We start from the raw sequence: 49,140 nt of genomic DNA, 5'->3' as shown, positions 1-49,140 counted from the left end.
CCGCGCCAGGGCCGGCGTCGGCGCTCCCGCCCCGTGAGGCCGCACGGCACCTGTTCCGCCGGTGCCTGACCGGACGGCGCCAGGGCCGGCGTCGGCGCTCCCGCCCCGTGAGGCCGCACGGCACCTGTTCCGCCGGTGCCTGACCGGACGGCGCCAGGGCCGGCGTCGGCGCCCCCGCCCCGTGAGGCCGCACGGCACCTATTCCGTCGGCGCCTCCCCGAACCGCGCCAGCGTCAGCGCCCCCGCCACGGCCACCGCGAAGCCCAGCGCCGCGAGCCACCCCAGCCCCTCCCGCGTACGGTCCCCGAGCCAGACCACCCCCACCGCGGCCGGCCCGATCGTCTCACCGAGCACCATCCCGGCCGTCGCGGTCGTCACCGAGCCCCGCTGGAGTGCCGAGGTGAGCAGCAGGAACGCGGCGGCGCCGCCGAGCAGCAGCGCGTAGGCGGCGGGGTTGCCCAGCAGAGGCCCCGGCCGCAGCGAGTCGATCAGCCGTACCGCGACCTCCACCACCCCGAACCCGAACCCGGCACCGAGCCCCAGCAGCAGCGCCCGGGTCCGGCCGGACAGGCGCCCGCCGACCCCGCCGAGCAGCAGCACGCCCACCGCCGCCGCGACCATGGCGTACCGCAGCCAGTCCGGCCCGCCCCGGTCGCCCTCGGCGCCCGAGGCCAGTCCCAGCATCGCGAGCCCCGCGCACACCACGCCCACGGCGGCCCACTCCACCCCGCTCAGCCGGACCCGCAGCAGCCGCGCCGCCACCACCGCCGTCACCGCGAGGCTGGCCGCCAGCGCCGCGCCCACCGCGTAGATCGGCACCGAGCGCAGGGCCGCGATCTGGAGCAGGAACCCCAGCCCGTCCAGCGCGAGACCGGCGAGGTACCGCCACTGCCGCAGCGCCCGCAGCAGCAGCGCCGCGTCCCCGCCGCCACCCCCCTCGGCGCCCGCCGCCCGCGCGGCCACCGCCTGCAACACCGTCGCCGTACCGAAGCAGACCGCCGCACCAACGGCGCACACCATTCCAAACAGCACGAAGTGACTCTAGGCGAGGGGCAGATGAAAGACCCGACGGGGGGAACACTCACACCGATCTCTAGGCTGGCCGCCGAACACGGCATCCGCATCCGACGGGGGAGACACACGATGGACCGCACCCGACGACCACTGCGCTCCGGCACGGTCGTCCTCGGCGGCGTGGGCCTGCTGGCCGCCGCGCTCACCGCCTGCTCGTCCGAACCGGACAAGCGCTGCGTCGACCGGGACAGCTACAACCTCGCCAAGGGGTACAAGGTCGTCTCGGACAAGAACTGCAAGACCACGGGCGGGTCCGGGAAGACGGCGGGCAGGAAGACGACCCTCAGGAAGAAGACCGACGCCGCCTGGTACTACGAGGGCAAGGAGAAGAACGGCTGGGTCGACGGCGGCTCCTTCACCAAGCCCGGCAAGGGCTCGGGCGGCTCGTCCGACGATGACGACGACCACCACGGCGGAGGCGGCGGAGTCCACCGCGGCGGCTTCGGCGGTGGCAAGGGCAGCTCCGGCGGCTGACCGGAACACGCGCATGGAACGCCGTACCACCACCCCCCGCCCCGGCTGGCAGCAGACCGTGGAGGCGCAGGGCCTGGTGTACCCGCTCACCCGCCACCCCGACGGCTCGCTGCGCCCCTACTGGGACGAGAGCGCCTACTACGTCTTCACCCTGGAGGAGGTGGAGGCGCTGGAGGAGACCGTCGAGGAGCTGCACCGCATGTGCCTGGCCGCCGCCGGGCACCTGGTGTCCGAGAACCGCCTCGCGGACCTCGGCATCACGGACCCGCGGGTGGCCGCCGCGGTCGCCGAGGCCTGGCACCGCCGTGCCGAACTCCCGTCCGTCTACGGCCGTTTCGACCTGCGCTACGACGGCACGGGGCCGGCCAAGCTGCTGGAGTACAACGCCGACACCCCGACCTCGCTGGTGGAGGCCGCCTCCCCGCAGTGGTTCTGGATGGAGGACCGTTTCCCCGGCGCGGACCAGTGGAACTCCCTGCACGAACGCCTGGTCGACGCCTGGCGCGCCCAGTCCGCGCTGCTGCCTGCGGGCAGCCCGCTGCACTTCGCGCACTCCTCGGCCGACGAACTCGGCGAGGACCTGATGACGGTCGCCTACCTGAAGGAGACCGCCGAGCAGGCCGGCCTCGCCACCGACTGGCTGGCCATGGAGGAGATCGGCTGGGACAGCCTGTCCGGCCGCTTCGTCGACAACCGGCTCCGCTTCATCCGCGGCATCTTCAAGCTCTACCCCTGGGAGTGGCTCACCACCGACGCCTTCGGCGGACACGTCCTGGACACCCTGGACAACGGCGGCGGCACCGGCAGCACCCTGTGGATCGAACCGGCCTGGAAGATGCTCCTGAGCAACAAGGCGCTCCTGGCGATCCTCTGGGAGCTGTACCCCGGCCACCCGAACCTCCTCCCCGCCTACCTGGACGGCCCCCGCGAGCTGACCCGCACGGCCGGCTACGTGGCCAAGCCCCTCCTGGGCCGCGAGGGAGAGGGCGTCACGGTCCACGAGCCGGGATCGCCGGCCGTCCCGCGCGACGAGCCCTGCTGCTACCAGCAGTTGGCCCCCCTGCCCGCCTTCGACGGCAACCACGTGGTCCTGGGCGCCTGGGTGGTCCGGGACGAACCCGCGGGCCTCGGCATCCGCGAGTCCACCGGCCTGATCACCGACGAGTACGCCCGCTTCCTGCCCCATGTGATCCTCTAGGGCCTGTCCGGCGATGCGCGTCCTCCGCGCGTCGCCCTGCGGGCTCCCCCACTGCCTCGACGGCGCGGGAGCGGATCATGCCGGGCTCGCGGGGGCGCCCCCGAGCAGCGTCTCCACCGCCGCCCGCGCGTGCCGCGCCGGCGCCGGGTCGCCGGTGACGGCCGCGGTGACGATGGCTCCCTCGGCGAGCAGGAAGACCGGTTCGGCCACCGGCGCGCCCGTGGCGCGGACCCAGGCCGCCAGCTGGTCGTGGAAGGCCCGCTTGTGGGCGCGGACCTCCGCGAGGACGGGCGCGGACGACGAGCCGAGTTCGCCGTGGGCGTTGATCCAGGCGCAGCCGCGGAAGCCGGGTTCGGCGAACCACGCGGCGAGCCAGTCGAAGACCGCGAGCACCCGTGCGCGGGGGTCCTGGACGCTCTCCACGTGGGCGGCGAGGTCCGCGCGCCAGCGCCGGTCGCGGTGCCTGAGCATGGCGACGACCAGGTCCTCCTTGGTCGCGAAGAGCCGGTAGATGCGCTTCAGGGGCAGTCCGCAGGCCTCGCGGACCCGGTCCATGCCGACCGCCTGGATGCCGTGCGCGTAGAAGAGCCTCTCCGCCGCGTCCAGGAGCGCCGCGCGGTCCAGGCGGTTCTGTTCCTCGGTGACGGCGGCGGGCATCGTGGCTCCTTGACGTTGAGAACGGACGTTCTCTATCGTAGCCGCATCGATGGAGAACGCTCGTTCTCGACGCTCCCGACATGTGCCGGCACCGCCCCCGACGCCGTTCTCCCCGCACACCGACCCCAGGAGGTCACCGTGTCCGAAGACCGCCCGCCCTACCCGCCGTTCACCCTGGAGAGCGCCCGCCAGAAGGTGCAGGCGGCCGAGGACGCCTGGAACACCCGCGACCCCCACCGGGTGGCCCTCGCCTACACCCCCGACTCCGTCTGGCGGAACCGGGACCGGTTCGTCACCGGCCGCGACGAGATCGTCGCCTTCCTCACCGAGAAATGGGAGCGCGAGCGGGACTACGCGCTGCGCAAGGGCCTGTGGAGCTTCCACGACAACCGCATCGCCGTCCGCTTCCAGTACGAGTGCCGCGACGCCGGCGGCCAGTGGTGGCGCTCCTACGGCAACGAGCTGTGGGAGTTCGACGAGCACGGCCTGATGCTCCGCCGCGAGGCAAGCATCAACGACGTGGCCATCGAGGAGTCCGACCGGCGCATCTTCGGCCCCCGGCCCGCCGACGAGCACGGCGCCGACTTCCCGCTCCACTGACCGGACCCCGTCCCGACCGGACCCCGTCCCCGAACGGCCACCGTCCCTGATCAGCCCCCGGCCAGCACCGCCCGGAGCTGATCCACCCCCCAGTCCAGGTCCTCCTCGCCGATCACCAGCGGCGGCGCGATCCGGACGGTCGGCCCGTGGGTGTCCTTGACCAGGACCCCGCGGGCCAGCAGCCGCTCGCAGACCTCCCGCCCGGTGCCCACCGCCGGGGACACGTCCACCCCGGCCCACAGCCCCCGCCCCCGCACCGCCGTCGCCCCGCCCGTGCCGAGCAGCTCTCCCAGCCTGCCGTGCAGCCGCTCGCCGAGGCGCGCCGCCCGCTCCTGGTACTCCCCGGTCCGCAGCATCGCGATCACCTCCAGCGCCACCGCGCAGGCCAGCGGGTTGCCGCCGAACGTCGACCCGTGCTCGCCCGGCCGGTACACCCCGAGCACCGCCGCGCTCGACACCACGGCCGACACCGGCACGATCCCGCCGCCCAGCGCCTTGCCCAGCAGGTACACGTCCGGCACCACCCCCTCGTGCTCGCACGCGAAGGTCCGCCCGGTGCGCCCCAGGCCCGACTGGATCTCGTCGGCGACGAAGAGGACGTTTCGCTCACGGGTCAGCTCCCGCACCCCGGCGAGATAACCGGCCGGCGGCACGATCACCCCCGACTCGCCCTGGACCGGCTCCAGCAGCACCGCCACCGTGTTCTCCGTGAGCGCCGACCGCATCGCGGTCAGGTCCCCGTACGGCACGATCTCGAAGCCCGGGGTGTACGGCCCGAAGTCCGCACGGGCCTCCGGATCGGTGGAGAAGCTGATGACCGTCGTCGTGCGACCGTGGAAGTTGCCGCCCGCCACGACGATCTTCGCCATCTGCGCGGGCACCCCCTTCACCCGGTACCCCCACTTCCGGGCCGTCTTCACCGCGCTCTCCACCGCCTCCGCGCCCGTGTTCATGGGCAGCACCATCTCCATCCCGCACAGCTGCGCGAGCTCCGCGCAGAACGCGGCGAACCGGTCGTGGTGGAAGGCGCGGGAGGTCAGCGTCACCCGGTCCAGCTGCCGCCGGGCCGCCTCGGCCAGCCGCCGGTTGCCGTGCCCGAAGTTCAGCGCCGAGTAGCCGGCCAGCAGATCCAGATACCGCCGTCCCGCCACGTCCGTCAGCCACGCACCCTCGCCCGTGGCGATCACCACCGGCAGCGGGTCGTAGGTGGGCGCGCAGTGCGCGCCGGCGGCGGCGATGAGGTCCTGCGCAGCGGTCACGGCCTCTCCCTTCAGACGACTCGGACCCGACGGTGACCTCCTTCTTATCCTCGCTCGCATGGTGGACGCGGGACCTGCCCCGCGCGGCGCGCCCGGTAGGCTGACGAGCGGGCCGTGACTGGCGCGCTGGGATGGGACGGACCATCAGGGAGCGGCCCGAGCGGGAAGAGTGCCGTGCGCCTGGGCCGAACGTGAACGCTGTACGCACACCGTCCGGAGGTCCCCGATGCCCGAGAATTCCGTCTCTCCCTCCACCGAGTCGACCGCCTTCCGTGCCGCCCTCGACGTGATCCGCGCGGTCGAGCCGCGCGTCGCCGACGCCATCGGCCAGGAGGTCACCGACCAGCGCGAGATGCTCAAGCTGATCGCCTCGGAGAACTACGCCTCCCCGGCGACCCTGCTCGCGATGGGCAACTGGTTCAGCGACAAGTACGCCGAGGGCACCGTCGGCCGCCGCTTCTACGCCGGCTGCCGCAACGTCGACACCGTCGAGTCCCTCGCCGCCGAACACGCCCGTGAACTCTTCGGCGCCCGCCACGCCTACGTCCAGCCGCACTCCGGCATCGACGCCAACCTGGTCGCCTTCTGGGCCGTCCTCGCCGACCGCGTCGAGGCGCCCTTCCTGGAGAAGACCGGCGCCCGCCAGGTCAACGACCTGACCGAGGCCGACTGGGCCGAGCTCCGCCAGGCCTTCGGCAACCAGCGCATGCTCGGCATGTCCCTGGACGCCGGCGGCCACCTCACCCACGGTTTCCGCCCGAACATCTCCGGCAAGATGTTCGACCAGCGCTCCTACGGCACCGACCCGGCCACCGGCCTGATCGACTACGAGGCGCTGCGCGCCCAGGCCCGCGAGTTCAAGCCGCTCATCATCGTCGCCGGCTACTCCGCGTACCCCCGCCTGGTGAACTTCCGGATCATGCGCGAGATCGCCGACGAGGTCGGGGCCACCCTCATGGTCGACATGGCGCACTTCGCCGGCCTGGTCGCGGGCAAGGTCCTCACCGGCGACTTCGACCCGGTCCCGCACGCCCAGATCGTCACCACGACCACCCACAAGTCGCTGCGCGGCCCGCGCGGCGGCATGGTCCTGTGCGACGACTCCCTCAAGGACCAGGTGGACCGCGGCTGCCCGATGGTCCTCGGCGGCCCGCTCCCGCACGTCATGGCCGCCAAGGCCGTCGCCCTGGCCGAGGCCCGGCAGCCCGCCTTCCAGGACTACGCCCGGCGCATCGTGGACAACTCCCGCGCCCTCGCCGAGGGCCTGACGCGCCGCGGCGCCACCCTCGTCACCGGCGGCACCGACAACCACCTCTGCCTGATCGACGTCGCCACCTCCTACGGCCTCACCGGCCGCCAGGCCGAGGCCGCCCTGCTCGACTCCGGCATCGTCACCAACCGCAACGCCATCCCGGCCGACCCCAACGGCGCCTGGTACACCTCCGGCATCCGCATCGGCACCCCGGCGCTCACCACCCGCGGCCTCGGCACGGCGGAGATGGACGAGGTGGCGGGCCTGATCGACCGCGTCCTCACCACCACCGAGCCGGGCACCACCAAGTCCGGCGCCCCCTCCAAGGCGGCCCACGTCCTGGACGAGAAGGTCGCCCAGGAGATCTCCCAGCGGGCGACGGACCTGGTGGCGGGCTTCCCCCTCTACCCGGAGGTCGACCTCGGCTGACGCGCCCCCGAAGGGCGCCGCGAACCGCGGACCGGTCCCGGCCGGTCCGCGGTTCCGCACACAACCGCGCCACCCCCACCTCTCGGGCCGACGACACCCCAGCCGATGAGAGAATGGGCAGCATGGCTTCCGCTGACCGTCCCCGCGTGCTGTCCGGCATCCAGCCCACCGCCGGCTCGTTCCACCTCGGCAACTACCTCGGCGCCGTCCGCCAGTGGGTGGCCCTCCAGGAGTCCCACGACGCGTTCTACATGGTCGTCGACCTGCACGCGATCACGGTGCCGCAGGACCCGAAGGAGCTGCGCGCCAACACCCGGCTCGCCGCCGCCCAGCTGCTGGCCGCCGGACTGGACCCGGACCGCTGCACGCTCTTCGTGCAGAGCCACGTCCCCGAGCACGCCCAGCTCGCCTGGATCATGAACTGCCTCACCGGTTTCGGCGAGGCCAGCCGCATGACCCAGTTCAAGGACAAGTCCGCCAAGCAGGGCGCCGACCGCGCCTCCGTCGGCCTCTTCACGTACCCGATCCTCCAGGTCGCGGACATCCTGCTGTACCAGGCGAACGAGGTGCCCGTCGGCGAGGACCAGCGCCAGCACATCGAGCTGACCCGCGACCTCGCCGAGCGCTTCAACGGCCGCTTCGGCGACACCTTCACGATCCCGAAGCCGTACATCCTCAAGGAGACGGCGAAGATCTACGACCTCCAGGACCCGACGGTCAAGATGAGCAAGTCGGCGTCCACGCCGAAGGGCCTCATCAACCTCCTCGACGAGCCGAAGGCCACGGCCAAGAAGGTCAAGAGCGCCGTCACCGACACCGACACGGTGATCCGCTACGACGCCGAGAACAAGCCGGGCGTCTCCAACCTCCTCACCATCTACTCCACCCTCACCGGCAGGACGGTCGCGGAGCTGGAGCAGGAGTACGAGGGCAGGATGTACGGCGCGCTCAAGACGGACCTCGCCGAGGTCATGGTCGAGTTCGTCACGCCGTTCCGCGAGCGCACCCAGCAGTACCTGGACGACTCCGAGACGCTCGACGCGGTCCTCGCCAAGGGCGCGGAGAAGGCGCGTGCCGTCGCCGCCGAGACCCTCGCGCAGGCGTACGACCGCGTGGGTTTCCTCCCGGCCAAGCACTGAGGCGTACGACCGCACGGGTCCGCCCGGGCAGAGCGCTGCACATCACTTCCGCCGCGCCTGCCCGAAGGACATCCGTGGCCGTACAGTCGATAGCCGACGGCCGGGACGAGACGGCCGAGAAGACGACAGACGCGACGACAGGAGACGACGTGGGGACCGTAACGATCGGCGTGTCGATCGCGGTCCCGGAGCCTCACGGCAGCCTGCTCCAGGAGCGGCGCGCGGGCTTCGGCGACGCCGCGGCTCACGGCATCCCCACGCACGTCACGCTGCTGCCGCCGACCGAGGTGGACGAGGCCGACCTGCCGGCGATCGACGCGCACCTCGCCGAGGTCGCCACCTCGGGCCGGCCGTTCCCGATGCGGCTGTCCGGCACCGGCACCTTCCGGCCGCTGTCGCCGGTGGTCTACGTCCGTGTCGTCCGGGGCGCCGACGCGTGCGCCTGGCTCCAGCAGCGCATCCGGGACGCCTCCGGGCCGGTGGCGCGCGAGCTGCAGTTCCCGTACCACCCGCACGTCACCGTCGCGCACGGCATCGACGAGGCGGCCATGGACCGCGCCTTCGAGGACCTGGCGGAGTTCGAGGCCGAGTGGCCCTGCACCGGCTTCGCGCTGTACGAGCAGGGCGCCGACGGCGTCTGGCGCAAGCTGTGCGAGTACGCCTTCGGGGGGCCGGTGGTCCCGCCCCAGCCGGGCCACACGGAAGTGGAACGGGGCACGATCGCCAGCCGCTAGGGCCACCGGCCCAGGGCGCTAGGCCATCAGCCGGCGGTAGACGAAGCGGGGCGCGTGCCGCAGGGCCGCCATCAGCGGGCGGAGCGCGCCCGGCACCCACACCGTCTCCGAGCGGCGGCGCAGGCCCAGTTCGATGGCCGTGGCGACCGCCTCCGGGGTACTGGCGAACGGTGTGCGCATCCCGCCGGCCGGCCTTCCCGCCCGGACCGCGCCGGGGCGTACGACCATGACGTGGACGCCGGTGCCGTGCAGGGCGTCGCCGAGGCCCTGGGCGAAGACGTCGAGGCCGGCCTTGCTGGAGCCGTAGATGAAGTCGGCGCGGCGGGCGCGTTCGGCGGCGGCGGCGGACAGCACGACGAGGGAGCCGTGGCCCTGGTTCTGCAGGGCGCGCCCGGCGACCAGGCCGGCCGAGACGGCCCCGGTGTAGTTGGTCTGGGCGACCCGCACCGCCCGCACCGGATCGCGCTCGTCGTGCGCCTGGTCGCCGAGGATGCCGAAGGCGAGCAGCACCATGTCGACGGGCCCGCCGGCGAACACCTTGCCGAGGACCTCCTCGTGGGACTCGGGGTCGAGCGCGTCGAAGGCGGTGGTGTGCACGTCCGCGCCGAGCGCGCGCAGGCTTCCGGCGGCGTTCTCCAGGGCCGGGGAGGGGCGGCCCGCCAGCCACACCGTGCGGGTGCGGCGGGCGATCAGCCGGCGCGCGGTGGCCAGCGCGATCTCGGAGGTGCCGCCGAGGACGAGCAGGGACTGGGGCAGAGCGGTGGCGTCCTTCATGACAACTGACCGTATCGCCCGCATATGACCGTTCTGCTGAAGAAACGCGGTGTTCACGCCCCTGGACAGCGGGCACAGTCGCACCATGGACTGGCTGAAGAGGCTCCCCGGCGTCGGGCCGATCGTCGCCCGGCTGATGCTCACGCACGCGTGGCGCTGCTACGAGCGGCTGGACCGGGTGAAGTGGGCCCGCCTCGCCGCCGCCATGACGTTCGTCAGCTTCGTGGCGCTGTTCCCGCTGCTGACCGTGGCCGCCGCCATCACCGCCGCCACGCTCAGCCCGGCCCGCCAGAAGACCGTGGAGCACCGGATCGCCGACCAGTTCCCGGGCCTCTCCGAGCAGTTGGACCTCACCTCCCTGGTGCAGAACGCGGGCACGGTCGGCGTCATCGCGGGCGCGGTCCTGCTGTTCACGGGCATCGGCTGGGTCGGCCAGGTCCGGGACTGCCTGCGCGCGGTGTGGGAGCTGCCGGACCGCGAGGAGAACCCGGTCGTCACCAAGGCCAAGGACGCCGTCATCCTGCTCGGCTTCGGCGGCGCCCTGCTGCTCACCCTCGCCGCGTCCACCCTCGCCTCGGCCGCCGTCGGCCTGGTCTCCCGGCAGATCGGCCTGGAGGAACACAGCTGGGGAAGCGTCCTGTTGCAGATCGCCGCGTTCGCCGTCGCCGTGCTCGCCGACTTCCTCGTCCTGCTCTACGTCCTGACCCTGCTGCCCGGGGTCGAGCCGCCGCGCCGCCGCCTGCTGGTCGCGGCGCTGCTCGGCGCGGTCGGCTTCGAACTGCTGAAGCTGCTCCTCAGCGGTTACATCCAGGGAGTCGCCGCGAAGAGCATGTACGGCGCGTTCGGCGTCCCCGTGGCACTGCTGCTGTGGATCAACTTCACGGCCAAACTGGTCCTGTTCTGCGCCTCCTGGACGGCGACGCCGAGCAAGGAGGCGGCGGGGCTCAGGGACGCGCCCGACGGCGCATCAGGTCCGGCAGCGGCCATCGGCGGTTGACCAGGAACGCCCCGCCCCCGAGCAGCACCAGCAGCCCGCCCGCGACGGCCAGGGCGATCCCGGCCCCGCGGGAACCGGACCCGGCGGTCGCGCTCGCCACGGGCTTCGACCCCGTACCGCCGGTCCCGGCCGCCTGTCCCGACCCCTGCACCGGTTCCTGGGCGGTGGCCGTTCCGGTGCCGGGCCGCGCAGTCGCCGAGGAGGCGCTCCTCGGCGGCACCAGCTCGCCCACCGCGTTGACCTTGCCGACGGCCTGGAAGCCCCAGTCGAACAGCTTCGCCGTCTCCTTGTAGACCTCGTTGTGCTCGCGCTTGGCCGGGTTCATCACCGTGACCAGCAGCACCTTGCCGTTGCGCTCGGCGACCCCGGTGAAGGTGGCGCCCGCGTGCGTGGTGTTGCCGTTCTTCACGCCCGCGATGCCCTGGTAGACGGGGACGTCGGTGTCGCCGCTCAGCAGCCGGTTGGTGTTACGGATCTCGGCGGAGCCGAACTTCGCGCTCACCGTCGAGCAGTAGTCGCGGAAGTCCTTCTTCTGGAGCCCGGAACGGGCGAACAGCGACAGGTCGTACGCCGACGACACCTGCCCCGGCGCGTCGTACCCGTCCGGCGAGACCACGGTCGTGTCCAGGGCCTGGAGTTCCCCGGCGTGGTCCTGCATGTCCTGGACGGTCTGCCTGATGCCGCCGTTCATCCGGGACAGCACGTGCACGGCGTCGTTGCCCGAGCGCAGGAAGACCCCGAGCCACAGGTCGTGGACGGAGTAGATGTCACCCTCCTTTATCCCGACCACGCTGGAGCCGACGCCCACGCCCTTGAGGTCCGACGCCACCACCTTGTGCTCGGTGCTCCGCGGGAACCGGGGCAGCACGGTGTCCGCGAACAGCATCTTCAGCGTGCTCGCCGGGGGCAGCCGCCAGTGCGCGTTGTGCGCGGCGAGGACCTCCCCGGACTCGGCGTCGGAGACGATCCAGGAACGGGCGGTGAGGTCCTTGGGCAGGACCGGCACGCCGGGGGCCAGGTTGACCTGCGTGCCCGGCATGCCGAGCCGGGCGCCGCCCACGGTGGACATCTGGGCCGGGGGTGTGGCCGTGGGGCTCGTCGAGGGGGTCGGCGCGGCGAGGGCGGCGGGCGCGGTGACGGACAGGGACAGCAGGGTGGCGGAGGTGACCAGCAGGGATCGCCTGACGGTCGTGTTCGGTGCGGGCACGACCGAGAACGTACCCGTACCCGACGGCGAAGTCCCGCGTCGCCTCCCACCCCCGGCACGGAACCGGACACGGGACGGCGATACTGGACCCATGAAGCTCAGCCGCCCGGTGTCCTGGTTCCTGCTCGCCTTCGGGGTGTGGTCCTGGGTCATCTGGGTCACTTTCATCAAGAACCTGGTCAAGGACAGCAGCGGGCTCGCCTTCGACGACGGCCACCCGACCGCGTACTTCTGGGTGCATCTGCTGCTGGCGGTCGTCTCCTTCGTATTGGGGACGGTCATCGGGGTCCTCGGGTTGCGCGGTCTGCGCGCACTGCGCCGGAATTCATAGCGGGGGACCGGTCGGGGTGGTCATCGTCCTCGCGCTCGTCGCCCTGGCCGGCCTGGCCGTCGTGGCGGGCCTGCACTGGTACGTGTGGCGGCGCCTGGTCCGCGACACCACGCGGGGCCCGGGCCCGGCCCGCCGCGCCGGCACCGCGCTGTTCGTCACCGGCCCGATCCTGACGGTCGGAGCCCTGGTCGCCGAACGCTCGGGCGCCCCCTTCCGGCTCCAGCGAGCCCTGGCCTGGCCGGGTTTCCTGTGGATGGCCCTGGCGCTGTACCTGCTCCTGGCGGTCCTGGCGACCGAGGCCCTACGTCCCCTCCTCACCCGCCGCACCACACCCCCGACGACCTCGCCTCCCTCCCACCCGATCCCGGACCCCGCGGGCTCGTCTTCGGGCCGGCCGAGTGCGGATTCCGTGGCTGCGCCTCTGGACCGCCCGAGCGCGGACCCCGCGGGCTCGTCTTCGGGTCGTCCCAGCCCGCACTCGGTGGGCACGCCTCTCGACGGCCCGAGCGCGGACCTCGTGGGTTCGCCCCCCGGTGATCCGAGCGCGGACCCCGTGGGTTCGCCTCCTGGTGATCCGAGCCCGGACCTCGCGGGCTCGCCTCCCGGTGATCCGAGCCCGGACCTCGCGGGTTCGCCTCCCGGTCATCCGAGCGCGGACCCCGTGCCCTCGCCTCTCGACCGCCGGAGCCCGGACCCCGTGCCCTCGGCTTCCGGACGACCGGGTCGGGTGGCCGGGGTGCAGGGGGCGGAGCCTCCTGGGGCGGTCGCCGGGGTGCCGGGTGGCCAGGGGCCCACGCGGCGGCTCGTCGTCGCCCGCCTCCTCGCCGGCGCGGCCACCACCGCCGCCGTGGCGACCGTCGGCCACGGCACCTACGGAGTCCTGAAGGGCCCCCGGGTCAGACGCGTCACAGTACCGCTCAGCAAACTCCCGCGAGCAGCCCACGGCTTCCGCATCGCCGTCGTCAGCGACATCCACCTCGGCCCCGTCCTCGGCCGGGGCTTCGCGCAGCGGGTCGTCGACACGGTCAACGCCACCCGGCCGGACCTGATCGCGGTCGTCGGCGACCTGGTCGACGGCAGCGTCAAGGACCTGGGCCCGGCCGCCGCCCCCCTCGCCCGGCTCAGCGCCCGCCACGGCGCGTACTTCGTCACGGGCAACCACGAGTACTTCTCCGGCGCCGAGCAGTGGGTCGAAGAGGTCCGCGACCTCGGCCTGCACCCGCTCCAGAACCAACGCACCGCGCTGCCGTACTTCGACCTGGCCGGCGTCAACGACGTCCAGGGCGAGAGCGAGGGCCAGGGCCCGGACTTCGCCAGGGCGCTCGACGACCGGGACCCGGCACGCGCGTGCGTGCTGCTCGCCCACCAGCCGGTGCAGATCCACGAGGCGGTACGCCACGGCGTCGACCTCCAGCTCTCCGGCCACACCCACGGCGGTCAGCTCTGGCCCGGCAGCCTCATCGCCGCCGCGGCCAACCCGACGGTCGCCGGTCTGGACCGCTACGGCGACACGCAGTTGTACGTCAGCAGGGGCGCGGGCGCCTGGGGGCCGCCCACGCGTGTGGGGGCGCCGTCGGACGTGACGGTGATCGAACTGGCCGCCACCCGCGCGTGAGCCGGCACCCATGTGACCGGAACCGCTCCCACGCCTGTGGACGAGCTGTGAAACCCGGCGGAAACCACCCCTCGGTAAGTTCTTGCACAACTGGTCAGAAAGCCCTTCCCCACGGCGAAACCGGTGTGGTTAGGTGAGCCGCGCCACTTAGGGGAGTGGCCGATTCATGCTGGCCAGGGGTAGGGCCCTGACGGGCCTGGGGAGGGCACCACCATGCGATCTGTTCGCATGCGGATTCTCGTGACACTGCTCGTGTTGGTCGTCGTGGGGATCGGCGGCTGGCAACTGCTGCCGTCGCAGGAGGACAAGGACAAGACCATCACCGTCGGTACGACGGACGCGGTCACCGCACTCGACCCGGCCGGCGCCTACGACGCCGGTTCCTGGGCGCTGTTCAGCAACGTGTTCCAGTCGTTGCTGACGTTCGAGCCCGGCGGGGTCGAGCCCGTCCCGGACGCGGCGCAGAGCTGCACGTTCGTGGGCAGCGGCCTCAGGACGTACCGGTGCACCCTGCGCTCCGGGATCACCTTCCCGAGCGGGCGCGCCATGACGGCGCAGGACGTGAAGTACTCCTTCGACCGGGTCAAGAAGATCAACTCCGATGTCGGCCCGGCGTCCCTGTTCGACACGCTCGCCTCGGTGACCGCCGACGACGAGCACACCGTCACCTTCCACCTGTCGTCCGCGGACGCCACCTTCCCGCAGAAGGTCGCCACCGGCGCCGGCTCGATCGTGGACAAGGACAAGTACCCGGCCGACGCCCTGCGCACGGGCACCGCCGTCGACGGCACCGGCCCGTACACGCTGACCGGGTACGCCAAGGACCAGAAGGCCGACCTCGCGCCGAACGGGCACTACAAGGGCTATCTGAGCGGCGTCGGCCGCCCGGTCGAGCTGCGCTACTACGCCGACTCCACCAAGCTGGACCGGGCCTGGAAGAGCCGGGAGGTCGACGTGGCCACCCGGACCCTGCCGCCGGGCGTGCTCTCCGGCCTGAACCCGAGCGACCCCGGGCAGCGGGTCACCGAGTCCGACAGCGCCGAGACCCGCAACCTGTACCTCAACACCCGCTCCGGCTCCCCGCTGCACGACGTACGGGTGCGCCGGGCGATGGCCTGGCTGGTCAACCGTGAGCAGCTCGCCTTGACGGTGTACGAGGGCACGGTCGACCCGCTGTACTCGCTGATCCCGACGGGCATCACCGGGCACACCACCTCGTTCTTCGACTCCTACCCGCGCCAGAGCACCGACAAGGCGCGCCGGCTGCTCACCGAGGCCGGGGTGAGCCTGCCGGTCCGCTTCACCCTCGGCTACGGCACCGGCCGGGGCGCGGGCGCGGAGGAGTCCGCGGAGCTGAAGAAGCAGCTGGAGGCGGGCGGCCTGTTCAAGGTGGACGTCAAGGGCTACGAGTGGACCGATTTCCAGAAGCGCTGGGCCGCCGGGAAGATGGACGCCTGGGCGGTCGGCTGGGTCGCCGACTATCCCGACCCGGACACCTTCGGCGGGCCGCTCGTCGGCACCGGCTCCACGATGAGCACCGGGTACAGCAACAAGCTGGTCGACCACCTCATCCTGGACAGCCGGCAGTACGCCGACCGCACCCGTGCCGCGAAGGACTTCAAGGACATCCAGACGGACGTGGCCGAGGACGTCCCGCTGATCCCGCTCTGGCAGCGCAAGGAGTACGTGGTCAGCACCGAGGACGTGGGCGGTGGCCAGTACCTGTCGGACGGCACGGGCGTGTTCCGCCTGTGGCGCCTGACCTGGATCTGATCAGTCGGCCTTCTTCTGCCCGGCCTTGATGATCTGCTCCACGTCGAGCGCCACCTCGGCACCGATCGAGTCGGGCAGCGTCACGGTCTCGCCGGGGGCGTGGACACGGTGGTTCGCGTACTCGCTCCCGGTGGGCTCCGTGAGGACGTGGAGCCGCTGGTGCTTGCGGTCGACCACGAGGTAGACGGGCACCTTGGCCTCGGCGTACGCGCCGACCTTGGTCTTCAGGTCGTCCCGCCAGTTGCCGGAGGTGACCTCCAGGACCAGGCGGAAGCAGACCGGGTCGTAGGCGTTGTTCTCGATGAAGTGGTCGTCGATGTCGGCGTCCACGACGACCAGGTCGGGGATGCAGTAGTCCTCGGCCCCGGTCGGGAGTTTGATCGCGACGCTCTGGAGCACCTCGGTCTCCGCGCCGTGCAGTCCGGCGGCGAGGAACGGGATCATGAGATCGGTCAGAACGCGGGCGTGGGGGGCATCCGGTGAAGGGGTCACGAGGAGATGGCCTCCGATGATCTCGACGCGGTAGCCCGGATGGCGCTCCATGATCTCGTCGGCGATGGCCGTGAGGGAGAACGGCTCGTCGGCGTCGAAGGGCTGCTCGACGGATGCAGCGGACATCGCGTGCCTCCTAGGGGCTGGTGTCGAGAACATCATCGTAGGCAGCCGGCACCCCGGACGTCCTGTTCCCGGGCCTTCACCCGAAAGTGATCACTCGCCCTCCCGGCCGCCCCGACCCGGGTCCGTCAGGACCTTCGTCATCCCCGGCAGGAAGTCCGTGAACAGCTCGTGGATCTCCAGGACCAGGGGCCGCAGCACCCGGAACCGGGCCAGCGAGACACCGCGGGCGGTCAGGCGGGCCCCCCGCCGCGCCAGCCGGTAACTGCGCTCCCGCCCCTCCGTGCGGTCGAAGATCCAGTACAGGACCAGGCCCATCTGGGCCAGCCACATCAGCTCCGGGAGCACGTCCCGCAGCTCGGGGGCGACCTTGGACCTCGATCCGGCCAGCACCTCCCGGTGCACGCTGACGGCCTGCTCGCGCGCGTGCTCGCTCTCCGGAGAGAAGGGGCTGAGCGGGCTGTCGGGGTCGGCGGCGTTCTTGAAGAACTGCACCGCGAACTCGTGGTACGGCCGGGCGATGTCCAGCCACGCGGTCAGCACGCCCGCGAGCCGCGCCTCCAGGTCGGTCTCCCGGTCCAGGACCTCCCGGACCACCGCCTGGTGCTCGGCGGCGATCCGGTCGTAGAAGCCCTGGATCAGGTGTTCCTTGCCCTCGAAGTAGTAGTAGGCGTTGCCGACGGAGACCCCGGCCTCCTTGGCGATGGCCCGCATGGTCGTCTTGTCGTACCCGCGCTCCTGGAACAGCCGCATCGCGGTCTCCAGGATCAGCGCACGGGTCTGCTCGGACTTGCTGCTCTGGGGGCCGGCCGCCTCGGGACCGTCGTTCTTCGCGGGCACGGGAGGAGCCTAACGAGTGACGGGCGCGCCCCTGAGCAGGACGGCGGCCACGCCGGGCGCCGGCAGGACCGCCTCAGGGTCTGCGGCCCAGTGCCGGGCGCTTGGTGTAGTCGGTGAAACCGAGGATGTTGCCCCAGGGATCGGCGATCTCCACCGTCCAGCCGGTAGCCACCGGGAAGACCTCGTCCAGGGTCTCGATCCCGGCGGCGGCCAGCTCCCGCGCAGCCGCCCGAGCGTCCGGCACCTCCAGCCAGACGCGTGGCGAGGGCCAGGACGGGGTCCGCCGCCGCAGCTCCTCCTCCGCGCGCAGCAGGATGCCGGGCGTCTCCGCGCCGACCTTCAGCTGTGCGATCCCGCCCTCGTCGAACCGGAAGCCCACGGCGAACCCGGCCCGCTCGTAGAAGGCGACGGCCTCGCCGAGGTCGCCGACGGGGAGCAGCACGTTGTCGAAACCGAGCAGTTCGTACGACTCTTCGTCTGACATGTCGTCACATTAGGATCCTTACCGCCGGGAAGCGAGGAGCCCCACCGGAGCGGACGTCCGGTGGGGCCCCGGGTGGACCCGTCGCCCGGGACGCACAGGCAGGGCCCCGCCCCCGGTGCGGAACCGGGGGCGGGGCCCGAGTGCCTCAGGCGTGGCCGTGGCTCAGTAGCGGCGCGTGATCAGCGCGCGCTTCACTTCCTGGATCGCCTTGGTGACCTCGATGCCGCGCGGGCAGGCGTCCGTGCAGTTGAAGGTCGTGCGGCAGCGCCACACGCCGTCGCGGTCGTTGAGGATCTCCAGCCGCTGCTCGCCGGCCTCGTCACGCGAGTCGAAGATGAAGCGGTGGGCGTTCACGATCGCGGCCGGACCGAAGTACTGGCCGTCGTTCCAGAACACCGGGCAGGACGAGGTGCAGGCCGCGCACAGGATGCACTTCGTGGTGTCGTCGAAGCGCTCGCGGTCCTCCGGGGACTGGTAGCGCTCCCGGGTGGGCTCGTTCGTCTCCTTGACGACCAGGAACGGCATGACGTCCCGGTACGCCTGGAAGAACGGCTCCATGTCCACGACCAGGTCCTTCAGGACCGTCAGGCCCTTTATGGGCTCGATCGTGATCGGCTTCTCGGGGTTGATGTCCTTGATCAGCGTCTTGCAGGCGAGGCGGTTCTTGCCGTTGATCCGCATCGCGTCCGAGCCGCAGATGCCGTGCGCGCACGAGCGGCGGAAGGTGAGGGTGCCGTCGACGTCCCACTTGATCTTGTGGAGGCCGTCGAGGACCCGCTCCTTGGGGTCGATCTCCAGCTGGAAGTCTTCCCAGGTGGCCTCCGCCGCGACCTCCGGGTTGAACCGGCGGACACGGAAGGTGACCGTGATGTAGGGGGAGTCGGCGAAACCGGGCTCGGGCTGGCCGGCCGCGTCCGCCTTGTCCAGAACAGGGGTAGCCATCAGTACTTACGCTCCATCGGCTGGTAGCGGGTCTGGACGACCGGCTTGTAGTCGAGACGGACGGTTTCCGAGCCGTCGGCGCCGACCTCGCGGTACGCCATGGTGTGGCGCATGAAGTTGACGTCGTCGCGGTTCGGGTAGTCCTCGCGGTAGTGACCACCGCGGGACTCCTTGCGGGCGAGGGCCGACACCGCCATGACCTCGGCCAGGTCGAGCAGGTTGCCCAGCTCGATCGCCTCCAGCAGGTCCGTGTTGAAACGCTTGCCCTTGTCCTGGATCGCCACGTTCCTGTAGCGCTCCTTGAGCTCGGCGATCTTCTCGACCGCCGTCTTGATCGTCTGCTCGGTGCGGAACACCATGACGTTGGCGTCCATGGTCTCCTGCAGCTCGCGGCGGATCGTCGCCACCCGCTCGTTGCCGGTGGAGGTGCGCAGCCGCTCGATCTGCTCGACGACGAAGGACTCCGGGGCGTCCGGCAGCTCGACGTAGTCGGCCTTCGCCGAGTACTCGGCGGCGGCGATGCCCGCGCGGCGGCCGAAGACGTTGATGTCCAGCAGCGAGTTGGTGCCGAGCCGGTTGGCGCCGTGCACGGACACGCAGGCGACCTCGCCGGCCGCGTACAGGCCCGGGACGACCGTGGTGTTGTCCGCCAGGACCTCACCCATCACGTTCGTCGGGATGCCGCCCATCGCGTAGTGCGCGGTCGGCTGGATCGGGATCGGGTCCGTGTACGGCTCGATGCCGAGGTAGGTCCGCGCGAACTCGGTGATGTCCGGCAGCTTGGCGTCCAGCTGCTCCGGCGGCAGGTGGGTCAGGTCGAGGTAGACGTGGTCGCCCTCGGGACCACAGCCACGGCCCTCGCGGATCTCCGTGTAGATGGAGCGGGAGACGACGTCACGGGACGCCAGGTCCTTCATGACGGGAGCGTACTTCTCCATGAAGCGCTCGCCGTCCTTGTTGCGCAGGATGCCGCCCTCACCGCGGGCGCCCTCGGTGAGCAGGATGCCCATGCGCCAGATGCCGGTCGGGTGGAACTGGAAGAACTCCATGTCCTCCAGCGGGAGACCGCGCCGGTAGACCGCCGCCTGACCGTCACCGGTCAGCGTGTGGGCGTTCGACGTCACCTTGAAGAACTTGCCGGTGCCGCCGGAGGCGTAGATGACGGCCTTGGCCTGGAAGACGTGGATCTCACCGGTGGCGAGCTCGTAGGCCACCACACCGGCCGACCGCTTGACGCCGTCGACCTCGGTGATCAGCTGGTCCAGGACGTAGAACTCGTTGAAGAACTCCACGCCCTCCTTGACGCAGTTCTGGTACAGCGTCTGGAGGATCATGTGGCCGGTGCGGTCCGCGGCGTAGCAGGACCGGCGGACCGGGGCCTCGCCGTGGTTGCGGCTGTGACCGCCGAAGCGGCGCTGGTCGATGGTGCCGTTCGGCGTCCGGTTGAACGGCAGGCCCATCTTCTCCAGGTCGAGGACGGCGTCGATGGCCTCCTTCGCCAGGATCTCGGCGGCGTCCTGGTCGACCAGGTAGTCACCGCCCTTGACCGTGTCGAAGGTGTGCCACTCCCAGTTGTCCTCCTCCACGTTGGCCAGCGCGGCGGCCATGCCGCCCTGCGCGGCGCCCGTGTGGGAGCGGGTGGGGTAGAGCTTGGTCAGGACCGCGGTGCGGCTGCGCTTCGTCGCCTCGATGGCGGCGCGCATGCCCGCGCCGCCGGCGCCGACGATGACGGTGTCGTACTTGTGGATCTTCATGTTTCTCGCAGCCCCGTGCCTAGCGGATGTTCGGGTCGAAGGTGAAGATCACCAGCGTGCCCAGCAGGATGGTGAACACCGTGGCGGTGTAGAGCAGGCCCTTCAGCCACAGCCGGCTGTTCGGGCGCTCCGCGTAGTCGTTGATGATCGTGCGCAGGCCGTTGGCGCCGTGCAGCATCGCCAGCCACAGCATCAGCAGGTCCCAGACCTGCCAGAACGGGGACGCCCAGCGGCCGGCCACGAAGGCGAAGCCGATCTTGGACACGCCGCCGTCCAGCACGAGCTGGATCAGCAGGTGGCCGAGGACCAGGACGACCAGGACGACGCCGGACAGCCGCATGAACAGCCAGGCCGCCAGCTCGAAGTTGCCCCGGGTCGACTTCGGGGACTTCTTGGTCCGCTTGCGCGGCGCCTCGATCAGCGGGGCCGGGTTGTCGACGGTGTAGACGGGGGCGCCCTCGACGGGGCCGACTCCGGACGCGGTGGTTTCAGTGGTGGACATCGGCGTCAGCTCCCAAAGAGAACACGGGCGGCGTGGCCGAGGACCGGGTAGATCGCCCCGGCCATCAGGACGATCCAGACACCCATCACGGTCCAGAACATCTGCTTCTGGTAGCGCGGGCCCTTCGACCAGAAGTCGACGGCGATGACGCGCAGGCCGTTGAGCGCGTGGAAGAGGATGGCGGCGACGAGGCCGTACTCCAGCAGCGCGACGATCGGCGTCTTGTACGTGGCTACGACCTTGTCGTAGTCCTCGGGGGAGACACGCACGAGAGCGGTGTCCAGCACGTGAACGAACAGGAAGAAGAAGATGAGGACGCCGGTGACTCGGTGAGCCACCCAGGACCACATTCCTTCCCGGCCGCGGTACAGCGTTCCAGCCGGCACGGAAGAACCCTCCGGGAGCGGGGACTAGGGCCGCGCCGGCTTCACTGTCGGTCGGGCCCGGCCGGGTACGGTCCACCGGCCCTCTGCATGGTATCCACGTGCCGCCGTGGTGCTTACGGGGGGCCTACCGGTGTGATCAAAGTGGCACGCGGTTGGGCTAGCGGGGGCCGTCGGCGAGGCGGGTTCGACTCTCATTTGCCGGGTGCGGGGGTGTTTGGGCTGGTCGCGGCCACGTGGCGGCGGCCACAAATCGAACACAGCCCCGCGCCGCTGAGCAGGGCCAGCAGCCGTCCCCGCGCGAGGCGGCGGAGCTCGTCCGCCGCCACCACCCGTTCCTCCTCGGGATCGTTCGCCAATCGTGACCGGATCGCTTCGAGGATGTGGTCGATGACCTCGTCCGGCGCGGCGTCGCCCGGGTAGATGACGAACGCGTGTCCGAATCGGGCCTCGTACGCGGCGTGCGCGGCGCTCAGGGCCATGTGGGCCGCCGAGTAGGTGTCCTCGGGAAGCTCGGGGAGGGACTCGCCGGACAGGGCCTCGGCCAGATCGCCGGGGGAGAGGTCGTACGCCGCCTCGTCCGCCGCGGCCAGCAGGGCGTCCAGGTCGGGGTAGGGACGGTGGTCGGCGATCCGGTGCGACCAGCGCAGGCTGTGCAGGCAGTGCTGGAGAAGGGCGCGGGCCTCGTCCGCGGGCGCGGTGTTGAAGGCGTCGAGGGGTGTGGGGAGATACGGCAGGCGGTGGGCGGGCAGCGTGGGTCCTCGCGTCACAGTGGTGTGGCAGGGGATGCTGTGAAAAGTGTGACGTCAGGTTATCGAGAGTGGTCACGCTGTGTCCGAGGGATGCCTGAAATTCACCCGGACGGGAGAGTTTCCAAACGCTTGGATGACAGCCGGGCGGACGATCGGTCGTACGTTGGCAGGGTGATCCAGCACAGGCACAGGCGCCGGGGCCCGGCGCGGCAGGTGACGCGGAAGCGGGCGGTGGTGGCCGCCGCGTTCGTCGGGACCATCGCGCTCGGCACGGGTGTCGCCGTGTGGGCCGTCTCGGACGGGGGCGGCGGACAGCCGGACGCGGGCGCGCGGCAGTCGTCGTCCGGGCGGGTGGGCGGCACCGGTACCGGCTCCGGCGATCCGGGCACACCGTCGGCGAGTCCCAGCCCGAGCCGCTCCTATCCGCTGTCGCGGGCGCCGCGCACGATACCCGCGGTGCGCTCCCACACCCCGGCGCGCGGACCCGGCTGGACACCGCGGCCGGGCGGGCGGGTGGTGGTGAGCGACCCCGAGCTCGCCGACGAGGGGCGGCTCGTCGCCGGGGAGCTGGGACTGCGCTACGCGGGGGAGCGGGACGACGTACGGGCGGGCGACGTACGGCTGGCGCTCGGCGACGGGGGCGGGAACGACGAGTCGTACACCATGACCGTCCGCGGCGGGCGGGTCGACATCAGCGGGCCCGGCGAGGCCGGCGTGTTCTACGGCACCCGCACCCTGAAGCAGGAGGTCCACGGCGGCGGTACGGCACCCGAGGGCGTCGTACGGGACGAGCCCGCCAAGCCGGTGCGCGGGTTCATGCTGGACATCGCACGCAAGCCGTACAGCGAGACCTGGATCGAGGACCGGATACGCGAGCTGGGCGACCTGAAGTACAACGAGCTGGGCCTGCACTTCTCCGACGACCAGGCCTTCCGCATCGCGTCCGACAGCCACCCCGAGATCGTCTCCGCGGACCACCTGACCAAGGCCCAGGTCAGGAAGATCGTCGCGCTGGCGGACAGCCGGCACATCACCGTCGTCCCCGAGATCGACTCGCCGGGGCACCTGGGCGCCGTCATCGCCGCCCACCCGGACCTCCAGCTGCGCAACGCGAGCGGCGCGGCGACGCGGGGTGCCGTCGACATCTCGAAGGACGCCGCCGCGCGGATCGTCGACGACCTGCTCGACGAGTACGCCGGGCTCTTCACCGGCGGCCGGTGGCACCTGGGCGGGGACGAGTACCAGGCGCTGACCGTCCGCGACCCGCAGGCCTCCTACCCCCGGCTGGCCGCCGCCGCCCGGCGCTCCTTCGGCGCAAACGCGACCGTCGCCGACCTGGCCACCGGCTGGCTCGACGACCGCGCCGCCACCGTGCGCGCCCACGACCGGACCGTCCGCGCCTGGAACGACGGCTTCTACCGGAACACCTCCGTGCGGCCCGGCCCGGACATCCAGGTCGCCTACTGGACCGGCAAGGAGATCGGCGCCCGGCAGCCCGTGGAGTACCTGAGCGCGGGACGGAAGGTGCTCAACTACAACGACGAGTTCCTCTACTACGTGCTCGGACAGCCGCAGACCTTCGTCTACCCGACCGGACAGCGCATCTACGAGCAGTGGAACCCGCGCGTGCTGCGCGGCACGACCGCCGTGCCGGAGCGCTACGACGGGCAGATCCTCGGCGGCTCCTTCGCGGTGTGGTCCGACTTCCCGCACGCGCAGACCGAGGCGCAGGTCGCCGCCGGCATCCGGATGCCGCTGCGGGCCACCGCGCAGAAGCTGTGGGATCCCGGCACGCCCGCGCTGTCCTGGGCGGACTTCAGGAATCTGGCGGACCGGCTGGGCTGAGAACCGAGTGGACGCACGGCGGCGTCCGACCTTATGTTCCGGTGTCCGCTCGCGTGTTCGCCCGCGCGGCGGCACCCGTACTCAGGCGCCGGCTCGGGGAGAGCCGTGCCGTCTCGGATCTCGTCTTCCCGGGGGAACTCCTTCATGACCTCACCCATGCCCGCGCCCATGCCCGTGCCGCCGTACGCCGCCCCGCCCGGCGGCGCCTGGCTGCGTTCACCGGCCGCGCTCGCCCGCGCCACCGCCGCACTGCTCGGGCTGGTCATCGCCACCGACCTGTTCGCCTGCTTCGCGGACCTGCTGGAACTCGACGTCACCGGCGACATCGCCGACGGTGCCGCCGGGGCCGGCGTCGTCGACCGGGCCGACCGCGCGGACGCCCTCTACGCGGTGGCCGGCGTCTCCCAGATCGTCGCGCTGGTCGCCACGACGGTCGTCTACCTGTGCTGGCTGTGGCGGGTCCGGGTGAACGCCGAGGTGTTCGACGCCTCCCGGCACCGGATGAAGCGCGGCTGGACGATCGGCGGCTGGTTCTGCCCGGTCGTGAACCTCTGGTTCCCGCGCCGGATCGTCGCCGACAGCTGGGACGCCAGCGCCCCCTGGGGCGCGCGGTCGGGGCACACGCCGGTCAACGCCTGGTGGACGCTGTGGATCATCAGCCTCCTCGCGGGCCGGTACGCGTACACCTCCTCCCGGAACGCCGAGACGGCGGTCGAACTGAGCGACGCCGCCCGGGTGACGCTGTTCTCCGACGCGATCGACATCGCGGCGGCCGTCCTCGCCATCGTGGTGGTCGTCCGGCTGACCCGTATGCAGGAGCGCAAGGTGTTCTCGGGCGAGCTGCCGGCCCCCGTCTCCGGCTGACCGCCCGCCGCTGCCTCCTTTGGCCGAAAGCCTGCGCTGTGACACTCCCGCGCCGTCGCACGCAGTAAGGGGCAGTGCGGGCTCCGTACCGGTCGGCGCCCTGGCGAGAGAGGCATGCATGAGCCTGGTCGAACTCATCGCGCAGGCCGACGAACGCGGACTGGCCGCCAGCGGATTGGCTTGTTTGGATCGCTGCCTGCCGTTGCTCGGAGGCGACGACGAGCTGCTGCGCCCGCTGTGGGCCCGCCTCGCCGACGACTCCGACTGGTCCGCCGGCCTGGCCCGGGCCCGCACCGCGCTCGCCCCCGCGGACCCCGCCGACGACGAGGCCGCGCGGCTCACCCGGCACATGCTGGAGTCGGCCCCGGCCGAGCGCACCTGCGGCGCGGTACGGCCCTGGGCCGACGCCTGCTCGGTCGCCGCGCTGCGCGTCCACCGGCTGCTCGACCCCGCGGCCGCCGGCGACCCGGCCCCGGACGGCCTGGAGGCCGGGCGCGCGGGCGACCCGGCGGGCCTGCCGCCGCTCGTCGTCGCCGAGCTGCGCCGCCAGGCCGCCGTGCTCGAACTCCTCGCGGGGCACGGCCCGCAGGGGCTGCGCCGGGCGCTGGAGATATCGGTGGAAGGGCGCCGGGTGCTGCGCGCGGTGGTCTCGCGCCGGGCGCGCGGTGCCACGGTGCCGGGGCGTGAGGGGAGCCTGTGATCCTCGTGCGGCGGACGTGCGGTGGTCCTGCGGCGGTTGGCCGAACGTCGGGAGAAACGTTTCGAACGATGGTGACGGAACTCCGCCCCCGCTCGCTCTTCCTTGTGTGACAGCCCAAGTGACGACTCAGGTGACAGCTCATGCGACGGCCCCGTCCCAGGCGGCACAGCACGGGACCAGGCCGAGTGCCGCGGCCAAGCCCGTGCGGTGGGCGGCGGACGCGGTGGCGACCATGCGGGAGGGCGCGCGCGTACGGCTCGACTACTCGGCGCAGAGCCTGTGGCGGGTGGACCGGATGATCGAGGAGATACGGCGGGAGGAGCCACCGTACGCGGCCGTCGAGAGCGTGCTGCGCGGCTTCGGCGCCTACGCCGGCGAGGTGATCGTCCGTCAGACCGGCGCCGAGTGGTGGACGAGCGGCGGCGAGCACTGGGTGCGCACCCCGGACGGCCGGCTCTGGGACCCCATCGACGAGGCCCGCCGCTGCTACGGCGGCCACGGCTCGCTGCGGCTGCTGTGCCGGGACGCGACCGCCCCCGGCTGACCGGCCCGGCCCGGCTGTGACACTTCCGTCGGGGCCGACGCTGATGATCGTGAGGGCGGAGACACGGCCGGAGCGTGTCGCACCGTGAGGCAAGCGCCACGCAGTGGCCAGGAACTCGGCACGAACGAGGACGGTCTTGGGCCAGGGAGGGGAACCCCGCCGCCCGCAGCCGCGGGACGGGGAGCTGGGCGCGGCCGTCGCGCGGGCCCAGGACGGCGACGAGACCGCGTTCGCCGTGGCCTACCGGATCGTGCAGCCGGGCCTGTTGGGCTATCTGCGGGGCCTGGTCGGCGAGGACGCCGAGGACGTCGCCTCCGAGGCCTGGCTGGAGATCGCGCGCGACCTCGGCCGGTTCCGGGGCGACGGCGCGGGCTTCCGCGGCTGGACCGCGACCATCGCCCGGCACCGCGCGCTGGACCACCTGCGCCGGCAGCGGGTGCGGCCCCGGGCGGCGCGGCTGGAGCAGGACGTCCTGGAGCTGCCAGGCCGGCACAGCACCCTCGACCAGGCCCTGGAGTCGCTCTCCACCGCACGCGCGCTGGAACTGGTCCGCGCGCTGCCCCGGGACCAGGCCGAGGCGGTGCTGCTGCGGGTGGTCGTCGGCCTCGACGGCCCGGCCGCGGCCCGGGTCCTCGGCAAGCGCCCCGGCGCCGTCCGCACGGCCGCGTACCGGGGCCTGCGCCGCCTGGCCCGCCAACTGGGTACGGACGGCGCGCCGGACGCGGATCCGCCGCCGCGGGGTGAGCCGGGGTGAACGCACCGGCGGGTGCGGCACGTATGCAGGGGTGGGACGAACGGCTTCGGGAGCCCGTCGTCGCGGGTGCGGGGCGGTGACGGCCGGCCGGCACGGGCGCGGGGCCGTGGTGGGCGCGCGCGGGTGCGGGTGGATCGGCGTACGGAGTTCCGGGTGGACCGGGTGAAGGCGGGAACGGGCATGGGTGAACGGCACAGCGGCGGCGGGACGGCCGGGCGTCGGCGTGCGCACCCCGGCGGTGCCGTCGCCACGCCGGACCCCGCCGGTGACTCCGGGCTGGAGGCCCGGTTCGCCACCGCGCTGCGCGCCGGCCGCGTCGACGCCGAGGCCGAGCGCGGCGCCGTCGCCGCGTTCCGCGCCGCGCGCGACGCGGGAGCGCACGACGCGCGGACCCGCGCCCGGGACGACTGGCGGCCCGGGCGGCCGGCGCCCGCCCGCCGCTCGCTGCGGATCACCCTCTCGCTCGCGCTGACGAGCCTCACGCTGGGCGGAGTCGCCGTCGCGGCCATCGGCTCCGCCGGATCCGGCACGCACGACGACGACCGGAGCCGGTCGCCACGGTCCACGCGTCCGGTGGCGAGCACCCCGCCCGCCTCGGCCGGCGCCACGGCGGCCGGGCCCTCGGACACCGCGTCCACGGACCGCCCCGGCCGGCCGGCCACCGCCCGGGACACCCTCGCCCACTGCCGTGCCTACACGCGGGCCGGGGAACGCGGCGGCGCCCTGGAGTCGGCGGCCTGGCAGCGGCTGGTCACGGCGGCGGGGGGACCGGAGAAGGTCGCCGCCTACTGCGCCGCCCGTATGGAGCACGGCCAGGGCGAGCACACCGGCCACGCGGGGACTTCGGGCAACAGCGGCAACCGCGGAGGGACTTCCGGCAACGGCGGTGACACCGGCAAAGGCCGGAGCAGGGGCGGAGGCCAGGGGAACGCGACCCCGGGGAACCCGGCCGGCGGCAAGGCGGCCGGCGGCAACTCCTCCGGCGGAAAGCCGTGAGGCGCCCGTGACCAAGGCAACGGCCGGGGCCGCCACCCCCCACAGGAGAGGCCCCGGCCGTCGCGTGGACGGGCCGCGTGCGGCCCGTACTTCCTTCAGCGCCGCGGGTGCGGTTTCTGTCACACCCCGCCCCGCATCGCGACCCGCTCGCGGCCTCACGCTGCGCACATCCGAAACCGGTCACGAGTTAGTTGCATCTTCTACAGACATGGACGGGCAGCGGTTTCACGCCGTAACGTGCCTTTCGCGCCGACCGAAGACAGGCGTAAAGGGAGTACGGTGCTGGGGGACGACGCGGAGCTGACCACCGCGGTACGTGCGGCACAGGACGGGGACGAGACCGCGTTCCGTACGGTGTACCGCGCGGTGCACCCGCGCCTGCTCGGATACGTCCGCACCCTGGTCGGCGACCTGGACGCCGAGGACGTCACGTCCGAGGCCTGGCTCCAGATAGCCCGTGACCTGGACCGCTTCAGCGGTGACGCCGACCGGTTCCGCGGCTGGGCCGCCCGGATCGCACGCAACCGCGCCCTGGACCACATACGCATGCGGGGCCGGCGCCCCGCCATAGGCGGCGACGAGACCGAGCTGACCGGCCGCGCCGCCGAGTCCGACACGGCCGGCGAGGCCATCGAGGCCCTGGCCACCGACAGCACCCTCTCCCTGATCGCCCGGTTGCCGCAGGACCAGGCCGAGGCGGTCGTCCTGCGCGTGGTCGTGGGCCTGGACGCCAAGACCGCCGCCGAGACCCTCGGCAAACGCGCGGGCGCCGTCCGTACCGCCGCGCACCGCGGTCTGAAGCGTCTCGCGGAGCTGATCGGCGACGATCCGGAATCGGCGGGCGCACTGGACGCGCTCCCGCCGCAGAGAGAACCGCGCCGGGGCGCGGTGACGTCCGCAACTGTGACGCATACGCGTGCGCGGACGCAGAAGGACATGTGATGGCCGACGAGCAGTACAAGTGGCTGAACCGGGAGGCGGCGGAACGCCTGTTGCGCGGTGAGTCACTGGAAGCCGTCGACCCCTCCGCCCGTGACCAGGCCGAACGCCTCTCCCAGGCGCTCGGCGCGCTGTCCGCGGAGGCGGCCCCCGCCCCTGGTGAGCTCCCCGGCGAGCAGGCCGCCCTGGCCGCGTTCCGCAAGGCCCGGGAGGCCGCCGAAGCGGAGCGCACCGCGGCCGCGTACGCCCCCACCGCCCCCCGCACCCCGGCACGCGGCGCCGACGCGGGCCTCGTCCGCATCGGCGCCCCGGCCCGTACCGGAATCCGCACCCGGCGTCCCCGCTGGGGCCGTCCGGTGCGGATGGCGCTGGCGGCGGCGGTGGCGGCGGGCACGCTCGGCGGGGTCGCCGTGGCCGCCGGCAGCGGGGTGCTGCCCACGCCGTTCGGCGACGATCACCCCGGCCCCGCCACCTCCGTCTCTCCCGACCCGACCACCGGGCAGCCGCTCACCTCGCCGTCCGCACCGGGCGGCGGAACGGGCACGGGCGCACCGGAGGGCGGTCCGCGGGGGCATCGGGGCGGCACCGACGACGAGGCCGCGGGGACCGGTGACGGCACCGGGGCGCCGTCCGCCACGTCCGGCACCGGGTGGCCCGGCGCCGGCGCGGCCTGTCGTGCGCTGCGGGACGGCAAGGACCTGAACGCCGGCCGCCGGCGCGCGCTGGAGCAGCTGGCGGGCGGCCCCGGCCGCGTGAGCGCGTACTGCAAGGTGTTGCTGGGCACCGGGGACTCCGCCTCCGGCGGCACGGGCGGCGCGAACAGCGGCGGCAGCGGCGAGAACACCACCGGTCAGGGCTCGGACAACGGCAAGGGCGAGGGCGGCAAGGGGAACGGGAAGGGCAAGGGCGACGACGTCCCCGCCGACCCTGGCGGCGGCAAGGGCAACGGCAAGGGCAACGGGAACGGCAAGGGCAACGGGAACGGGAACGGGAACGGCAACGGCAGCGGCGGGGACAAGAACGGCGGCAACGGCAACGGCGCCGGCGAAGGCGCCGGCAAGGGTGGCCGGCACCAGGATGGCGCCGCCCCGGCCCCCTCGGCCTTCGCCCCCGCGCACCGAGGCACACCCGGCAACGGCTCCACGACCCCGTCACCGGCTCCGACGTACACCGCCCTCTGATCCACTCCCCCCTCTGACCTGCGGTTCTGCGGTCACCGAAATTTTCTCGGCGCGAGGTGTGACGTTTCTGGAGCCCGGGACGCAGTAATGAGTGAGCCGACTGGTCATCGGCCGTCGCACGGAGCCGGGGTTCCCCCCGTACCCGCGGCTCGTGCACCTGGCGCGGGCGGGACACGTTCCCCCGGTCCCGCCCGCGCCCCGCAACGGACAGCCCTCGGCTCGAACCGCCCCCGGTGGGGCGTCTCACCAGGACACGACGACCTTGTCGCCGATCCTCACCTGCGCGAAGAGCCGGGCGATGGCCGTCTCGTCCCGGACGTTGACGCATCCGTGGGAACCGCCCGCGTAGCCGCGTGCCGCGAAGTCGTACGAGTAGTGGACCGCCTGGCCACCGCTGAAGAACATCGCGTACGGCATCGGCGAGTGGTAGAGGGTCGACACATGGTGCCGTGACTTCCAGTAGACGGTGAACACCCCTTCGCGGGTCGGGGTGTACTGCGCGCCGAACCGCACCGCCATCGTGGACAGGGTCCGTCCGTCGACCATCCAGCGCAGGGTCCGGCTGGTCTTGCTGATGCACAGCACCCGCCCGGTCAGACAGCGCGGATCGGCCGCGGCGGCCGGCTGACCGGCCCTCGGATACAGCTCCCCGCTGCCCGGCGGACGGGTCATCGCCACCAGCCGCTGCCAGGTGACGGCGTCCGTCGCACCCGTCCGGGGCAGGCCGCGCTTGCCCTGGAAGCCCTTGACGGCCTGCTCGGTCGGGCCGTCGTACGACCCGGTCGGCCCCACGGCCAGCCAGGCGACCTGGCGCAGCCGCGCCTGGAGTTCCCGTACGGCCGGCCCGCGATCCCCGCGCGACCACAGCACCCGCGGCGCGGGCACGGAGGCGGTGACGCCCGGTGTGGCCGCAGGCGGGGCGGCCGGTGCCGTCCGGGCGGCGCCGGGTACCGGACTGCTCCGGGCGGCGCCGGAACCCGGACCGCCCTGCGGTTCCACGCGGACCGGCAGACCATGTTTCCCATCGGCGCCCGCCGGCTGCACGGTGCACCCGCAGAGCGCGGCGAGTGCGGCGGCCGAGGCGAGCAGAGCGGCACAGCTCCCCGGGATCCTCATGCCCGGGATGCTTCCCCGCGTGACCGCCGCCGAACTACGGGGCATGGTGAGGAGTACCCGTATACCGCGCGGAGGCAGCGATGGCACAGCAGTCGGCACGTCGGTCGGAGTCGGGCCTGCCCATCGAGCCGGTCTACGGGCCGGCCGACCTGAGCGGCTGGGACCCGGCCCGGCAACTGGGCGAACCGGGCGCGTACCCGTTCACCCGGGGGGTCTATCCGACCATGTACACCGGCCGGCCCTGGACCATGCGCCAGTACGCGGGCTTCGGCACGGCGGCGGAGTCCAACGCCCGCTACCGGCAGCTCATCGCCCACGGCACCACCGGCCTGTCCGTCGCCTTCGACCTGCCCACCCAGATGGGCCACGACTCCGACGCGCCCCTCGCGCACGGCGAGGTCGGCAAGGTGGGCGTGGCGATCGACTCCGTCGAGGACATGCGGGTGCTGTTCGACGGCATCCCGCTGGACCAGGTCTCGACGTCCATGACGATCAACGCGCCCGCCGCGCTGCTCCTGCTGCTGTACCAGCTGGTGGCGGAGGAACAGGGGGTGGCCGCGGACCGGCTGACGGGCACGGTCCAGAACGACGTGCTCAAGGAGTACATCGCCCGGGGCACGTACATCTTCCCGCCCAAGCCCTCCCTGCGGCTGACCGCGGACATCTTCCGGTACTGCACCGCCGAGATCCCGAAGTGGAACACGATCTCGATCTCCGGCTACCACATGGCCGAGGCGGGTGCCTCCCCGGTGCAGGAGATCGCGTTCACCCTCGCCGACGGCATCGAGTACGTCCGTACGGCGGTGGCGGCCGGCATGGACGTGGACGACTTCGCCCCGCGACTGTCGTTCTTCTTCGTGGCCCGCACGACGCTGCTGGAGGAGGTCGCCAAGTTCCGCGCCGCGCGCAGGATCTGGGCACGGGTGATGAGGGAGGAGTTCGGCGCGCGGAACCCCAAGTCGCTGATGCTGCGCTTCCACACCCAGACGGCGGGGGTCCAGCTGACGGCCCAGCAGCCGGAGGTGAACCTGGTCCGGGTCGCCGTGCAGGCCCTGGCGGCGGTCCTCGGCGGCACCCAGTCCCTGCACACCAACTCCTTCGACGAGGCCATCGCGCTGCCGACGGACAAGAGCGCGCGGCTGGCCCTGCGGACGCAGCAGGTGCTGGCGCACGAGACGGACGTCCCGGCGACGGTGGACCCGTTCGCCGGTTCCTACGCGGTCGAGCGGATGACGGACGACGTGGAGGAGGCGGCCGTCGACCTGATGCGCAGGGTGGAGGACCTGGGCGGGGCGGTCGCCGCGATCGAGCGGGGCTTCCAGAAGGCCGAGATCGAGCGGAACGCGTACCGCATCGCGCAGGAGACCGACTCCGGTGACCGGGTGGTGGTCGGGGTCAACCGCTTCCGGCTGGACGAGGAGGAACCGTACGAGCCGCTGCGGGTGGACCCGGCGATCGAGGCGCGCCAGGCCGAGCGCCTGGCCCGGCTGCGGGCCGAACGCGACGGGACCGCGGTGACCGTCGCACTGGACGCGCTGCGGAAGGCGGCGGAGGGCGAGGACAACGTCCTGTACCCGATGAAGGAGGCGCTGCGGGCGCGGGCGACGGTGGGGGAGGTCTGCGGCGCGCTCCGCGAGGTGTGGGGGAGCCACGTACCGAGTGACACGTTCTGAGCCGTCGGTCCTCCTCCCGGACGGGGAGGGACGGCTGTCGTACCCGCGTGCGACACTCCCTCCATGTTCGGCGTCATCGACCTCCCCACTTATCTCGCGGGCCTGATCCTGATCGTGCTGCTGCCCGGCCCCAACTCCCTCTACGTCCTCTCCGTGGCCGCTCGCCGCGGTGTGCGGTCCGGTTACACGGCCGCCGCCGGCGTGTGGTGCGGGGACACGGTGCTGATGACGCTGTCCGCCGCCGGGGTCGCCTCGCTGCTCCAGGGCAACGCGCTGCTGTTCGGGATCGTGAAGTACGCCGGCGCCGGATATCTGAGCTGGCTGGCGATCGGCATGCTGCGGGCCGCCCGGCAGATGTGGCGGACCCGGCGGGAGCGGGCCGCCGAGGAGGCCGCGCCCGACCAGGGCGCCGACGAGCGGCCCTTCCGCCGCGCCCTCGTCGTCAGCCTCTTCAACCCCAAGGCGATCCTCTTCTTCGTCGCCTTCTTCGTGCAGTTCGTCGACCCGGGATACGCCTACCCGGCCCTGTCCTTCGTCGTCCTCGGCGCCTTCGCCCAGCTGGCCAGCTTCCTGTACCTCAGCGCCCTGATATTCAGCGGCACGCGGCTCTCCGCGGCGTTCCGCCGCCGCAGGCGGCTGTCCGCGACGGCCACTTCGGCGGCCGGGGTGCTGTTCCTGGGCTTCGCCGTGAAGCTGACGCTGGCCAGCGCGTAGGGCCGGGCAGAGCCCGGTAACCCGGGTCCGACTTCTTCCGTCCGGGGAATCCGTACGAACAGACCCCCCTTCCGAGCAGCCGTACGCGGCGCCGGGACGGCGGAACGGTGAATTCCAGGAATTCGTTTCCGTTCCGCCTGGGCGCATCATTTCGGCCAGCTTTTCCGGGACGCCTGCCCGGTGTCCGCGGAAGTCCTCCCGCGGCTTTTCCCTGACATGGTGATATTGCGCCCCCGCGTTCCGGCGCTCCGGATTCCTTGGAGACCTGCCGGGTTCGGCTCGCGTTCACCTTCCCGGAGTCCGGAAACTTGATCGCGGATCAGTTGTCCGAAGGAGAGGATTCCTGCGGCGGGGCAGTGGTTGCCTCCCGGACGGAAGGATTCTTCAGATGCGCAGGAAGTCCTTTGCCGTAGTGGCGACCGGCGTGATGGCGGTCGCCGCCCTGTCGCTGAGCACCGGTTCGGCCTCCGCCGGGGCGAACGACACGTTCTACCCCTGGCAGAACGGAAAGAGCGGCCGCTGCCTCTCCCTGTCGGGCGGGGGCAGCACGTCCAACGGTGTGAACGCCGTCATCTACGACTGCAACGGTGGTGACGAGCAGTACTGGGGCTACTACACCAGCGGCGAACTGGTCAACCTCAAGAGCGGCAAGTGTCTGTCCACGGCGAGCGGCGGCGGCACGGCCAACGGCACCGAGGTGATCCAGTGGACCTGCAACGGCGGCGCCGAGCAGCAGTGGTACCGCTCCAGCGCCGGTGAGTGGGTGAACGGCAAGGCCGGCAAGTGCCTGTCGACGGCGAGCGGGGGCGGCACGGCCAACAACACCAAGGTGATCATCTGGTCCTGCAACGGCGGCGCCGAGCAGTACTGGTACTGATCCCGTCGCGACCGGGCGGGCGGTGGAGCCCACCGTCCGCCCGGCCCCGCCCGCAGGGGCATCTCGTCACCCCGAGTTCACCTGCGCGTCGGGCCGACGTTGGAATGCGGCGCCGAGATTTTCCTACCGTCACAGGAACCTGTCCCGGAGAAAGCCCAGGTGTCCGCGTGCCAAGCCTTCCACCCAAACTGTCCGTGATCGTCCCCTGCTTCAACATCGAGGGCTATGTCCCCGACACCGTGACCAGTCTGGTGAACAACGCGAAGGACGAATTCGAGTTCATTTTCGTCGAGGACCGGTCCACCAAGGACCGGACGTACGAGGCGTTGCTGCACCTGACGAAACGGCTGAAGAACAGCAGGGTGATCCGGCACGAGCAGAACGGCGGACTGGCCACCGCCCGGAACACGGGCATCGACGCGGCCGAGGGCCGGTACCTCACCTTCCTCGACGGCGACGACTGGCTCGCCCCCGGTTACCTGGCCCAACTGGTCGACACCGTGGAACGCCTCGACGTCGACTTCGTTCGCACCGACCACGTCCAGGTCACCGGTGTCGGACGCAGCGTCCACCGGGCGCCGGAGGGCCGCCGGCACACCCCGCTCGACCCGCGCACCTCGATCCTCCCCGTCGACGACACCACGATGGTCGACTACCCCTACGCCTGGGCCGGCATCTACCACCGCCGCCTGCTGGACCGCGGGCTGCTGCGCTTCCACGACGGGCTGCGCACCGCCGAGGACCGTCCGTGGATCTGGGCACTGCACCGCCAGGCCGACTCCTACGCCGTGGCGAGCCTGCGCGGCGTCTTCTACCGGCGCGGGGTGGCCAGTTCGCTGACCCAGATCGGCGACGTGCGGCAACTGGACTTCTTCCGTTCCTTCGACCTCGTGCTCGGCGAACTCGCCGACGACCCCGAGGCCGGCAGGCTGCGCAAGAAGGCGCTGCGGAACTACTGCGTCGTCATCGCCCACCAGCTCCTGGCCCGGGACCGGTTCGAGCGGAGCGTCGCCGCACGGCTGCGGCAGCTGGCCGCCGAGGCGCTGGGCCGGATGACCGAGGAGGAACTGACCGAGGCCCTCGTCGGCATGGGTGAGCAACGCGTACACGTCCTGCGGCGCATACGCGGCGGCATGAAGGGAGTCGCGGCATGAGCGGCACGCACACGACCACGGGTACGACGCAGATCTTCTTCTCGGCCACCCAGTACGCGGCCGCCACCGTCACCGCCGCCCTGCGCGCCGGGCTCTTCGGCCCGCGCGAGGAACACCGCCGCATCCTGGTGGTCAGCAACACCGCCGCCGTGCCCGAGGTCGGCACCCCGCTGGACCGGATGGCGGGATTCGAGCGGCTGCGCCCCGAGTTCGACGAGGTGCGCTCCTGGAACGAGTTCATCTCCCCGCACCACCCGGCCGGCTGGTCGCCGCGCGGCCAGGACCTGGTGCTGTGGGAGAAGGCCGTACGCCTCGCCTGGAACCTCGGGGACGAGCCGGTCGAGATCGCCTGCGAGTCCATCCAGGCCAACCCTTCCCGCGCCGTCGCCGACATCTTCGCCGACAGCCCGATCCACGTGTACGCGGACGGCCTGATGAGCTACGGCCCCACCCGCAACCGCATCCCGCACGGCATGAGCAGCCGCATCGCGCGCGTGCTCCACCTCGAACTGGTTCCCGGGCTGCGGCCGATGCTCCTGTCCGAGTACGGGGTCCGGCCCGAAGCCGTGCCGAACGACGCCATCGTCGACGTCCTCGCCCGGATCGGCGAGGAGGGCGCCGGGCTGCTCGCCGAGCGCCTGCCCGCCGGGGACCGGCCCACCGCGGTGCTGCTCGGCCAGTACCTCTCGGCCATCGGACTGATCACCCAGGACGAGGAGGAGGAACTCCACGTCCGCATGCTGCGCGCCGCCGCCCGTGCCGGACACCAGGACGTCCTCTTCAAGCCCCACCCGAGCGCACCCGCCGTCTACGGTGCCTCCCTGGAGGCGGCCGCCGCGGAACTCGGCGTACGGCTGACCGTCCTGAGCGAACCGGTGCTCGCCGAGACGGTCTTCGCCCACCTCAAGCCGGACCTGGTCATCGGCTGCTTCTCCACCGCGCTGATGACCGCCGCCGCCTTCTACGGCATCCCGGTCGCCCGCGTCGGCACGGAACTGCTCCTGGACCGCATCACGCCGTACGAGAACAGCAACCGCGTCCCGCTCACCATCATCGACGCGGCCCTGCCCGACGCCGAGCGCGACGAGATCGGCACCCCGCTCCCCCTCGACTCGCTGAGCGGGGAACTGGGCCCCCTGGTGCGCGCCGTCGGCTACTGCATGCAGTCCCGCAAACACCCCGGCCTGCGCGAGGAAGCGGCCGCCTGGCTCACCGCGCACCTCGCGGACCATCCGCAGTACTTCAAGAAGCGTCGTCTGACCATGCTGCGCCTGCCGGGCGGCAGCACGGTACGGGCCGAGGCGCTGCGCCGGCACCCCGCCGTGCGCAAGGCCGTGCGGCAGATCCGCGCCCGCCAGCGGTAGGCGCCGTCGTCCGGAGCACGCGGTGGCAGGGGGGCCCGGGAGGACGCCCGCCTGCCGCCGTCCACGTGCGGCCGGGGCCCGCTCGGCGCACGGGTACACGGGTGGGCCACGAAGAACGCGTCGCTCCCCGGCCCGCGGGGAGCGACGCGCGGGAACGCGACGGACTCAGTGCCGGGCCAGTGCCCGGGCCCGGCGGGCGAGGCGGCGTACGGTCGCGTTGCGCGGGATGAACGCCAGCTGCGCGGGCACCGCACCGGGCAGCGCCAGCGACGTCAGCCGGCGGCGCTTGAAGTAGCGCCAGGTGTGCGCGTCCAGGTGCCGGGCCAGATAGCTCTCGGCCGCTTCCCGCAGCTCCGGGTAGATCTTCGGCTGCATCGCGAAACCCACCGCCTTCAGCAGCCCCTCCAGCTGTGCCACCCGCTCCCGCAAGGGCAACGACCAGCCGGACACGGCCCGCTGGTCGCCGAGGTCGGGCAGCAGCGCGTCGGCGAGGGTGACCGGGACCCGGTTGCTGTTCTGGTAGGGCGCGAGCCGGGCCAGGACGGTGTCGGTGCCGACCCGGGCGACGGGCAGGCCGTACAGCGCGGCCGCGGTGAACAGGGCGGTGGAGAAGCAGCCGACGACCAGCGCGGGACGCAGCCGCTGGAAGGCCACCTCCGCGAGCACCGGAACGTCCAGCACCTCCAGTTCGGCGCCGAGCCGGGCCGCCTCCTCCTCCAGCAGCCGGGACCAACGGGCCGGCGCCACCGGGTGCGGCTTGAAGACCAGCCTGCGGTGGCCGAGCGCGACCGCGCCGCGCACCATCCGCAGGTGCAGTTCCTCCTCCTCGGCGGCACCGAGGATGTCCAGTGCGGACAGGTACTGGCCGAGCAGCAGCGCGGGCGCCTCGCCGCCGGTGTCCGGGAACCCGGGCGCCGTCGCGGCCATTTCGTCCAGCACCTTCAGGAACGCCTCGGTGCGGATCAGCTCGGGGCGCACCCCGAACTCGGTGAGCAGCAGGGGAGTCAGCCCGGGGACCAGATCGAGGTGGAGCAGGCGCTCGACGCGCGTGCCGACCAGCGGATCGACCTTGTCGCGGGTGGGGCCGTAGCTTATGAGGCCGTCCGCGTAGACGTCGACGGGGGCGCCGGTGAACAACTGGCACAGCGCCAGTGCCGGGTTGACGTGCACGGACTCCACGGTGAGCCGGACCCGGTCGTCGCCGAGGCCCCACAGCAGCCGCACGTACCGCTCCCACATGGGGATGTCGTTGGCGCGCGGCCCCCAGCCGCTGGGGTGCAGGGGCGCGATGGTCTCGTTCCAGGACAGCACCCCGTCGAAGCGCTCGCCGATGCCCGCGAAGCCGGCCATCCGGTCCAGGGCCGCGGTGGTCTCGGGGTTGGCCGCGTTGTTGGTGACGACCAGCAGCCGGCGGTCGGCCGGTTCGAACAGCCGGGCGTCGAGGGCGGCGGCCAGCGTGGCCGCGCCGTACAGCGTCGAGGCGCAGAAGATGTGGGTCGTGCCGGTCATCAGGCGGCCACCGTCCGGGCGGTCGTCGGCCGGCGCCTGAGCCGGCGCAGCCGGCCCGCGCGCTGCGGGTCCATCGCGTCGACGACCTGCTCCAGAAGATCCTGCGGCAGCCTTTTCAGCGCCGCAGCCCCCCGCGCACGCAATTGTCTGGCCACGGCGGGTTCGAACCTCTCGATCGATCCGAGGTGGTGGGCCATGATCGCGCAGTACGTGCGCACGGCTTTCGGCAGCAGTGCGCCGGCATCGCGGTCCCGTGCCGTCTCCTCGATCACCTGGTCGAACGCGCGGATGAAATCCAGTTGGCGCACATCCCCGATCTGGGTGAGTGACGAGGCGACCCCCCGCCGGTAGTACACGCCGAGCAGCCCGACCGCGGCGAAGGAATCCGCCTCCCGGTGCAGTTTCCAGATCCACGGGCGGTCCTCGGCCGTGCGCAGGCCGTGGGTGAAGTGCAGCAGTCCGCGCTCGACCAGCCGGCGGTGGTACACCCCCGCCCACGCGTACGCGTAGTCGACCGAGGTGGACCGCTCGGCCGGCAGGATCGCCTCGCGGGGGTCCAGCACCACCTGGCGCCGCCCGACCGGGACACGGTGGATGGAGCGGGCCCGGCCGGTGCACTGCACATGGTCGGTGCGGACGAAGTCGCAGCCCAGCTCGTCCATGGCGGCGACCAGCTGCGGCAAGTAGCCGGGGGCGAGCCAGTCGTCGCCGTCCAGGAACGTCAGGTACTCGCCGCGCGCCCGGTCGATGCCGGTGTTGCGCGCGGTCGCCAGCCCTTCGTTCCGCTCGTGCCGGACCACGACGGCCCCGGGCAGTTCGCGTTCCGCGCGCGCGAGGATCCGCGGTGTCTCGTCGCTCGAACAGTCGTCGACGAGAATGAATTCGAAGTCCTCACGCGTGTTCGCACGCAGGCTCTTCAGCGTGTCTGGCGCGTATTGCTGGACGTTGTAGAAGGGCACGATGACCGAGAGCTTCACCACGCGGACGACCTTAGAGGGGAGCCCGGCTCGCACCCCGACGGTCTGCTTGAATCCAGGTGAACTGTGCGCGACGAAGTAATGAACCGGGTCTTTTCCCGTTGCTCCCGCGTCCCGATTCCCCATTCGGCGATGTGCTGTTAACCGTTTGTTGCATTCGGGTTGGGCGGAACCTCGGAATCGCTTCCTAGCGTCTTCGGCGTGCCAGCAAGTGCGAAGAAGTCCCTGCGGGTCGCCGTCCTCGCGGACTCCGACACCCGGTGGAAGTGGGGAGCGCTCACCGCGCAGCGCCTCACTCCCGCGGCTGCCGAGGTCCGGCTCGACGGCTACCTCCTGCGGGGACGCGCCACCCCCACCGCCCGCCAGCTGAAGGAGGTCGGCGTCCATGCCGACTCCCTGCGCGAGGTCACCGGCGTCGAGTTCCTGCGCGCGATGAGCGAGGACCCCGACGACCGGTACGACGTCCTCGTGCTCGCGCTGGTCGGCGGCGCAGTACAGGCGATGCTGCACGGACTGCGGGCCGCCTGGGGCTCCGGCAGGCGCCCCGTGGTCGTCACCGGCTATGTCGGCGTCGTCTACGAGAAGCTCACCGACGGGCTGCTGCTGCGGCACGGCGCGGACCTGGTCCTCGCCAACTCCCGCCACGACGCGGACCGGTTCCGTGCCGTGTACGAGGGCGTGGGCGCCGACGCCTCCTCGGTCACCGAGGTCGCGCTGCCCTTCCTCGGCGGCGAGCCGTACACCGGTGGGCACGAGCCGTACACCGTGGTGTTCGCGGCCCAGCCGTCCGTGCCGGACAACCGCCGGGACCGTACCTACCTGCTGAACCGCCTCGTCGAGCACGCCCGCAGGCACCCCGAGCGGGAGGTGCTGCTCAAGCTGCGCTCCAAGCCCGGCGAGCACACCACCCACATCGAGGAGCTGCCGTACCAGAAGCTGGCCCAGGGCCAGGACCTGCCGGCCAACTTCCGCCTGGTGTACGGCCACATGGGCGAGGTGCTGGACCGCACCGACCTGCTGGTCACGGTCAGCTCCACGGCCGCCCTGGAGGCCCTGCACCGCCGGATCCCCACCGCGGTCCTCACCGACCTCGGGGTCCGCGAGGTGCTCGGCAACCACCACTTCACCGGTTCCGGCTGCCTCGCCTCCTGGGACCAGCTCGACGCCGGGCACCGGCCGGTGCCGGACGAGGAGTGGGTGGCCCGGCAGGGCGTCGCCGCCGACGGCACCTACGGCACGGCGTTCGACAGCGCCCGCGAGCGCATCGCCCGGCTGCTCGACCGGCCGGGCGGGCTGCCGCCCCTCGCGCCCTACTACACCCCCGAGACCGCGCCCGGCTACCTGCCCGGCATCCTCGCCCGCCACCACCTCGGCCCCGACGGCGTACCACTGCCCGGTGCCCCCGCCGCCGACAAGGCGCCCGGGCCCGTACGGCAGATCGTGCGCCGGGCCGCGCGCGGCGCCTACCGGCACGGCGTCCAGCGGGTCGCCCCCGTGATCCGGCGGATGGGCGAGCTGTGACCTCACCCCAAGGAGTAGACCCCATGTCCAACCCGGCAGCGGGCCACGGCGCTTCGATCCGGCGGGTGCTCGCGGTGATCCCCGCGCGCGGCGGCTCCAAGGGCGTGCCCGCGAAGAACCTCGCCCCGGTGGGCGGTGTCCCGCTGGTGGCCCGCGCGGTGCGCGAGTGCCGGGCGAGCCGGCTGGTGACCGACGTCGTCGTCTCCACCGACGACCAGGCCATCGCCGCCGCCGCCCGCGAGGCCGGCGCCGAGGTCGTCCTGCGGCCCGCCGCCATCGCCGGGGACACCGCCACCTCCGAGGCCGCCGTCCTGCACGCCATGGACACCCACGAGACGCTGCACGGCTCCCCCGTCGACGTGGTGCTGCTCGTGCAGTGCACCAGCCCGTTCCTCGTCCGCGAGGACATCGACGGCGTCGCCGCCGCGGTCGCCGAGAACGGCGCCGACACCGCCGTCACCGTGGCCCCCTTCCACGGCTTCGTCTGGCGCGAGGCCGACGAGCCCACCGAGGGCGGGCGTGGCGTCAACCACGACAAGTCCTACCGCCCGCGCCGCCAGGACCGCCCCCAGGACTTCCTGGAGACCGGCGCCGCCTACGCCATGGACGCGGCCGGCTTCCGCGAGCACCGCCACCGCTTCTTCGGCCACACCGAGCTGGTCCGCACCGACCCGGCCCGGGTGCTGGAGATCGACGACCCGCACGACCTGGCCCGCGCCCGCGCCCTCGCGCCCCTCTTCGACGCGGACCGTCCCGGTTCGCTGCCGACCGCCGACGACGTGGACGCGGTCGTACTCGACTTCGACGGCACCCAGACCGACGACCGGGTGCTGATCGACTCCGACGGACGGGAGTTCGTCGCCGTGCACCGCGGCGACGGCCTCGGCATCGCGGCCCTCCGCAGGAGCGGCCTGAAGCTGCTGATCCTGTCCACGGAACAGAACCCGGTCGTCGCCGCCCGCGCACGGAAGCTGCGGCTGCCCGTGCTGCACGGCATCGACCGGAAAGACCTCGCGCTGAAGCAGTGGTGCGAGGAGCAGGGCATCGCGCCGGAGCGCGTGCTCTACGTCGGCAACGACGTCAACGACCTGCCGTGCTTCGCCCTCGTGGGCTGGCCCGTGGCGGTCGCGAGCGCCCACGACGTCGTGCGCGGCGCCGCACGCGCGGTCACCACGGTCCCCGGCGGTGACGGCGCGATCCGAGAGATCGCCAGCTGGATCCTCGGCCCCTCTCTCGATTCCCTCCCCAAGTAAGGACATCCCCTGATGAGCACCAACTCCCGTCTGCGCACCTTCGGTTCGCGTGAGGTCGGCCCGGGCAGGCCCGTCTACATCTGCGGCGAGATCGGCATCAACCACAACGGTGAGCTGGAGAACGCCTTCAAGCTGATCGACGTCGCCGCCGAGGCCGGCTGCGACGCCGTCAAGTTCCAGAAGCGCACCCCCGAGATCTGCACCCCGCGCGACCAGTGGGACATCGAGCGCGACACCCCCTGGGGCCGGATGACCTACATCGACTACCGCCACCGGGTGGAGTTCGGCGAGGACGAGTACCGCCAGATCGACGAGTACTGCAAGGAGAAGGGGATCGACTGGTTCGCCTCCCCGTGGGACACCGAGGCCGTCGCCTTCCTGGAGAAGTTCGACGTCCCCGCCCACAAGGTGGCCTCCGCCTCCCTGACGGACGACGAGCTGCTGCGCGCCCTGCGCGCCACGGGCCGCTCCGTCATCCTCTCGACGGGCATGTCCACCCCGCGCCAGATCCGCCACGCGGTGGAGGTCCTGGGCTCGGACAACATCCTCCTCTGCCACGCCACCTCCACCTACCCGGCCAAGGCCGAGGAACTGAACCTCCGCGTGATCAACACGCTGGAGAAGGAGTACCCGAACGTCCCGATCGGCTACTCCGGCCACGAGACGGGCCTGCAGACCACGCTGGCGGCGGTCGCGCTGGGCGCCACCTTCGTCGAGCGCCACATCACCCTGGACCGCGCGATGTGGGGCTCCGACCAGGCCGCCTCGGTCGAGCCGCAGGGCCTGACCCGCCTCGTCCGTGACATCCGCACCATCGAGGCATCCCTCGGCGACGGCGTCAAGAAGGTCTACGACTCCGAGCTGGGCCCGATGAAGAAGCTGCGCCGCGTCACCGGCGTCGTCGCCGAGGCGGAGATCGCCGCGGCGGCGGGCGAGCCGGTCTCGGTGTGAATCCAGGTCACTGACGACGGGACGGTCGTACGCCGATGAGCCCCCGCGCCGGTCAGGCCGGCCACCCCGCCCGCACGCTCGCCTTCGTGGAGAGCCCGGTACAGCTGCTGAACGTACTGGAGTGGGCCCACCTGCACGGCCTGCACGACACCGGCCCTTCCGGCCCGACCGGGCCGTCCGGCTCCGGCCGGCCGGGCTCCGGTGTGCCGCTCGACCCCGGCGGCGGGGATGCGGGTGTGCCGGGCGGCCCCGGCTCGGGGCCGGCGGAGGCCGCCGTGCCGACGCCGGCCCTGCCCGCGCAGCCCGGTCCGGCGCATGCCGCCCCGGTGCCCGCCGTGCCCGCGCAGGGGCGGCGGTTGCCGGCCGGAGCGGTGGCGGCCGGGGCGGTGGCGGGCGGTGCCGGGGTGGTGGCGGGCGGCGCGGAGCTCACCGTCGTCGTGCTGTCCCCGACCGACCCCATGACCCGGGGCCAGCTGCGCCGCATGGCGGACCTGGCCCGCGACGAGGGGTACCGGGTGCGCTGGGAGGAGGCGCGGGGCGGTACGACCGCGCCCTTCCACACCATCGGCGGCCTGGCCGGCTCCCTGCGCCGGGCCGACCGGATCGTCATGGGGGACCCCTTCTCCCGCTACGTACAACTGCTGCTGACCATCACCCGCGCCCGCGACCTCGTGGTCGTGGACGACGGCACGGCGACGATGGAGTTCGTCGCCCAGCTGGCCCGCGGTGAGCGCCTGGTCCGCTGGCACCGAAAGGGCGGCCGGCCCGGCGCCCGCGACCTGCTGTTCGCGCCGGTCTCCTCCTCCGCCCGGCGCCGCCTCACCCCGAGCGACCGCCGGCGCGTCGAGGTCTTCTCCTCCATGCCGGTGACCGACATCCCGGACGGCGTGACCGTCACCGCCAACGACTTCGCCTTCACCCGCGCCCGCTTCGGCCCGCCGCGCATCACCCAGAGCGCCGACCTGGTCGGCACCTCGCTGGTGGAGACGGGGGTCGTGGACGGCGACCGCTATGTGGAGGCCGTCCGCAACCTCGCCAAGGCCCACGGCGCCACCCGCTACTTCGCCCACCGCCGCGAGAGCGCCGAGAAGCTCCACCGCCTGGCCGCCGAGACGGGCCTGGAGATAGTCCGCCCGGACCTCCCGCTGGAGCTGATCGCCCGCCGGGGCCCGATCGGCCGGACGATCCTCAGCTTTCCCTCCACCGTCGTCCACACCCTGCCGCTGGCCCTGGCCGGCACCGGCGTGCGCGTCGCGGTCTGCGATATCGACCCGACCTGGCTCACCGACAGCGCGTCCCCGCGCGCCCAGGGCTTCCTCTCCGGCGTGACCGGCACGGCCCGCGACGTCCACCGGCTGGCGGCGGTGAGCCCGGCGTAGCCGCCGGCACCGCAGGCCTGAGTACGCGTACTCAGGCGCCCCGTCGTCACATCTCGGTAGGCTCCCTCACCTCGTGCACCAGACCTGCACGAGACGGCGGGGGGCCGCCGGAAACGGGGAGACGGGGAAACGGGGAGACCATCACGCATGGCGTGGGACGAGTGGGAGCGACTGAAGGCGGACGCCGTGGCCCGCGGCGCCACGGGGATGCGGCTGGACCACGTTCCGCCGGAGCCGGGCGGCGCGGGGACCGGCGACCTGAAGTCGGACAAGAAGGCCTGGGCGAAGGCCGGCCAGGACACCAAGGGCCTGCAGGACGACGTCGGCAAGGCCCTGGGCAGGCTGGACGACGGGCAGTCGGGGCTGGGGGACACGGCGGGCGTGCAGTCGGCGGCTGCCCAGCAGGAGCTGTACGCCTCCTGGAAGAAGTACGTCGGTGACGTGAAGGGCCGCTGCGGTGAACTGGGCGCACTGCTGGAGCGCTCCGGGCACGACCTCGCGATGTCGGACACCGAGGTGAAGGCCGAGCTGGACAGGATCAGCGCCAAGTACCACGACACCGAGGCCGTCGGCGGCGACACGAAGGGCCGGTGACGGGCTTCATGGACATCGCGACGTTGAAGGCCCTGAAGCCCTCCGCGTACGAGGAGGCGGCCGACGGGTACCGGGCCACGAGCGAGATGGCGAGCACCGCCAAGGACACGGTGGAGAACCGGATCTCCGCCGGTATCCGCAACCAGCTGAGGGGCGAGACGGCCGACGCGGCCCTGCGCGAGCTGAAGGAGCTGGGCAAGGACTTCCACTACGTCCAGACCGAGTGCGCGCTGGTGAGCACCGCGCTGAACGGGTTCGCGTACGACATGGCGGCGGCCAAGCGCAAGCTGGAGGCGGCCCTGGCGGACGCGGAGGCGGCGGGCTGCACGGTGGGCGCGGACGGTTCGGTCACCTTCCCGGCCGGCGGCGCGGAGGCCGACGGCAAGGTGCCCGAGGGCGGCACCGTGGCGGCCTCGGCCGGCACGACCGACCCCACGGCCTCGGCGATGGAACGCCAGGCCGTGAACATGCACCCGAACCCGAACTTCGGCAAGGCCGTCGGCTTCGCCAACCGCATCGGGGACGCGCTGAAGGAGGCCGCGGACGCGGACGCCAAGTGGGCGCCGAAGCTGCGCGCGCTGAAGGCCGACGACGACCTGGTGGTGTCCGACCGGGACTGGTCCGACGCCAGGTCCGACCAGGACGGGGTGAGCGAGGCGGGCAAGAAGTACCTAGACTCCCTGCCCCAGCCGCCCCGGGACGGCAGTCCGAAGGACAACGCGGCCTGGTGGAGGAATCTCGGCGACGAGGAGCGCGCGGCCTGGCTCGCGCTGCGCCCGGACGCCGTGGGCAGGCTCGACGGGCTTCCCTCGGCGGTCCGCGACGAGGCCAACCGTGTCGTGTTCGACGAGACCCGGGCACGGCAGCAGATGGAACTCGACTCGATCCCGAAGCCGCCGGCCAACGAATGGACCTGGATCACGGCAGGGGGGTATCCGTCCAAGGTGCACACCGACGAATGGATGGAGTGGAACCGGAGGTACGGGGACCGGTACGACTTCCTCACCAAGTCGCTCCACGGCATGCGGGACATCCAGAAGCGTTTCGACGCGACGGGGACGAACGGGCTCCCCGAGGCCTACCTCCTGGGGTTCAGCACCGAAGGGGACGGCCGTGCGATCATCGCCAACGGCAATCCCGACACGGCCGATCACCAGGCGGTGTACGTTCCGGGCACGACGTCCGATCTGAACGGCATCGGCGGCAACATCGACCGCATGGTCAATCTGTGGGGCGAGGCGCGCAACGAGGCCGACGGAAAGACCGTCTCCACGATCACCTGGCTCGGCTACGACGCACCGGACGACGTGGTCAAGGACGCGCCGTTCGAGCACTACGCCTACGACGGCGCCCCGGCGTTCACCGCGTTCCTCGACGGACTGGAGACGTCCCACACGGGCGACACACCGCCGCACCGCACCGTGATCGGCCATTCGTACGGTACGACCTTGATCGGTGCCGCGGCCGAGAAGGGCACGCTCAACGCGGACGACGTCGTTCTCGCGGGCAGTCCGGGCGTCAAGGTGTCCCACGCCACCGAGCTGGACGTGCCCGAGGGCCACGTCTGGAACGAGGAGGCCGACGGAGACGCCGTACCCGACATCGGCCGCTGGGGGCACGGTGGGGACTGGTTCGTCATCCCCAGCGACCCGGAGTTCGGGGCCCATCAGATGACCACGGACACGCAGGGGCACAGCGGGTACTGGAATCCGGGGTCGGACAGCCTGAAGAACCAGGCCTACGTCGTGACCGGGCACGGAGACGACGTGCAGCTGAAGCCGCCGCCCGACTACTGGGCGCACGTGAAGTAGGAGAAGTCCCCCCGCATGAAGATGACCGAGCGGGCACTCGTGCTCGCCGTACCCCTGGCACTCACCACCCTGACGGGATGCGGTATGACCGACAACAGCGCTGTCAGCGGCTCCGAGAGCGGCTCTGCCACCGGCTCTCGCGACACGTCCGGCGGTATCCGCCCCGCCGGCACCAGCACCTCGCGGGACGCGTCGGACGCGATGGAGGCGGTGTCCAGCGGCATCTACGACCTGATCAAGGTCGAGGGGAAGGGGTCCGACGGCCGCCCGGGGGTGCAGCAGTGCCCGGGCAAGGACAGGGACAAGTACTTCCAGATCTTCCATCCGTGGAGCTTCCATCCCACGTCACCGGCCGATCTCGACGCCGCGATGGAGCACCTCAAGGAAGGGCTGCCGCGGCACGGCTGGAAGATCGTCCAGTACGGCCCCGACACCAGCGTCAACAAGAACGTCGTCCTGATCGCCGACAACGACGAGCAGAAGGCCGGCGTCCACATCACCCAGATGAAGAAGCGGAACCCGCCCAAGCTGAGCCTGATGGTGGTCTCCGGCTGCTACCGGGTCCCCGACGGCCAGGAGGTCGAGCACTTCTAGGCCCCGCCTCGCCCCCGGCGGGCCAGTACGAACCCCCGTGGTCGTGTCTCCTCCGCGGTCGGCTCCCGCAGCACCGTCGCCACCAGGTCCAGGCCGGAACCCGTCAGCGCCGCGGCGACCTGCTCCGGCGTGCGCCAGTAGTAGTGGAGGTCGATGTCGTGGCCGAACCGCTCGGTCAGGTGCAGCCGGCCGGGCTCGGGGCCGGACTGGAAGCCGAGCAGGGCGTGCCCGCCGGGGGCCAGGGTGCGGCGGAACTCGGCGCAGGCCGTCCGCAGCTCCTCGTCCGGCAGGTGGATGGTCGAGTACAGGGCGAGGACGCCGCCCAGGGTGGCGTCGGGCAGGTCCAGTGCGGTCATCGAACCGACGTGGAAGCGCAGGGCCGGGTACGCCTGGCGGGCCAGCGTCACCATCGCGGGGGAGAGGTCCACCCCGAACACCGGCACCCCCTGCCCGTGCAGCAGCGCGGTGACATGCCCGGGCCCGCTGCCCAGGTCGGCGACGGGGGCGGAGCCGTTCGCCGTGACCAGCTCGGCGAAGGTCCTGATCAGGGTGCGGTCCAGCGGGTGGAGGTCCCCGGGAGGGAAGCGGGCGCCGTAGTCCTCGGCGATCGTGTCGTAGGAGGTACGGGTCGTCCGGAGGAAGTCCGCGGTCGAGTCGCTCACGTCGGCGGACCCTACCGGGAGGGCGCCGCGGCGGGGTCCGGTTCGTGGACATCGCGCGCGTGACCCCCGTGAGCCGTGGTATCCGTGGAAGAGGAAACAGAGGTTTTACCCATCAGAGTTCACCGCCATGCGTCCGACGGTCAGATTTTATTCCCCTAACGGGCTGAACTTTTGTTGATCGAGGGGTAGTTGACCAGCCGGGCGTCCTACCCTTCAGAGGGTGAAGCAATTGATGTCCGTAGAGTCCGAGGCCGGCCTCCCGGGGGATGTGCTCCCCGGCGTGCTGAGCGAGTCCCTGCACGCCGAACTCGTCGCCTTCCGGCGCGACTTGCACATGCACCCCGAGCTGGGCAACCAGGAGTTCCGTACGACCGCCGCGATCAAGGAGCGGCTGGAGCAGGCCGGGCTCAAGCCCCGCGTCCTGAGCGCGGGCACGGGACTCGTCTGTGACATCGGTCTCGCGGAGGGCGAGCGGCCCTCCGTCCCCCTGCTGGCCCTGCGCGCCGACATCGACGCGCTGCCCATCCCGGACACCAAGAGTGACTGCGCGTACCGGTCGACCGTGCCGGACCGGGCGCACGCGTGCGGTCACGACGTGCACACCGCCGTCGTCCTCGGCACCGGGCTGGTCCTCGCCGACCTGCACGCCAAGGGCCTGCTGCCCCGTCCGGTGCGGCTGATCTTCCAGCCCGCCGAGGAGGTGCTGCCCGGCGGCGCGCTGGGCGCCATCGAGGACGGCGCGCTGACCGGCGTCGGCCGCCTCCTCGCCGTGCACTGCGACCCCAAGGTGGAGGCGGGGAAGGTCGGGCTGCGGCACGGGCCGATCACCAGCGCCTGCGACCGTCTGGAGATCGCCCTCGACGGCCCCGGCGGGCACACCGCCCGCCCCCACCTGACCACCGACCTGGTCACCGCCGCGGCCCGGGTCGCCGTCGACGTCCCCGCGCTGATCGGCCGCCGGGTCGACACCCGCGTCGGTCTGGCCCTCACCTGGGGCCGCATCGAGTCCGGCCACGCCCCGAACGTGATCCCGCAGCACGCGGAGCTGTCCGGGACCGTGCGCTGCCTGGACCTGGAGGCCTGGCGGCAGGCCCCCGACATCGTGCACGCGGCGATCGACGAGGTCGCCACCCTGCACCGGGCCAAGTCCGAGATCACCTATGTGCGCGGGGTGCCGCCGGTCGTCAACGACCGGGAGTCGACCGAGCTGCTGCGCCGGGCCATGGTCGCCCGGCGCGGCATGAAGTCGGTGGAGAGCACCGAGCAGAGCCTCGGCGGCGAGGACTTCTCCTGGTACCTGGAGCACGTCCCGGGCGCCATGGCCCGGCTCGGGGTGCGCCGGCCCGGTGAGCGCACGGTGCGCGATCTCCACCAGGGCGATTT

At 72.3% G+C, this 49,140-nt stretch carries 48 protein-coding genes (1 of these 48 running past the window's edge); 31 read left to right on the top strand and 17 right to left on the bottom strand.

Annotation, left to right across the window (positions count from 1 at the left end; translation table 11 throughout):
• Positions 1 to 198: 198 nt before the first annotated feature.
• Complete coding sequence (locus AB0946_RS07125) at positions 199 to 1,020, bottom strand: hypothetical protein (protein ID WP_366759824.1); 822 nt, start codon at positions 1,018 to 1,020, stop codon at positions 199 to 201.
• 123 nt (positions 1,021 to 1,143) lie between these two features.
• Here AB0946_RS07125 and AB0946_RS07120 point away from each other — a divergent pair, with 123 nt between their 5' ends.
• Together AB0946_RS07120 and AB0946_RS07115 are read left to right on the top strand one after the other, a co-directional pair.
• A complete protein-coding gene (locus AB0946_RS07120) occupies positions 1,144 to 1,548 on the top strand; it encodes a hypothetical protein (RefSeq protein WP_366759577.1) in 405 nt (134 codons plus the stop codon).
• Positions 1,549 to 1,561: 13 nt separating this feature from the next.
• Positions 1,562 to 2,746 (top strand): glutathionylspermidine synthase family protein, encoded by a 1,185-nt coding sequence (locus AB0946_RS07115; RefSeq protein WP_366759576.1) that lies wholly within the window; start codon positions 1,562 to 1,564, stop codon positions 2,744 to 2,746.
• A 75-nt stretch (positions 2,747 to 2,821) separates the two neighbouring features.
• On the opposite strand, the gene AB0946_RS07110 is transcribed toward AB0946_RS07115, so the two are convergent.
• Positions 2,822 to 3,403, bottom strand: coding sequence for a TetR/AcrR family transcriptional regulator (locus AB0946_RS07110; RefSeq protein WP_366759575.1), 582 nt, complete (start codon positions 3,401 to 3,403; stop codon positions 2,822 to 2,824).
• Positions 3,404 to 3,541: 138 nt separating this feature from the next.
• Between AB0946_RS07110 and AB0946_RS07105 the strand changes: the two genes are divergently transcribed.
• Positions 3,542 to 4,003, top strand: a complete 462-nt coding sequence (locus AB0946_RS07105; RefSeq protein ID WP_366759574.1) for a nuclear transport factor 2 family protein — start codon at positions 3,542 to 3,544, stop codon at positions 4,001 to 4,003.
• A gap of 50 nt (positions 4,004 to 4,053) precedes the next feature.
• Here the strand turns inward: AB0946_RS07105 and rocD are convergent, their stop codons facing one another.
• Positions 4,054 to 5,262 carry an ornithine--oxo-acid transaminase gene (gene rocD / locus AB0946_RS07100; RefSeq protein ID WP_366759573.1) on the bottom strand — a complete coding sequence of 403 codons (1,209 nt, stop codon included), beginning with the start codon at positions 5,260 to 5,262 and terminating at the stop codon, positions 4,054 to 4,056.
• 226 nt (positions 5,263 to 5,488) lie between these two features.
• On the opposite strand from rocD, the gene AB0946_RS07095 reads away from it, so the two are divergent.
• The 3 genes from AB0946_RS07095 to AB0946_RS07085 all read left to right on the top strand — a co-directional run bounded on the left by AB0946_RS07095 (position 5,489) and on the right by AB0946_RS07085 (position 8,816).
• A complete protein-coding gene (locus AB0946_RS07095; protein WP_366759572.1) occupies positions 5,489 to 6,943 on the top strand; it encodes a glycine hydroxymethyltransferase in 1,455 nt (484 codons plus the stop codon).
• A gap of 122 nt (positions 6,944 to 7,065) precedes the next feature.
• Positions 7,066 to 8,082, top strand: coding sequence for a tryptophan--tRNA ligase (gene trpS, locus AB0946_RS07090; protein WP_366759571.1), 1,017 nt, complete (start codon positions 7,066 to 7,068; stop codon positions 8,080 to 8,082).
• Positions 8,083 to 8,231: 149 nt separating this feature from the next.
• Positions 8,232 to 8,816, top strand: coding sequence for a 2'-5' RNA ligase family protein (locus AB0946_RS07085; protein WP_366759823.1), 585 nt, complete (start codon positions 8,232 to 8,234; stop codon positions 8,814 to 8,816).
• Positions 8,817 to 8,834: 18 nt separating this feature from the next.
• Here AB0946_RS07085 and AB0946_RS07080 read toward each other — a convergent pair whose 3' ends face one another.
• Positions 8,835 to 9,590: an SDR family NAD(P)-dependent oxidoreductase gene (locus AB0946_RS07080; protein ID WP_366759570.1), complete on the bottom strand. Its 756-nt coding sequence runs from the start codon at positions 9,588 to 9,590 to the stop codon at positions 8,835 to 8,837.
• Positions 9,591 to 9,675: 85 nt separating this feature from the next.
• Between AB0946_RS07080 and AB0946_RS07075 the strand changes: the two genes are divergently transcribed.
• On the top strand, positions 9,676 to 10,587 hold the full coding sequence (locus AB0946_RS07075; protein WP_366759569.1) for a YihY/virulence factor BrkB family protein: 912 nt from the start codon (positions 9,676 to 9,678) through the stop codon (positions 10,585 to 10,587).
• Here AB0946_RS07075 and AB0946_RS07070 read toward each other — a convergent pair.
• Complete coding sequence (locus tag AB0946_RS07070; RefSeq protein ID WP_366759568.1) at positions 10,535 to 11,794, bottom strand: D-alanyl-D-alanine carboxypeptidase; 1,260 nt, start codon at positions 11,792 to 11,794, stop codon at positions 10,535 to 10,537. The genes AB0946_RS07075 and AB0946_RS07070 overlap by 53 nt on opposite strands.
• A 91-nt stretch (positions 11,795 to 11,885) precedes the next feature.
• Between AB0946_RS07070 and AB0946_RS07065 the strand changes: the two genes are divergently transcribed.
• The 3 genes from AB0946_RS07065 to AB0946_RS07055 all read left to right on the top strand — a co-directional run bounded on the left by AB0946_RS07065 (position 11,886) and on the right by AB0946_RS07055 (position 15,513).
• Positions 11,886 to 12,125 (top strand): SCO4848 family membrane protein, encoded by a 240-nt coding sequence (locus AB0946_RS07065; protein WP_171153452.1) that lies wholly within the window; start codon positions 11,886 to 11,888, stop codon positions 12,123 to 12,125.
• A 16-nt stretch (positions 12,126 to 12,141) separates the two neighbouring features.
• The gene (locus AB0946_RS07060; RefSeq protein WP_366759567.1) at positions 12,142 to 13,740 is read left to right on the top strand and encodes a metallophosphoesterase; all 1,599 of its coding nucleotides are present in this window, start codon (positions 12,142 to 12,144) and stop codon (positions 13,738 to 13,740) included.
• Between the two features lie 228 nt (positions 13,741 to 13,968).
• The gene (locus tag AB0946_RS07055) at positions 13,969 to 15,513 is read left to right on the top strand and encodes an ABC transporter substrate-binding protein (RefSeq protein WP_366759566.1); all 1,545 of its coding nucleotides are present in this window, start codon (positions 13,969 to 13,971) and stop codon (positions 15,511 to 15,513) included.
• Here the strand turns inward: AB0946_RS07055 and AB0946_RS07050 are convergent, their stop codons facing one another.
• The 8 genes from AB0946_RS07050 to AB0946_RS07015 form a co-directional block, all read right to left on the bottom strand.
• Positions 15,514 to 16,131, bottom strand: a complete 618-nt coding sequence (locus AB0946_RS07050) for a Uma2 family endonuclease (RefSeq protein ID WP_366759565.1) — start codon at positions 16,129 to 16,131, stop codon at positions 15,514 to 15,516.
• 90 nt (positions 16,132 to 16,221) lie between these two features.
• Positions 16,222 to 16,968: a TetR family transcriptional regulator gene (locus AB0946_RS07045; RefSeq protein ID WP_366759564.1), complete on the bottom strand. Its 747-nt coding sequence runs from the start codon at positions 16,966 to 16,968 to the stop codon at positions 16,222 to 16,224.
• 73 nt (positions 16,969 to 17,041) lie between these two features.
• Positions 17,042 to 17,452, bottom strand: coding sequence for a VOC family protein (locus AB0946_RS07040; protein WP_366759563.1), 411 nt, complete (start codon positions 17,450 to 17,452; stop codon positions 17,042 to 17,044).
• 162 nt (positions 17,453 to 17,614) lie between these two features.
• The gene (locus AB0946_RS07035; RefSeq protein ID WP_171153441.1) at positions 17,615 to 18,394 is read right to left on the bottom strand and encodes a succinate dehydrogenase iron-sulfur subunit; all 780 of its coding nucleotides are present in this window, start codon (positions 18,392 to 18,394) and stop codon (positions 17,615 to 17,617) included.
• Positions 18,394 to 20,148, bottom strand: a complete 1,755-nt coding sequence (sdhA, locus tag AB0946_RS07030) for a succinate dehydrogenase flavoprotein subunit (protein ID WP_171153439.1) — start codon at positions 20,146 to 20,148, stop codon at positions 18,394 to 18,396. Before sdhA ends, AB0946_RS07035 begins: the two co-directional genes overlap by 1 nt.
• 19 nt (positions 20,149 to 20,167) lie before the next feature.
• Complete coding sequence (locus tag AB0946_RS07025; RefSeq protein ID WP_366759562.1) at positions 20,168 to 20,650, bottom strand: succinate dehydrogenase hydrophobic membrane anchor subunit; 483 nt, start codon at positions 20,648 to 20,650, stop codon at positions 20,168 to 20,170.
• Between the two features lie 5 nt (positions 20,651 to 20,655).
• The gene (gene sdhC, locus AB0946_RS07020) at positions 20,656 to 21,036 is read right to left on the bottom strand and encodes a succinate dehydrogenase, cytochrome b556 subunit (RefSeq protein ID WP_037856824.1); all 381 of its coding nucleotides are present in this window, start codon (positions 21,034 to 21,036) and stop codon (positions 20,656 to 20,658) included.
• Between the two features lie 191 nt (positions 21,037 to 21,227).
• Positions 21,228 to 21,803 carry a 2-oxo-4-hydroxy-4-carboxy-5-ureidoimidazoline decarboxylase gene (locus AB0946_RS07015; RefSeq protein ID WP_366759561.1) on the bottom strand — a complete coding sequence of 192 codons (576 nt, stop codon included), beginning with the start codon at positions 21,801 to 21,803 and terminating at the stop codon, positions 21,228 to 21,230.
• A 195-nt stretch (positions 21,804 to 21,998) separates the two neighbouring features.
• Between AB0946_RS07015 and AB0946_RS07010 the strand changes: the two genes are divergently transcribed.
• The 8 genes from AB0946_RS07010 to AB0946_RS06975 all read left to right on the top strand — a co-directional run bounded on the left by AB0946_RS07010 (position 21,999) and on the right by AB0946_RS06975 (position 29,608).
• Positions 21,999 to 23,630: a glycoside hydrolase family 20 protein gene (locus tag AB0946_RS07010; RefSeq protein WP_366759822.1), complete on the top strand. Its 1,632-nt coding sequence runs from the start codon at positions 21,999 to 22,001 to the stop codon at positions 23,628 to 23,630.
• A 144-nt stretch (positions 23,631 to 23,774) separates the two neighbouring features.
• Positions 23,775 to 24,494 carry a DUF4328 domain-containing protein gene (locus tag AB0946_RS07005; RefSeq protein WP_366759560.1) on the top strand — a complete coding sequence of 240 codons (720 nt, stop codon included), beginning with the start codon at positions 23,775 to 23,777 and terminating at the stop codon, positions 24,492 to 24,494.
• Between the two features lie 118 nt (positions 24,495 to 24,612).
• Positions 24,613 to 25,194: a hypothetical protein gene (locus AB0946_RS07000; RefSeq protein WP_366759559.1), complete on the top strand. Its 582-nt coding sequence runs from the start codon at positions 24,613 to 24,615 to the stop codon at positions 25,192 to 25,194.
• Positions 25,195 to 25,324: 130 nt separating this feature from the next.
• On the top strand, positions 25,325 to 25,738 hold the full coding sequence (locus AB0946_RS06995; RefSeq protein WP_366759558.1) for a hypothetical protein: 414 nt from the start codon (positions 25,325 to 25,327) through the stop codon (positions 25,736 to 25,738).
• A 136-nt stretch (positions 25,739 to 25,874) separates the two neighbouring features.
• Positions 25,875 to 26,492 (top strand): RNA polymerase sigma factor, encoded by a 618-nt coding sequence (locus tag AB0946_RS06990; protein ID WP_366759557.1) that lies wholly within the window; start codon positions 25,875 to 25,877, stop codon positions 26,490 to 26,492.
• 180 nt (positions 26,493 to 26,672) lie between these two features.
• On the top strand, positions 26,673 to 27,488 hold the full coding sequence (locus tag AB0946_RS06985) for a hypothetical protein (protein WP_366759556.1): 816 nt from the start codon (positions 26,673 to 26,675) through the stop codon (positions 27,486 to 27,488).
• Between the two features lie 279 nt (positions 27,489 to 27,767).
• Positions 27,768 to 28,430: an RNA polymerase sigma factor gene (locus AB0946_RS06980; protein ID WP_366759555.1), complete on the top strand. Its 663-nt coding sequence runs from the start codon at positions 27,768 to 27,770 to the stop codon at positions 28,428 to 28,430.
• Complete coding sequence (locus AB0946_RS06975) at positions 28,430 to 29,608, top strand: hypothetical protein (RefSeq protein WP_366759554.1); 1,179 nt, start codon at positions 28,430 to 28,432, stop codon at positions 29,606 to 29,608. The genes AB0946_RS06980 and AB0946_RS06975 overlap by 1 nt, the downstream gene beginning before the upstream one ends.
• A 243-nt stretch (positions 29,609 to 29,851) precedes the next feature.
• Here the strand turns inward: AB0946_RS06975 and AB0946_RS06970 are convergent, their stop codons facing one another.
• Positions 29,852 to 30,724, bottom strand: coding sequence for a L,D-transpeptidase family protein (locus AB0946_RS06970; protein WP_366759553.1), 873 nt, complete (start codon positions 30,722 to 30,724; stop codon positions 29,852 to 29,854).
• A gap of 80 nt (positions 30,725 to 30,804) precedes the next feature.
• Here AB0946_RS06970 and AB0946_RS06965 point away from each other — a divergent pair, with 80 nt between their 5' ends.
• The 5 genes from AB0946_RS06965 to AB0946_RS06945 all read left to right on the top strand — a co-directional run bounded on the left by AB0946_RS06965 (position 30,805) and on the right by AB0946_RS06945 (position 36,506).
• Positions 30,805 to 32,397 (top strand): methylmalonyl-CoA mutase family protein, encoded by a 1,593-nt coding sequence (locus tag AB0946_RS06965; protein ID WP_366759552.1) that lies wholly within the window; start codon positions 30,805 to 30,807, stop codon positions 32,395 to 32,397.
• Positions 32,398 to 32,460: 63 nt separating this feature from the next.
• Positions 32,461 to 33,111: a leucine efflux protein LeuE gene (gene leuE / locus AB0946_RS06960; RefSeq protein ID WP_366759551.1), complete on the top strand. Its 651-nt coding sequence runs from the start codon at positions 32,461 to 32,463 to the stop codon at positions 33,109 to 33,111.
• Between the two features lie 388 nt (positions 33,112 to 33,499).
• Positions 33,500 to 33,988 carry an RICIN domain-containing protein gene (locus AB0946_RS06955; protein ID WP_366759550.1) on the top strand — a complete coding sequence of 163 codons (489 nt, stop codon included), beginning with the start codon at positions 33,500 to 33,502 and terminating at the stop codon, positions 33,986 to 33,988.
• Between the two features lie 167 nt (positions 33,989 to 34,155).
• Entirely contained in the window at positions 34,156 to 35,142 is a 987-nt protein-coding gene (locus AB0946_RS06950; RefSeq protein ID WP_366759549.1) for a glycosyltransferase family 2 protein, read from the top strand.
• Positions 35,139 to 36,506, top strand: coding sequence for a polysialyltransferase family glycosyltransferase (locus AB0946_RS06945; protein WP_366759548.1), 1,368 nt, complete (start codon positions 35,139 to 35,141; stop codon positions 36,504 to 36,506). Before AB0946_RS06950 ends, AB0946_RS06945 begins: the two co-directional genes overlap by 4 nt.
• 165 nt (positions 36,507 to 36,671) lie before the next feature.
• Here AB0946_RS06945 and AB0946_RS06940 read toward each other — a convergent pair whose 3' ends face one another.
• Positions 36,672 to 38,015 carry a polysialyltransferase family glycosyltransferase gene (locus AB0946_RS06940; protein ID WP_366759547.1) on the bottom strand — a complete coding sequence of 448 codons (1,344 nt, stop codon included), beginning with the start codon at positions 38,013 to 38,015 and terminating at the stop codon, positions 36,672 to 36,674.
• A complete protein-coding gene (locus tag AB0946_RS06935) occupies positions 38,015 to 38,995 on the bottom strand; it encodes a glycosyltransferase family 2 protein (RefSeq protein ID WP_366759546.1) in 981 nt (326 codons plus the stop codon). The genes AB0946_RS06940 and AB0946_RS06935 overlap by 1 nt, the downstream gene beginning before the upstream one ends.
• Before the next feature lie 198 nt (positions 38,996 to 39,193).
• Between AB0946_RS06935 and AB0946_RS06930 the strand changes: the two genes are divergently transcribed.
• The 7 genes from AB0946_RS06930 (at position 39,194) to AB0946_RS06900 (ending at position 47,095) form a co-directional block, all read left to right on the top strand.
• Positions 39,194 to 40,513, top strand: a complete 1,320-nt coding sequence (locus AB0946_RS06930) for a DUF6716 putative glycosyltransferase (RefSeq protein ID WP_366759545.1) — start codon at positions 39,194 to 39,196, stop codon at positions 40,511 to 40,513.
• A 23-nt stretch (positions 40,514 to 40,536) separates the two neighbouring features.
• Positions 40,537 to 41,766, top strand: a complete 1,230-nt coding sequence (locus tag AB0946_RS06925; protein WP_366748679.1) for an N-acylneuraminate cytidylyltransferase — start codon at positions 40,537 to 40,539, stop codon at positions 41,764 to 41,766.
• Between the two features lie 12 nt (positions 41,767 to 41,778).
• Complete coding sequence (locus tag AB0946_RS06920) at positions 41,779 to 42,717, top strand: N-acetylneuraminate synthase family protein (RefSeq protein ID WP_366748680.1); 939 nt, start codon at positions 41,779 to 41,781, stop codon at positions 42,715 to 42,717.
• Between the two features lie 35 nt (positions 42,718 to 42,752).
• Positions 42,753 to 44,096, top strand: a complete 1,344-nt coding sequence (locus AB0946_RS06915) for a hypothetical protein (RefSeq protein WP_366759544.1) — start codon at positions 42,753 to 42,755, stop codon at positions 44,094 to 44,096.
• A 147-nt stretch (positions 44,097 to 44,243) separates the two neighbouring features.
• Entirely contained in the window at positions 44,244 to 44,690 is a 447-nt protein-coding gene (locus tag AB0946_RS06910; RefSeq protein WP_366759543.1) for a hypothetical protein, read from the top strand.
• An 8-nt stretch (positions 44,691 to 44,698) separates the two neighbouring features.
• The gene (locus AB0946_RS06905) at positions 44,699 to 46,501 is read left to right on the top strand and encodes an alpha/beta hydrolase (RefSeq protein ID WP_366759821.1); all 1,803 of its coding nucleotides are present in this window, start codon (positions 44,699 to 44,701) and stop codon (positions 46,499 to 46,501) included.
• A gap of 15 nt (positions 46,502 to 46,516) precedes the next feature.
• The gene (locus AB0946_RS06900; RefSeq protein WP_366759542.1) at positions 46,517 to 47,095 is read left to right on the top strand and encodes a hypothetical protein; all 579 of its coding nucleotides are present in this window, start codon (positions 46,517 to 46,519) and stop codon (positions 47,093 to 47,095) included.
• Here AB0946_RS06900 and AB0946_RS06895 read toward each other — a convergent pair.
• A complete protein-coding gene (locus AB0946_RS06895; protein WP_366759541.1) occupies positions 47,092 to 47,757 on the bottom strand; it encodes a class I SAM-dependent methyltransferase in 666 nt (221 codons plus the stop codon). The two genes, AB0946_RS06900 and AB0946_RS06895, sit on opposite strands and share 4 nt — an antisense overlap.
• Before the next feature lie 232 nt (positions 47,758 to 47,989).
• Here AB0946_RS06895 and AB0946_RS06890 point away from each other — a divergent pair, with 232 nt between their 5' ends.
• On the top strand, positions 47,990 to 49,140 hold the 5' portion of the coding sequence (locus tag AB0946_RS06890; protein ID WP_366759540.1) for an amidohydrolase. It continues 85 nt past the right edge of the window; only the first 1,151 of its 1,236 coding nucleotides appear in the window; the start codon lies at positions 47,990 to 47,992; the stop codon falls past the right edge of the window.

Origin of the sequence: Streptomyces sp. NPDC046870 (assembly GCF_040704595.1) — a bacterium.
Classification (GTDB): Bacteria; Actinomycetota; Actinomycetes; order Streptomycetales; family Streptomycetaceae; genus Streptomyces; species Streptomyces argyrophylli.
Note: the sequence above shows the minus strand (reverse complement) of the source record. Positions and strands in the feature narration are given on the sequence as shown.

Excerpts from the sequence above, each read along its gene's own strand:
- AB0946_RS07125 (WP_366759824.1), bottom strand. The coding sequence starts at position 1,020 with ATGGTGTGCGCCGTTGGTGCGGCGGTCTGCTTCGGTACGGCGACGGTG.
- AB0946_RS07120 (WP_366759577.1), top strand. The coding sequence starts at position 1,144 with ATGGACCGCACCCGACGACCACTGCGCTCCGGCACGGTCGTCCTCGGC.
- AB0946_RS07115 (WP_366759576.1), top strand. The coding sequence starts at position 1,562 with ATGGAACGCCGTACCACCACCCCCCGCCCCGGCTGGCAGCAGACCGTG.
- AB0946_RS07110 (WP_366759575.1), bottom strand. The coding sequence starts at position 3,403 with ATGCCCGCCGCCGTCACCGAGGAACAGAACCGCCTGGACCGCGCGGCG.
- AB0946_RS07095 (WP_366759572.1), top strand. The coding sequence starts at position 5,489 with ATGCCCGAGAATTCCGTCTCTCCCTCCACCGAGTCGACCGCCTTCCGT.
- trpS (WP_366759571.1), top strand. The coding sequence starts at position 7,066 with ATGGCTTCCGCTGACCGTCCCCGCGTGCTGTCCGGCATCCAGCCCACC.
- AB0946_RS07080 (WP_366759570.1), bottom strand. The coding sequence starts at position 9,590 with ATGAAGGACGCCACCGCTCTGCCCCAGTCCCTGCTCGTCCTCGGCGGC.
- AB0946_RS07075 (WP_366759569.1), top strand. The coding sequence starts at position 9,676 with ATGGACTGGCTGAAGAGGCTCCCCGGCGTCGGGCCGATCGTCGCCCGG.
- AB0946_RS07065 (WP_171153452.1), top strand. The coding sequence starts at position 11,886 with ATGAAGCTCAGCCGCCCGGTGTCCTGGTTCCTGCTCGCCTTCGGGGTG.
- AB0946_RS07055 (WP_366759566.1), top strand. The coding sequence starts at position 13,969 with ATGCGGATTCTCGTGACACTGCTCGTGTTGGTCGTCGTGGGGATCGGC.
- AB0946_RS07050 (WP_366759565.1), bottom strand. The coding sequence starts at position 16,131 with ATGTCCGCTGCATCCGTCGAGCAGCCCTTCGACGCCGACGAGCCGTTC.
- AB0946_RS07040 (WP_366759563.1), bottom strand. The coding sequence starts at position 17,452 with ATGTCAGACGAAGAGTCGTACGAACTGCTCGGTTTCGACAACGTGCTG.
- AB0946_RS07035 (WP_171153441.1), bottom strand. The coding sequence starts at position 18,394 with ATGGCTACCCCTGTTCTGGACAAGGCGGACGCGGCCGGCCAGCCCGAG.
- sdhA (WP_171153439.1), bottom strand. The coding sequence starts at position 20,148 with ATGAAGATCCACAAGTACGACACCGTCATCGTCGGCGCCGGCGGCGCG.
- AB0946_RS07025 (WP_366759562.1), bottom strand. The coding sequence starts at position 20,650 with ATGTCCACCACTGAAACCACCGCGTCCGGAGTCGGCCCCGTCGAGGGC.
- AB0946_RS07005 (WP_366759560.1), top strand. The coding sequence starts at position 23,775 with ATGACCTCACCCATGCCCGCGCCCATGCCCGTGCCGCCGTACGCCGCC.
- AB0946_RS07000 (WP_366759559.1), top strand. The coding sequence starts at position 24,613 with ATGAGCCTGGTCGAACTCATCGCGCAGGCCGACGAACGCGGACTGGCC.
- AB0946_RS06985 (WP_366759556.1), top strand. The coding sequence starts at position 26,673 with ATGGGTGAACGGCACAGCGGCGGCGGGACGGCCGGGCGTCGGCGTGCG.
- AB0946_RS06975 (WP_366759554.1), top strand. The coding sequence starts at position 28,430 with ATGGCCGACGAGCAGTACAAGTGGCTGAACCGGGAGGCGGCGGAACGC.
- AB0946_RS06970 (WP_366759553.1), bottom strand. The coding sequence starts at position 30,724 with ATGAGGATCCCGGGGAGCTGTGCCGCTCTGCTCGCCTCGGCCGCCGCA.
- AB0946_RS06965 (WP_366759552.1), top strand. The coding sequence starts at position 30,805 with ATGGCACAGCAGTCGGCACGTCGGTCGGAGTCGGGCCTGCCCATCGAG.
- leuE (WP_366759551.1), top strand. The coding sequence starts at position 32,461 with ATGTTCGGCGTCATCGACCTCCCCACTTATCTCGCGGGCCTGATCCTG.
- AB0946_RS06955 (WP_366759550.1), top strand. The coding sequence starts at position 33,500 with ATGCGCAGGAAGTCCTTTGCCGTAGTGGCGACCGGCGTGATGGCGGTC.
- AB0946_RS06945 (WP_366759548.1), top strand. The coding sequence starts at position 35,139 with ATGAGCGGCACGCACACGACCACGGGTACGACGCAGATCTTCTTCTCG.
- AB0946_RS06940 (WP_366759547.1), bottom strand. The coding sequence starts at position 38,015 with ATGACCGGCACGACCCACATCTTCTGCGCCTCGACGCTGTACGGCGCG.
- AB0946_RS06925 (WP_366748679.1), top strand. The coding sequence starts at position 40,537 with ATGTCCAACCCGGCAGCGGGCCACGGCGCTTCGATCCGGCGGGTGCTC.
- AB0946_RS06920 (WP_366748680.1), top strand. The coding sequence starts at position 41,779 with ATGAGCACCAACTCCCGTCTGCGCACCTTCGGTTCGCGTGAGGTCGGC.
- AB0946_RS06915 (WP_366759544.1), top strand. The coding sequence starts at position 42,753 with ATGAGCCCCCGCGCCGGTCAGGCCGGCCACCCCGCCCGCACGCTCGCC.
- AB0946_RS06910 (WP_366759543.1), top strand. The coding sequence starts at position 44,244 with ATGGCGTGGGACGAGTGGGAGCGACTGAAGGCGGACGCCGTGGCCCGC.
- AB0946_RS06905 (WP_366759821.1), top strand. The coding sequence starts at position 44,699 with ATGGACATCGCGACGTTGAAGGCCCTGAAGCCCTCCGCGTACGAGGAG.
- AB0946_RS06900 (WP_366759542.1), top strand. The coding sequence starts at position 46,517 with ATGAAGATGACCGAGCGGGCACTCGTGCTCGCCGTACCCCTGGCACTC.